Source organism: Brevibacillus aydinogluensis, assembly GCF_961514395.1.
Lineage (GTDB): Bacteria > Bacillota > Bacilli > Brevibacillales > Brevibacillaceae > Brevibacillus > Brevibacillus aydinogluensis.
Map to the genome: position 1 here is coordinate 3,281,857 of NZ_OY569118.1, position 52,964 is coordinate 3,334,820.

The following is a 52,964-nucleotide window of genomic DNA, read 5'->3' on the forward strand; positions in this document are numbered from 1 at the left end:
TTCCCCCTTTTCCCGGATCACACAGTGCATGAACTTCGGATCTTTGATGTGCCGGAAGGCGGACATCAGGGTAGAGTGCCGGTTGTACTGGTATAACTCTCGATGATGTATACAAATTATCTATTTTGCCCATCATCCCTCTTCATTATACCCACTTCATAAACCACTAACCCTTTAACTTCTCCAGTTTCGCACACAACTCATGGTTTCCTTTGGTTTATCCCCGTCAATAAGTTATGGAAAAACCCGATCTACTCACAAGCAACTCCGTCATTATCTCGATCCAATTTAGGTCTGTATCCGGGCTCCCCACGATAAATTGGAGCCGCTCCAGCCGCTCGTGCTTCACTGCAGTTATTAAAGAAAACATATTCCTGATGAACCTCTTGCTGGATCTGTTCAGGAGTTTTTGTATGAGCAGGTGCTGGCTGGGTTTTTGTAGGCTGAGTTGATTTTGCTCCAGTAGTTTTTTGATCTGGCCCTGGTCCGTTTTTCTTTACCAGTTCTGAATGGAAGCCATCTTCCTGGGCATAGTTTTCGATCGACCAGATGCCGACGCCAGCCTTTTGAGCTTTCTCCTGGATGTCGCGGTACTTATCTACGTTCTTTACGTCCGGCGGGTACACAGCCACCCTGGCCAATCCCTTCTCTAACAGCTTTTCCTGCACCGACTGGCCGTCGACGTAGACGTAAGCCAACAGCCGTCCATACTTGTCCTGCTCGGAAACGTCTTTCTCCAGTTCGACAGTCTTCCCAGTCAGCAGGTCTTTCGTAAACTTGCTCGCCTCGGGACCGAATGGCTGCACCGGTTTTTGTGGATGCTTGGTCTCCGGCGTGTCAATTAGCAACATCCGGACCGTTTCTTCTTTGCCGTTGATGGTAACTTTGAAGGTGTCTCCGTCGACTACGTCGGTAACTTTTGCCTGGATCCGCGCGGGCACAGCCTCCGACTGCTGAGTGGAGACTGCGGTAGTTGGTGCAGATGTAGTCGCCTCTACTGCGCTAGGGGCAGGCTGAACAGCGTTAGTACTGGCGGTCGAAACCGTATCCGTCTTCACAGGTTCCGACTTCGAAGTACTAGTTTGGCTTACAGTTGTCGTGTTGTTCGGTACCATTACTGTCGGTTCATCGGATCCGAGCCAGCCAAAGAAAGCCAGAGCGAAAAACGCCGCACCTCCAGCTGCCCATTTTCCAGCTTTGCTAGTCAATCCTTTTCGATAGGCCTGGTACGCAAGCAAACCAGTTAACACAATGAGCAATATACCCACCCAATACGAAACGATGAAATAAATAACCAGTCCAATAAGAGCGAGTGCAACAAGATACTGCACGTCCGTTTCCTCCCTTCCTTTCCCAGCATAGAGGACTAGGACTTTTGTCATCAAGAGATACATATCGACACAGATCGACAACAAATGGAAAAACCCTTCTTTAAATTGAGAAGGGCTTCATTCACTTATCTAACGAGTCGTTCCAACTTTGCACACAACTCATGCTGCCATTCAGTGATAAATTCTTGAGCTTGGCGATCTCCCAAGCCCGCTGCAAAATTACTCTCCAATAATTTCATAATGCGACATCTCCGTCATCTCTTATCACCCGCCCCATACACGACTTCATAAAGGTGCTGGAACAGATCGTAAAGAACATATAGCTATCAGGTTGAATCACTTGAATTGTTGATATATGGTAATATAGTACTATATTTTACAGGAGGATTTATCCATGGGAGAGAGTGTTAAGAAGCCGCTTTGGAAAAAATGGTGGTTCTGGGTATTGATTATCTTCGTTATTGGAGCGCTAAGTAACTTAACAGGAAAAAATGAAGAAAATATTGCCACCGCTCCGGTTCAGAATACTTCTGAAAATAGTAATACGACTACTAAAGAGCCTACAGAGGAAGAATGGCAAGCAAGTTACCGACAAATTGCTTTATCAGAAGCAAGAACCGTTCTCGAATTGACACAAAAGAAAACTATTTCTGATGAACGTATTGAATCAGCTGTGAAAGTTATACGTAGCCAGGCCGAGAAAATAAAGGGTGAAGATCAGCAAAAGTTTATAGATTTAGCTAGTTTTGTGGAATCAAAGGACTTAGAGAAAACAAAAGAACTGTATCTATCTCTCGGTGGCACTCCAATAGAAACTACACAAGAAACACAAGATGCTGCTCAACCGGCACAGGCGGAAAAATGATCAGCAAATCACAAACCGGCCTGAAATGATGAACTGCCCTCCACCTCTTTTCGGTGGAGGGCTACTGTTTTTCTTCCGCAGAATCTACCTTTTCAATCAGCCTTTCAAGCCGGATCTCACACTCAGCCCTCAACGACTCGACGGAGTAAATCGCTTCCTGGACTTGGCCGCGCACTCTTGCCGTCACGCAGTACCCGACAGCCAGCTGCTCCGTATTCACCACCTTACGGCCCATCCTGTGGAGTTCACGGCGGTACCGGTGATGTTCCCGCTCAGCCTTGAACGAGAGTTTTTCCAGCAGTGGCTTGTAGCGAAGTTTGGTAGATGCTTCTGCCAAAAGGTCGGCATCGACCATCAGAGCCTTGAAAAGCAGTCCATAGATGACATATTCGTGAAGAATATCACGCCACGATCCATCATGCATGTTCCCACTTCCGAAGTGAACATTAGTTTGTATTATATGCGAGCAAATGGCGAACATGCAAACAAAAAAGTTCCCTCCACTAACTCTGGCAGTGGGTTGCTGTTTTGTGGGAGGAAAGCCAATATTTTATAAAAATATTGTTGAACTTTGTTAAACAATTTGGTATAATTAAGTCAGAAAGGAGGTGAGAACTTGGGATGGTTAAAGGATTGGCTTCCGCTCATCATCTTCCTGTACACGATCTATAAAGATTGGGTACACCCGAAGCTGAAAAAGCGGAAGAAAAAACACAAGCGGCGCCCCCGCCAAGGTAAACGCCGCAAGTAACACCGGGGAGGGGAAACCTCCCCCCACCATCCTAAGTATAGCATGAAGACAAGAAAAATAGACATCAGAAATCTGCTCTGCACCCGTGGAGTTTTAGGATTCGCTCTTCTAGCCACATACTCGCCCACTGATCAGTGGTGGCAGAAGGCTATCTTGATTTTCGTTGTGGCATACTTGTGGATAACAGCAGCAATGGGAAGAAGGGATTAAAACATGCAGGTCAACTTGGATGACATCATGGGGTTGTCAGAGGTCTGTGAGATGACCGGAAAGTCCAAGAACTACATTAAGGAGTATCTGAAGCGTGGACAGTTCCCGCAGCCCGTCAAGGAGCTTGCTTGCGGCCCGTTGTGGCTGCGGGAGCAAGTTCAAACATGGATGGAAACTCCCCGGCCGCGCGGTAGAAGGAAGAAAGACGATAGGGAATAACAAAGCCCTCCAGCATATTTGTTGTGGGGCAATAGGATAGAAAATGATAGAAAAAACGAATGTCGAGGTGAAAGACGGTGGGGGCAGAACTAAGGTTGACAATCGAAAGGCTGCCAAAGTTTGCTCATGGATTTAACGTGAGAAAGTATCTCCCACAGTCGTTGTGGGGAAAGATACGTGAATCAATCCTCCAAATAAACTGCCACAGATGTAGTATTTGCGGCTCTCATGAAGGATTGGAGTGTCATGAAAAATGGGATTTTGATTATGAACAGCATATTCAGATTCTCGTGAACATCGAACCACTTTGCTACCTATGCCACGGAGTGAAGCACCTGGGATTCACTGCTAATGTTAAGCGTAAGAATCTCGATCAGTATATAGATCATTTCATGAGGGTAAACAACTGTGATCGTTCAACCTACAAGAGTCATGCACGGGAGATATTGGGTTTATCAGCCTTTGAGAGCGTCGAGGAGATTCTACGGTTCGCACGTCACCAGCAAGAGATGCAAAAACAGCAGTGGAAACTAAAGTATGCGGAGCACCTTCCTTACCACACAGAGGTGGTCGAAACGCTTAAAAAGAAGGGGATTTATGCATAATGAATAGCCCTCCGACGGCTCACTCCGTCTGAGGGCTTATTCTTACTCTGCTTGCGTTTTTCGGTTGTTCAGAAACGCTGCGACCACCGTTGCAGCAGCTGCTACACCGTTCGCAATCGCGTTGATCTGCTCGTCCGTGATGATGCTGTACCCGAACGCCTCCAGCGCCAATTTAGCAGCGCCCAGCAAACCAGTGATCAGCACCACAATGTTTCCGTCTTTCTTCATGTCACACACACCCTTTCTTCATCTTCACGGTTTTTGTTGCTTGTTCCCACTCCACAGTCAACCCGAGGATGGCAGCCAGCTCCCGGGCCGGCGCGTAAGACGTGCCGTTCTCGATGCTCTCCGTCAGGTCTTGGCCGTTCACCTTGACCTGCTTTGTGCAGGCGCACCATTCCACCTTGCCGCCGACGTCCTCGGCCACGGCCCGGATCGGCAACCAGGATACACCGTCGCGGAGGTAGCCTTGAACCGGCAGGCGGCTGCCGTTAATCTCGATGGAAACCTTATCCACAGGTTTTTGTGCGGGTTGTGGATTGTCTGTGGATGCTTTGAAAGGTACTCCGTAGTGTTCGCAGATAGCCTTTGCAATTGCGGTGGCGAACTTCTCCCGGTAGGCATCTGTTTTCAACAGCGCGCACTCGTCCCGGTTCGTCATGAATCCCAGCTCGCAAAGCACGCCGGGAATGCCGTATCTCGCGGTCTCCCTGGTGATGTGCAGGTCAGCTCGTTTCACCCCGCGATCCCGCAGGCTGGTATCCGCTACGAGGCGGCGCTGGATGATCTGCGCCAGCTTCTCAGCCTGGTCGTTTGTGTACGTCTCGATCCCGTTCGCTGTGCTCCAGCCGTTACCGGCAGCATTGGCGTGGATCGACACGAGCAGGACATCGTGTCCCTGTCGTTTCAAGTCCCGCGCTTGGTTCGTGCGCTGAATCAACGGCATGTCTTTGTCGTCGTTCACCGTCAGGCGGGCGTCGAACCCGGACGTCTGGAGTTTTTTCACCAGTCGGCGAGCGACATTCCGGTTAAACTCATACTCCCGCAGCGTGCCGTCCGGGGAGCGTTTACCTGCTGTCTCGGCGCCGTGGCCGGGGTCGATCAAAATAACTCTCTTCATCTCATTTGCCCTCCTTTTGTCTCATGGCCCGTTCAGTCTTGGCTCTGATCTCGGACTCCACCAGTTTGGCGACTGCCTTTGGCACCGGCCAGCCGGCTCGTGTTGCGTTGGCCGTCAGGCTGTTCCAGGTGTGATAGATAAGGCCGAACGTGACGCCGTAAAAGAGAAAGCCAGGCGTGCCCATAACGCGGTCGAGCAAGTTGCCCAACGCCGGCAGGGCAAGCAGAAACAAGGTACGCGGAATACGACTCAGGCCATATTCAGACGAGTACGTATTGTCTTTTTTCTTGGCTGCCTGGATGCCTGTTATCCAATCCAGCACGATACAAAACAAAAGCACCACGATAATGTCAGTTCGACCGGTGCCATAGAAGTAATGGAACACAGGTGCTATCACCGCCCCCAACGTCGCTGCGAGGGCGTTTGCTTGGGTTGCAATGTTCTCCAGTTCAAGTCTTTGTACAAAGCGCAATGTGCTTCATCTCCCTCGCCCCCTAGGGCAAAATGAAAGCCCCGCTTGGCACGGGGCGGGCTCATGGTCTTGATGCAAAAAGGGGAGCCACGTCTGCAGCTCCCCATGAAAAAACGCCTTCTCTCGTCGAACTGAGAAAAGGCGTTAGGAAAGAGGTTGGCCATCCGTTCCAAGCCCCAGAGCCTCCAACTCCGCTTGCACTGCTGGCTGCAGAGTCGTAGGGACCTGATCAAACGTCCGGCGACCGTTGATGATCAAGCAAACATACAAGTCTACAAGTGCCATCAGAGCATCACCTCCTTTCCAGGAGATAAGCCAAAGTAGCAGTCTAAGAAGCATTGGCATCAGCATCCAGAAGGGCTTGCACATCTGCCCGGATATTGTCGGGTACCTGGTCAATTGTTCTGACGTTTGCTTTGATCAGTCTGTAGTAGAGTTGAACCATCAGAGAGCGCCTCCATTTACTTGTTCTTGTAAGGCAAGCAATTGCTCGTACACCTCAGCTACAGCCTCCATTGTCATGAGACTATCCGCCTTCAGTTTTTCGTTCTCTGCTTTCAAGATGGCGTTCTCCTCTTCCAGTTGAGCGATTCTGGCCTCGGGTCCTTGCCGTTCCTCCTCGCGTATCTGAGAGATAGCTTTCTGTTTTTTTAATTCCATCAATCGAAAGCACCTCCGAAACCATTAAGAATCACCGGCTCCGTCGCCGTCCCTTTCTCGATGGTCACGCGGATGTTGATTGCCCATTGCGCTGCCGTTTTCGTGGTGTTATGGAAAATGTACCCTCTGCCTGCAAGTGTCGGCCCGGTGATGTCCTCCCACGTTGGCGTGTCATCCAGGAAGTTGTTGCATGCTTCAACCAGCACATTCGATCCTGATGGGAAGGTTCCGTCCAGCGTGACCAGGATACGGAGTGGCTTGTCGTCCAGAATGAAAAAGTTCTGGATGTTTGGATCGTTAAAGTCAAGGGTGAGCTCGATCCGGTTGTCCGACCGCGTGAATGTGTATGTGCGCTCTGAGTACAGACCCTGGCTGTCTGTGGCGCGGACTTTTAGCGTGTGCTGCGCAAGCGACGTGCGGAGCCATTTATCAGTCGGGATTGTCACGGTGTACTGCTGCCCATCCACGCCAGCAAACGAGCGCAACACCTCGCCGTCCAAGTACTCAGTTATGATGAACGGCTCACCTTCTGGTTCAGTCACAGAGTACACTTGGCTTGGCGGCGTGCTGATAATTCCCAGGTCTGCATCAGACCCGCTGATCGAAGGCGGTCGGTTCCAGATGACGCGGAATTTGCGCGTGACTTCCGCACTCTTACCGCCCTGGTCGTCCTCTGCCCATACCTTGAGGATGTGGTCTATACCCTCCGCCAGATCGGCGCCGGCGACATCCGTCGCGCCGTCCCACAGCCTTTTGTTGCGGTACGTCAACGTCCGGGCAAAAGAAATAGGCGTTACCCCGTCGGACACGCCTGATCCAATGTTTCGAATTGGGCCATTGTTGATTTGACACCTGATGACGACGTTGTTGTTTGCGTCTGCGTCGCTTGCCTCACCCGCCACTGGCAGCGCATTACCTTCGGATAATGTGAGATTGTCCGAAGGTGAAGTGATCGTGAGAGTTGGGACGTTATTAGTGATCGGTTCCAACAATATATAACCGGCGTAGCCACTTCCACCACTTCCAGACGCCATTGACATATCTGCACTTGTCAGAGAAGTTTTGTCGTATAGATAGCTGTAGGTTAGAGTAGCAGTACCTGGTGCAGCATTGTTGTCTAAACCCTCAGCAAAATTTAGTGGTGGCGTAAATGAAGTAGAAACGGTACCATTCACAGCAAGGGTCACTGCAAGTAGATTTGTTTTTGTTATTGCCCCAGTATTAGGAGGCGAAAAAAACGCAGTTAAATTTGCAAATTGAAAGCCTGATCGGTCAACTCTTTTTACATTTTTAAATCTATGAATTACTACCTTCCAGTTAACCGAGCTGGGGTTTGTGAATACCGGGTTAGGCTCACCAACCGTAGCGAATTTGTAAGCAATTAGATGGTTTCCAGCATTGACACCTTGGTACAATGTCGTCCACCCAGTAATACTGGCGGGATTAGAACCGCTCTGAGTTACTTGAGCGATTAACAAATCCCCTGGTTGCGTCCCTCCAGGTAACGAGGCCGTTATAGAAGATTGCCCAGTGAGTCCAGTAACCGCATTTCCCGCATACTCCACACACTTTTTCCCGGTTGATGGGATTGTGTAGTCGATGGTGAGGGTTGGCCAGTAAGCCGATGTTCCATTGTCAAAAGACGCAAAGGCAAAGGACGTGTTGATTGTCGTTTCGTCTTCATCTTTTAACAACATGCCATAGTTAGGTGTTCCGTTTACCCATTGCTGGACTAATTGAGTTATCGAAACCGATTTTGCTGTTGAACTTGTGCCCGCTAAAAAAGTGTTTATAGGAGTGTTATCAAAAGTCGGCGAAGTGTTCCATGTTACACTATTGTCCCAAACAGATGTTACTTTATGAACACCGATAGTTCGTTGTGAACTTGCTGCGTTATTTGATATCTCCGTCAAATTCAAGGTTGCAGAATTTATGATCGCGTCGTTGGGGATTAGGCCAAGATCAAATTTTATTAATATACGATCTTTTTGGGCTGTTGAAGTAGAAACGCCGACAACCAACGGCGTGCCGGAACTAAAACTACCATTAGGCTGACTGGAATCTATATAGGTGTCAAGCGTAATCGAATTGTTTTTCGTTAACGTAACTACTGGCATGTTCCTCCCCCTTCCTTCTCAAAATGGCCGTTATCCGAAGGTATCCAGTACATGGATTACACCTCCAGGCGGGCCTGCGCTTCGTTGAAATAGCCGCTACTGAGGATTACCCCGTCAAGGTTCGTGAACACTTTTGAGAACAAGTTGTGCGTGAAGCTGTCAGGGAAAGTGGCCTTGATTAACTGCACTTCGTTCCTCAGACTTGAAATGGCTGCGTCAAACTCAGCCCGCGAGATGTGGAGATTCGTATCGTTCACGTGCTCTTGGAACTGGTCTATCGTCACAAACGCCTGATCGCTTATAACAGCCGTTACATCTGATGCTTCACCAATGAGTGTATTGATGTTAATGATTTCTTCCACAACATCCGTTCCGTTGTCTGGCGGCAGATAGTCTGCTGTACTGCCAGCGTTCGCCACGCAGTAGAGGATTTCGCCCAGGTCTGGATCATTCGCAAACAGCCCGATTTCCCGCACGAAAACGCCTGATGACATGCCCTGATTGGACAAGACGGCCTTGATCTGTACTTGTCCGGTCTTCACCTTCCGAATCTCAGTGATAGGCAAGGATAGCGTTTCATTTACGAGAGCATCCAACCCTTTCAACTGCTCTTTCGTTGCATATCCGTTACCGATCGCAACGCGGGTGAACGTGAGCCGTGTCCCCATCTGGGCTTTCGTTTGCAACTGCAGGCCAAGGTTTGTGATGACACTGCCAAGAAATTCAGCCACTCAGCTCACCTCCGGATTGATTGTGATTAGCTTGACTCGTGACATTGCTGCACCGACATACAGTTGTGTTTGGCAGTCGCGTTCGATGGATATTGCCTCCAGCCGGGTACTTTTTCGTTTCACAACGTCAATGGCCCGATAGAGCGAGTGCAATGTGTTGACATCAGGAATGGACCCTTTGGTCGTAACCTTGAAGTGATACGGCTCTCCACCATATTCAAACCACTCTGTTACCTTTCCATCCACGAAGACCGTGGAGACCACCTGCTCGACCGCCCAGGGCGTGCCTTTTCGCATGTGGTTCGCGAAAGACTGCTTTACTAACTCCCGCTTTTGTTCGATTGGAAGATCAGAGGAGTAGAAGTCCACGTGGAACTGCCAGGCCAACAGGTCAACCACTTCCTCTGGCTGCTGATCCAGAGTCGCCAGCAGAACAATCTGAGGGATGGCTTTGGACAACTCGTGGATCTCGGGTGTTAAGGATTCGGCCAGCGCCACTACATTCGGATCACTCTTCAAACTTTCTGGCAAGATGTCAACCAGTGAAAACGAGTAAATATCAGCCATCCTCCAGCCCCCCATAGGTTACGGTCACCAAGTTTTCGACCGCTACTTGATGAACGTCGACAGCCTGGTACACCGGTGATGCGACTTCCACCCGCTTTGCTCCCGCGTTCTTCACCCGAGCGGTCAGCTCGGAAGGGTCAATAGCCCGCCCGAGTTTCGACTTCTGCCAGAGTTTGTACTCCTCGATTGCTTGGTGTACTCTGGTGTGGATTGCGGTAGCCACGCTGCTGTCCTTTGTGCTGATCCAATACGTCAGGTCGATGTCGTAGGAGACGATTTCTGGAGCCAATACCTGAACAAAGTCTGTTAGAGGCCGCGCATCCCGGGCACTGCAGGCAGCGAGTACCTTATCAATGATATCCTGATCAGGAATGCCCCCGTTTTGCAGAAGAGGCCGTATTTCAACGACAGCCGGGGACGGACTCAGAACTTTCACGTCAGCAATCAACGGACTGGCTGATCGAGCCAAAAACTCATATGCTCCCTCCGGTCCCGCCACCGAAAAACTTTCGGGCGCCTGCCGGATACGCTCCGCGTATGCATCGTCGCTCTCCTTGTCTGCGCCGCCCTCGCTGATGGTGATGTTTTCCACAGACTGTACCCACGGGAGAGGATCGACCAGCTGGTTAATCTGCCCCGGCAAGTAGTCATTTCCTTTCGTTCCTGCTTCGGTACACTCCACCTCGACATCTATGTGGGTCTGCCCGGCCTGTACCTCCACCGGCTGTTTGGTTGCAAAAAAAAGACCGTCTCCCGCTGTCACGCGGGTGCCAGTCGGGATGGTTTGGGGTTGAGTCACTGAGAAGTGAAACCGAACCGTGGTCGTTGCTGGCTGCGCAGAAAGCCTTTTTGTATCCGTGAACGCGCCTAAGTGATCCAGATAGGACTTCTCTGCATAGGAAAGCAGGTTCATCTTTGCGCTGTAGTCGATCAGGCTTCGCTGCTGGGCGAGCAAATAAACGATTGCCTGAAAAAACTTCCTTCGGGGATCAGCCGGGGCCAGCTTGATGCCGGTGATGTTTTCAAAACGAGCCACGATGTCTGCCTCAATCTGCTGTGGCGACTTCTGGGCAAACGAAATATCCGGGAGATTAAACCGTGCCATCTGCTATCCTCACCTTTACTACGGGATTCAATCTGCCGCCAAGATGGTCAGGCTGATAGGTGACCCCCACTACCTCCACCCGTGGCTCGTACCGGCGGATCGCATCAATCAACCTCGCTGTCATCCTGGCCTGAGCGACAGGGATGGGCATATCTACGTCTTCCGCTGACCACGCAAAGGCGCGATCCAAGGGGCACGAAAACTGGGGGGAGGAAAGGATCATCCAAACATTTTGAAGGATTTCCTTCACGCCCGTTGCTCCAAAGTCAATCCCTTTGCTTTTGGTCGTCACCTCATACTCCATCGTTCTCACTTCCTCATGTACTCTCGTAGTGTCACGTCCGCCTCCCCGACGATTACCTTTCCGGTTCCGTCCAGAGCGATCCAGTTTTGTGTGACCGACCTGATTACCCACTGATCCATCCCGATGGGGATTCCCCCGATGATCAACGTCTCGGCGCGGCCTTCTCGGCACCAGGACAAAAGCCGGTCCATCTCCGCTTTGGGGTTCATTCCGTATCTGGCGTCGAACCGCATGACAAAACTGATTTCATCCAGATCCGGCCACAAAAACTCGGAACGCGGCTTCTGCCCAAATCGTTCATGTTCGCTCCAGTTGGATGTGGCTGAACGAGAAAAGTCCCGAAAGGTTCGCATATTTTCCAGGGACACTTCAAAAACAATCTCTCCAAAGCTGCCGATTTGTCCCACTCTCTATCAACCTCCCGGCTCGTTGACGATCAAGCGACCGTTTATGACGACTTTCCCCTCGGGAATGTCGATCGTCAGCGTATGGCTTTTGCGGTCGTATTCGATTGATGTTCCGTCCCCAAAACGGAAGTGACGCTTATCCTTGTCCCGTACGGGAGGATCTGGCGGCAGGTCCTTTTTGTTAAACGTCGTGCCGATGATGACGCCCTGCTGGTTCCCGGAAGGGAGAAACAGGCACCAGACGAGCTCATCCACATCCGGGAGCCAGTAGTCTTTGTTATGAAGGCTGCCGCGGCCAAGGGTGGGAAGCTCATAGGATACCAGGTTCGCTCGGTCCTCGAAGATGACCCGCGCTGTGCAGCGCTCTGGAAACACCGCAGATACCCTGCCGACTCGGATGAGGTTTTTTACTAGATCCATCAGTACCCCTCCAAACAGCGCCGAAGCTCCAGGCTCGTTTCGTAGCCGTTTTGTTGGCTGTGTGTGGCCTGTGTCACGATGTATTTGCCGTCAAACCATCCAAACTCACTCAGGATCACCGTCACGCCGGCTACAAAACGGATGTCCCCTGACATGGTGAGGGACACCCGTACGGCCTCTTTGTTGGCCTCGCGCAGTCTCTTTTTCGCGAGCCGCTGCGCTTCTGCTACAGAAGCAACGCGCTCATTGATGGTGAGCACCCGGCCCGTCTTCGGTGCATTCGGCGGCGTAAACGTGGCCGAGATGTTCCGCTTCTCTTCCGCCGAAAAATACTGAACGGTACAAGCCCGGTACATGCCGACGCTCGTTGTCCTTCCCCGAAAGGAGTTGATTTCGGATTTGCTACGTTTCAGCGTAGCAATCGGCGTCGCTTTCTCGTATTTGGCCTCATCGAAGATGACCAATTGCGTACCGTTCACTTTCAGGCAAAGCCCGGCGTCATTGCACAATCGTGTCAAAAAGACGAGATCGGTTTCTTCCGTCTGCTCGATTCGGTCATAAGCCGGGTCTTCGTCTGTATCATAAAAAAGGGAGAGGCCAGCTCCGGACGCTTTTTCACGAGCGATCACAGAAAGCGTGGTCTTCTCCCATGCTTTGTTTTTCTTCTGGCCGCGTACCCCTGATGTCTCTGGGATCGAGATGGCGGATATGGTGACCGTAGACGGCGGGTAACTGATCTCGATGTCAGCGATCTCGAAACGACCGAGAGGCAAGCTCTCCACCACATCCTCTTGGTTCCAGTTTTCGCGGAAGATGGTGGCCTGCAGCGTTGCCGTCAAATCCGGCATCCAGCTGCTGCTCCAACGCTGCTCCATATCCTCCAACGTCAGCTGCAACTCATCTGCCTGCCCACTCAAATTGTCCGTATAGCTCCAACCAACCAGGTGCGGCCGCAGATCCGCAGAGATGTCGGTTTTGGCGTAGATCACCTGCAGTCGTGTGTGGCGAGCTTTTGTCATCAGGTATTCCCTCGCTTCCAAGGCGGCAGCGCAGAGGGTGTTTGCGTTGTATTCACATCCGGGATCACCAGCTGAACATTGGCCGGGAAAATGACGGTTTCCCGGTGTGCTGGATTGGCGTCAATCAACTCCGCCAGATAGGATTCACTTCCCAACACTTTGTACGCGATCAAATCCCACATGTCACCTTGTACCGTGGTGTACGTTTTCATTGGTCAAACGCTCTCCTTTGCTGATTACGCTTCAGTTCAGCCAGCATCCGTTCCAGTTTGCGCAAACTCATGTCCATGGCTTGGTTCACAAGCCCCTGTACGTCTGGCCCAGCCCCGCCTTCGATCGCTATCCTGGGCGAGTACTCCACATAGATGTCTCCGCCGCTGCCGCTGTTCGCCGGAGAGGGAGACAGACGATACCCAAGCAAGGATTCCAGCTTGGAAAGAGGTAGAATGGCCTCGCTCTCGGCACCTTCCCCGATCATGGCCAAGGTCGGTCCGGTCGCAATACCGCCGGTTGCAAGCATGGGGATCTCTGGGATTTGAAAACTCAGCTTCTTCCCACCTACTCCGGGAACCCAGTCCGGGATGTCGATGCTGATGCTTCCAATCGACTGAAATGCCTGGTTGATCAACGATATGGCCGCGTTTATGGGCGCCTTCAACATGGAACCCAACGCGCTGAACACACCGCCAAACGCATCTTTTACCCCAGTCCATGCCTTTTCCCAGTTCCCCGTAAAGACTCCCGTAATGAAGTCCAGGATGCCGCCAAGTGTGGTCATCAGGCCGTTGAAGACGCCTGACACGCTATTGATCGCGCTGAGGACGACGGACTTTATGAACGGGAAAGCAAAGGTAAACACAGCCACAATATTGTCGATGACCGGTTTTACCAGATTAAAAAGGGCAGAGAACGTGTCCCCGATCTTTCCAACCACATTGACGATGATTGGAACCATGGAAGAGACCGCACGCGAGACAGCAGGGGCCACATCATTGGCCAAAAATCCGAAGACTTTGGATATGACCGGCCACAGTTTCGCTTGGAGAAAAGTGCCAACGGGCAGGAGTGCCTTGACGATTCGGGTTGCTACTTCCCAGACTCCGACTCCTACCCGCTGAAAGATGGGGGCCACTTGCAAGATGATCTTCTTCACGGACCCAAACACGTTCTGCAGGTTGGCAAATACAAGTCCTACCCCTTCTGCAACCTTGGCTGCATCCGCCTCACTCATCCCGAACATCTTGGCGTAGTTGATCGTCACGCCTTTCATTTCTCCGTCAAATCCGTTCTCAAAGAGCCAGACGGTGTTTTCATAAACATCCGAGACGATTGGCCCCACAGTTTGGCCGATTTTGCTGAAGAACCCGGTTACTTTCGGGATGGCAGTATCGAGCCACCCGCTGAACTTCTGAAGGATAGGCAAAAACAAATCCCCGATGGGCATGATAAGCCCGGTCATGATTTGCCGCCCAATTCTCTGGATGGACTTAGAAACGGTATCATATTTTATTTTCGTGATCTCATCCATCGTGTTTTTGGTCATGTCAAATTGGCTGCGTGCGCTTCCCATCGCAGCAACTACGTCCTTTTCCAAGTCCTCAAACATGGTCCCGAATAGTTGTACCCCGATGACATTTTTCTTGACAGGATCCTGGACTTTGGAGAGGGCATCCACCACCTGGGTGAATGCTTTCTGTGCGGCAGGCCCTCCTCGCGCGAATGTCTGGGCCATCTCTTGGGCATTAAAGCCAAGGGCGGTAAAGGCTTCGTTGGTGCTTTTCGAGTCGTCTTTTACCCGGATGTTGAACTCTTTTACGGCATCCCCCACTTTATCCAGATTAAATGCGCCCGCTTCAAGACCGGCGCTAAAGGTATCAAACATCTGGTTTGCCGTAAACCCAAGGGCGGCAAAGTACGGGGCGTACTCGTTTGCGGTGTCCAACAACTCATCCGACTTGTTCAACCCTTTTTGCGCCCCTTGGGCCAACAAGTTGAAGGCTTGCTCGCTGCTGATCCCGAAGTTGATCATCATCGTGTCGGCGGCTTTGATCGACTCTCTGATGTCTTCGCCGAACACATCGCGGTACACCATCGCGTGTTTCGTGGTACGCTCCAGTTCTTCTCCTGTCTGCTGGGTGACCTGTTTGACCAGGCTCAACGAGTGCGCGACATCATCCCAGCTTTCTCCAAGGTTTTGGTTGTACAGATTTTTTGCGGATTCTGAGAGCTCTTGCATGTCCTGCACGGTTGCTCCGGTCGAAGCCCGCAGCTGTGCCATGGAGTCCTGGAAGCCCACAATGGAACCGGTTATGTTCCCAATGGCGTCGGTGACACCGGTGACCAACGCAAACGCCCCGGTGTATTGCGCCACCCTGGAGACAACCTTTCCAAACTCGCCGACGGACGTGGCCAGTCGTCCAATTCCGCCACGCGCTTTTTCTACCGCCTTTGAAAACGTGGGGTTGAGCTTTCCTCCGAACGTAAAAATCGTTTGGTACTCTCTGGCCAACTACCTTCTCCCCTTTCGTCTTCGAGCGCTTTTCCCGCTCTTGTGGTTTTGCGCGAGCAGCTTCTGGCGTTGTTGTTCGCGTTTCTGTTCCACTTTCTCATGGGCTTCTACCCATTCCCTCAAATCAGACAGAGGTTCGTTCAGCCAATCATGCGGACGTGAGTGGGGCATAGAAGAAGAAAGGGCCACCGCAATAACGCGAAGGCCCTTTCCAATATCCCCTTCTATCCCCGTCGCAACAAAAAATTCTCAGCCATTTGCGTGATGACCGTGAAGTCATCTGCTTTCAGTTTGTCAAAGAACTCTGGCGTAACGCCCGCAGCCTTTGCCGCGACCGCGATCTGATAAGACAGCGACAAGGCCCTGCCGGGATGAATCTCGTGCGGATCCATTCTCCGCGCTTGTTTCGCGCAAAGAATCAAATCTTTTCCCGTCAGGTCCTCAAACCGCAAGTCCAGCTCCGTAATGGTCTGGCCATCAAACTGAACCGGCGTGGACAAGCGATAAACGCTTGACTGCTCGGGTGTGATTTCCGCAGCAGTGGCTACGGTTTCGGCATTCTCAGCTTGGACATTTTTGTTTTCCATGACCATTCCTCCTACATCCCAAGATTTGAGCGTACTTTGGCTAGGTAATCCACGCCGTCAATCACGCAAACATAGTTAAACTTGTCAATCTCTACCACGGTTTCGCCGTCGTGCATCACTTTCAGGTAGACCACTTCCAGCTCATTGGAGTTGTCCATGGTGGATCCTTTTGAAAGGCTCCCAAGTGGCGTATTTTTCGGAATGCCCCGAACGGTCACTTTCACTGGCACCTGCTCATAGGTGCCCGTTTTCTTGTCGATCCGCTGGATAGAGCCCCGGAAATCAATGTGTTGAACCTCTTGCCTTGCCAACTTGAAGTTTGCTCTTTCCAGGACGCGCCAGTTAATCGTCACCGTCATGGAGGCAAAATGCCCCAGGATTGGGCTGTCAATTTCACCGGCAATCCCCGCGCCGCTAATGGTTTCTGACATGGACTCCAGGTCCGGCAGGTCAACATCGGCGACGCCCAGATATTCCGTGCCGTTTAGATATGCGTTAAAGTCATTCAAGATCGCAGAAAGTTGATCCGACATCGTATCCCTCCTATTCTGCCAGTACGCCCAGGTACGACGTGTCATACTCCAGCACAAACTCAATGTTCTGGGCGGGGGCTGGCGGAGTCAGAAACACCCGGAACTGAACATGTCCGGCCATCAGTTCGGTGTCCGGATTGTCTTCCCGGCGAAACTCCACGCGACCGCCAAGGAGGTAGCCTGCCGAGGTCAACCCGTTCAGCCAGATATTCACGCTGTCAACGATCGTTTCGATCAACCGTTTGTTTGCCGGGTTATCTACCTTCTGCCAAAACGTCAAGATGAGCGTGTTCGCGACGAAATCAAACATGCGCCGCACAGGGATGAAGCAATCTTTGGGGTCGGTTACCGATGGATAGGCCCCGGTATAATTCCCCCATGCCTTCCATCCTCCTCTGAAGTTGAGCGCCGTCAAAATTCCTTGCGAGTTGAGATAGTTGGCCTCTTCCAAGCCGAGAAAAATTTCCGTGCCGTCTTTCAGTACTGCGGCGTTCGCTTTCAGCGCCTTGTTGGAAGGCGACGCATACGGGATGCCATTGTTTGCTGCATCCGTGGCGCAAATTGCCCCTGCCACCTGGGTGGAGAAGTGGTACTTTTTCTTACCCATCGCCACCATAGGCCACAACGGCACTTGGCGTGGCTCCGTGAAATTGTTGTTATTTTTCCAGGAGGGAACGTCTCCATACTGTTTGACGGTATCCGTTGGCAAGTCTGTCAACGCCAGAGCCCGGAACACGCCGTTAATGTTCTGAGCTTTGGCTGTCATGACAGCCGCTACCAAAGGATCTTGTGAGTATCCAGGCGCCAGGATCAACCCAGGCACCAAACCGAAGCGCGGGAAAACCTCTTTGATCAGTTCAAGCCCCGTCACTTTCCCGTTGCTACCCACACCTCCGATAATCTCGGAACTGTCTACGGCTGCAGGGTCCAGCTTATCGTAGCCGACCAGTACAGATGCCGCGTTGCCAATCGCTCCGCTTTCTTTCACGGTTACGACCAAGTAACCGTTATCGTTGAAAGACAGCGTGTAGTCAACATCGCGCTTATACGCACCACCTGGCTGCTGCTCGGATTGAACCTCTACACTGTCGAGCAAAATGCCCTCCTCTTCCACGATAGCGATGCCTTTTGTCACATTCACGGCCGCTGGCGGAACCGTCGTTTTATGGACGGCAGGGTCCAGCACGTTAATCAGCACGACAGGCGCCAGATTGAACAAACGAAAATGCGAGTCCATGACCTCGCAGAGTGTGTAGCGATCAAAGTCATCCGAGTAGCCGAAGTACTCCACGGCTTCGGCAAACGAGTAGCAGAGGACTGGAACGTTGACCGGCACGGTCGATTTCGTTGACAGATTGACCGGGGCCGTGCCAAAAACCACCGGCAAACTTGCCGTTGATTCGACCGGGGATAAAAGCGACGTTGCAGCCTCTCCGACATAGACCCCATGCTTGAATGCCATGTTCTTACCCCTTTCTGCTCAACGCTTGATAGGCTTGCTGAATCTCCGTACCTTTGCGCTGCAGCTCTGCTTGCGCCTCCAGCAGCTGCGCAACGGGGACGATCAGCGTATCGACTTGCGGATACTTTTGGCGCACCTCGTCCAAATACTTTGGAACGCCGTCACGGAACACCGTATGTTGCGCCAGAAGACCGCGCGGCAGACTCGGACCAATGTAAATCAGTTGTTGCGTTTTTTCGTCTCCCGACTTGGCTGGCGCTTCTTTCATCGCTTCTGTGGCCAGTTCGACTGTTTCCATGGTTTCAGCAGTTGCTTTCTTCCTACTCAAGAAAGTTCACCTCCTGTTGGACTTGCGGCAGCTCCCATGTTGTCTGGACGCCGCCGAAATAGTACGGGTGATTCTTTTCCTCCTCATCGATCGCCCAGTCAAATGGGTAGGTGATTCGATAGCGACTATCGAGTATGCGTTTGGAAAACAGATGGATTTTTAGGCGGGTGATGGCGTTTAGCACGTCCTTATACCCCTGGAAGTCGAGCGAATTGTTCCAAAAGCCGAAAAAGATGAGCACATTGCACGTTTCCGGCTCCGATAAGGCGGATATGCTGCCTTCCTGCACACGGACGATTGCATAAGGGAAGTGGTCAATGTCTTCATCAGACAGTTGGCCAGGCAGAAACTGCTCATAGACACGCAACGCCACTTCCTCGCCTTTGGTATTTTTGAACCGCGTGTCCGAAAAAAGAGCCCTGACCTCTTCGGCCAAGGCTTTCTGTAGCAAGTATGGCGTGCTCATCCATTCCCCTCCAACGTGCGCTTGATTTCGTGTTCAAGCCGCTTCTCAAACACTTTGGCCGCCTCCGCTTCCAACTTGCTGCGGACGCCCTCATTTTCCAGCATGATCGGGACAGGCGGGCCAAACAGACGTTTAATCGGCAACTCAGTCCACTGCCCGTCACTTCTTTTTTTGCGCCTGGCCCTTCCTTTTACACGTTCAAACACCTTATTGCCCTGGACACTTGCGACAAACGCGCCAAGCAAGTTTTTCAGCCCCGTGTCTTTTCTGACCTGGACTTTCAGACTTTTCGGTGGTTTTCTGTGCCGCGGCTGAGCCGGACGAAGGCGAAACTTCTCCAGGCCCAGCGCATGACCGCGTGAAATGACGGCAGCTGCGATGCGTTTGCTGGTCGCTCGGCTGATGGTGATCGTGCTTTTGACTTCACCAGCTTTGATGACATAGGTGTTTCGTACCTCTTTGGCCGCATTGCTTTTCAGGTTCTCAGCCGCCCGGTTAATCGCCCGGTACAGCGCCACGGGCGCCTTTTTCCGATACTGGCCAAGCCGCTCCTCCACTTCCTGCAACTTGTGTGCATCAATCGCGATCATGATCGAGTCGCCGCCAATGCAATGGTGTACGTGGCACTGTCTTCCTGAATTGATACAATCCGGTACGGTTTGCCGTCCACGTTAAGGAAGCCATTGATAGCCGGACGCTTGGGAAAGTCCTCGCGCTTGGCGTAAAACAGGAGTTCTGCATCATGGATGCCATCATCCGGGTTGGTCGTATTGGCCTTGCGTCTCGTAAGCTCTTCATGGTCAATCATGATGCAGATGTCCCTGTCACCGACGCGGTGTATCTCCCCAAACTCGTCAGGATTAAAAAACACCATCCGAGTATCTTGGGTGACATACTCTTTGAAGTTCAATCGACGACCACCTCATCCGCGTCCAAGGTCGGGGGCTTTACATCAGCATGTTTCAGCCAATCATTCAGCAATTTCAGCACGGTTTTTCTTGGTTCTGGCTTTGCCATTTCAGCTTCGAGGACTTTTTCTGCTTCCTCAACTCTTGCATGCTCCAGGAACTTCTTGAGCTCTTCGACCGTCATGTCCGGAGGGTGGGGATTTGAAATAAGCTCACCCTCTCCTGTACCTCCATCACTATCGCATGATTCTCGTTCTGCTTGAGAGATAACGCCAGAAATGAGCAATCCTTGAACCTCGTGTTTTTCCGCATCAAAAAAGGAGCCTTTCCTCAGAAAGACCCCCTTCCATTTCACGATCCCCTTTTTTTACTTCAAACCGCATGATGCACACCCCCTTACGTGCCAACTGTGTTAATCACGGCCCACGCACCGACATCATACGGCTTTGGCAATGGACGGGACTTCACGATCAACGATTTCGTATCGGTTTCGCGGTTCACCGTCACTTTCGGAGCGCGCGGCCCCTCCACCGTTACGAAATCAATCGAGTCTTCAGGGATATGTGTCGTGGCTCCGTACAGCATTTCTCCGATATTGGTCGCCCCGACAATCACCTTGTCCGGCTCAATATATGGCTTCAGCGACTGGGTGGTTTCGTCATAGTACCAGGCGAGATACTGGTACAGATCCACGCCCAGTTCCGACAAACGGCCAATATAGGCAAAGCCGTTCCCGTTGCGGAGGCTCAATTGCGGATTGATCATGCCGAATTGGGCATATCGGAGATCCATGTACTTGTCCATAAAGTTGCTATCTTTTCTGAGATTGTTCCAGGCCCCTTCTCCCAGGACCACAATGGTCGGGTTAAAGCCGGACTTTCTCACCATAGACACGGCTTGGTACAAATCCTCGTACTTGTCGGAGGTTGGATCGCTCCACTTATTGGCGCCGGTCAGGTTGATCACATTGTCGAAGTTGTAGTCAACGGTTTCTGTTCTGACCTGTGTTGCGCTGTCGTCTACATATCCCGTGATCGTCACTTTCCCGTTTTGAAGCAGATCGGCAATCATGGCCTCTTCCCGCCGGACAATCATGTCGTCGAGCTCCTGGTAATCTCTTTGCATAAGCGCCAGCGCTCGTTCTTCCGGTGTCATGCCGCCAAATACCTGTTCCCCAGGGAGGCGGGTTTGCAGCAATTTCGTGTCATATGGAGCCGAAATAGCAATGTACGGAGCTTTGTACACTTTCGTCTCATATCCATCCCGGCGTATATTGACGGGCTTGCTGCCCTCCGCAACAAACGGAGCAATCTTCTGGCGGTTCTTGTAAAAGTCCATCAGGACGGTCTCGGTCGGGAATGTAGAAAACCCTGGAAAAAATGTGTTACGCAGAAACGTTGTGACCGGCATTCGCTTCTGAATCGCCGGCTGCATCGTTTGGGGCTCATAGATATTGATTTCACCGCCGGTTACAGTTGCTGCATTTTGCGGTCGAATCATCTGATTGCACACCATGCTTTTGGGAATTTTCATGATTCATCGCCCTCCCTTAATAATCGGTCTTATAGTAAATGTTTCCACTGCGAAGTTCGTCCTGATGGTCAGCCACGGTATCGCCTACAGCCACATACAGCGCATCATAAGTAAACAGTCCGGAAGTATATGCCACAGCTGGTACAGCTCCCCCGGTGGTGTCAACCTCTTCGGCCAGAACCACCGATGCTACTTGGCTTCCATCAGTAGCAGCCTTGTCTACCAGCTTGTACGTTCCGTCAGCCGTCACTTTCCCCAGCACTGCCCCGGCTTTCAAAACACCCTGGCCAGCTGCTACCGTAACCGATGTGGTCAGCACCGGAATCTCCGTTCCTGCAAACAGCGTGCCGAATTTTATGCTACCAAAATCAGGCATCATCCATTCCCTCCCTACTATTGGTGCCGCCCAAACGACATGGCAGCAATGTTTCGGAATACTTCGTTTACGTCCCTGATATTGTTCAGATCAAACTCCTTTTCAGCAGCTTGCGGCTGCATCTGGGCTTGTACATTGTCGGTGCCTGCACTCTTGTTTGCCGCAACAGCCGCTTCAAACAGACCCGCGTTCATGAGCTTTCCTTCCTTCATCGCCCGGAAAGCAAGTTCTTCGGCTGTCATCGGGTTTGCGCCGTATTTGGCTTCATTCACCAGCGCCGGATCAATGTTCGCTGCAATCTCGTCGATTGCTCGCAGCCGTTCGCGTTCCTTCGACACCGCATCAGCCGACATTGCTGCCTGCGGTGCAGGTGCAGCCGTTGAGGCTGTCGTTATAACTTGTGGGGGCTGTTCTGTGCTCATGGACGCAGAGGATTGCGGAGCAGTCCCCTGTGCTGCCATTTGGGTTAGCTTTTCCATTTGGTTTTCTCCTTTCTTTCTGAAGATTTCGTTCCGGAGTTTCTCGATGACCTTTTGTGGGATAAACTCGGCCTGAAGCGAAGCCACAGCACGAAGTTGATTCCCGTCGTCAAACATGATTTCGTCGATGAACCCTTTTTCCAGCGCGTCCTGCGCATTCATCCAGGTTTCTTTGTTCATCAGCGTTAATAGTTCGTTCTGCGACATGCCCGTCTTCAGACGGTACGCATTTGCAATGGACGCGTCTATCGTCTGCAAAAACTCAGCAGCATGACGATGATCGCGCTTGTCTCCCCATGTGCTGGTAGAAGCGTTATGGATCATCAGCTGGGCGGTGGGAGACATCATGACTTTCTTCCCGCCCATTGCGATAACGCTGGCAGCGCTGGCAGCCACGCCTATGATTTTCACCGTGACATTGCCGGGATAGTCCTTCAGTGCGGTATAGATTTCGGAGCCGGAAAACACGTCACCCCCACCGGAATTGATGATGACTTCCAGGTCATCTCCATTGGCTTCCTGGATTAGTTGGTTCACTTTGCCGGGGCTTGTCGCTTCAATCTCGAACCAGTCGTAGATCCATTGATAGTCGTTCGGGATGATGACTCCCCTAATCTCGATCTTGCTCGGCATTTTGCTTCTCACCTCCTTCGCTGGAAATGGTGATAGGCGGAACATCTGGCAACCCTTCAGCTGCTAGATATTCACGCCGCAATATCTCAACGTTGTTGTCATAGTCCATCCCCGTCAACTCCATGGACTCTCTTTCGTGCGTGCTGAACCGATGTTGAATGCGAAGCGCTGCAGCCTGAACCTCTTTCACCGGATCAATCTGTCCAGGACTGGGCCCGATCCAAAGCGCTTGGCTCCATAGCTTCCGGCGCACGGGGTCTGTAAAGAAGCCGGGCGCCTGTATGCGGCCAGTTGCCACCGCTTCAAACAACCAGGTTTCATAGATAGGCTGGCAAAAGTCATGAGCAAACCAATCGCGCCGGTCACGGAACGGTCTCCACGCTTGCAACAGTGCTGCCCGGCTGGCGCTATAGCTGCTGTTGAAGACGCCCAGCAGCATTTCATACGGCATGTCAAGAGCCGCCCCAACCAGTTGTGCCATGGCTTTCATGAACGCCTCGAAGCCGGCTACCGGATGCTTGGGGTCACCGAATGTGACGCTTTCGCCCGCGCCAAGAACATTGATCGTGCCCGGGCCCAACTCATAACTTGCCAACCGCTCCTCGATCGACAGGTTCTTGACCTGATCCTCCTCTGGGATCGAGTCACCAAACGGAATCTCGTTTGTTTGGCCCTGCGTCGTGATGAACGCTGTGAAAAAGCTGTTGATGATCGCCGCTGCAATCTCTGCTTCCGTATATCGGCTCATCTGTTTCAGCTGCTCGATGACAGGCGCCAAATACGGCACGCCGCGATACTGTTCGGCGCGTTCCGGGTCCACCACAAACAAGACGTTCGGAAGGCCGGTTATCGGGTTGGTTGCTTCAACTCTGGCCCATTTCAACGTCTCGCGCGTCGGCAGCAGGCTGTTGGGATGCTTGTTGCTGAACCAGTAGGCAACAACCTTGCCGTTTGCGTCCGTTTCCACGCCATTGTGGAGCTTGCCCCCGTTTGACAGCTCTGCATACTCATTCCCTACGTACCCATCCATGAAAGTGAACCCATAGGATGATCTTGACGGGTTACACAACCGGTCTGCTTCGACCAAGTGCAGACGAAGCCGGTACGGATTCATGCCCTCGGGCCGATCCGCATACTTCACGACCGCCAAAGCGTCACCGTTCAGGAGCCAGCCCTGTAACATGATGCGCTGGGCGTCATAAAAGTCGTTGAGGCCGGTGCTGTCCACCTTGGACTCTGCCCAGAGTTTGAACTCAAACTCCGTTCGATCCTCCCATTCCTTCGCTTGCTCCGGCGATAACCCGAGCATGCGGAAATTCAGCTGGCATTTCAGCTCCAGACCGGAGCCCAATACGTTCGACTTGTTTTTGTGGATCGCGCTGGTCGCAATGCCTCCGCCCATATAAAGGTCACGGCTGCGCTGTCGCAGCAGGCTGAGGTTGTTCCCGATGTCCTCTTGCGGGCTGCGACTGGTGCTGTCCCATCCTTGCATGGACTTCTTTTTCCGGCTGGCCCCGCTGTGGGAGTACCCGCTGTTTGTGAACTGCCGCCATAATGAAAGCCTTGCACGCGCATACTCACGCCGCAAGGCTCTTTCCGGAGAAAGCCAGGCAATGGTTTTGTCGATGAAGTTCACAAGCTACATCCCCCCTTTTCACAGATCACGATAAAGAATCCGATATGACTTTCGCTTTTCTGTCCCTGTTGCGAGTGCGGTCTCCAGCTCCTGTTTTCGTTTTTCCAGCTCCCGAATCTCGGCTTGGACGGACGGCAAGGCAGCGCGTGACAACTGGCGGCTGCCCATCTGGTAAGATTGGGCTCCCTCCAAAATGGCCGCTTCCGCCTTGTAATACATCTCAAGCCGGCGCTTCACTTCATCGAGTCGTGCTTGTATACGCCCCCGGTTCATGGACTTCACCTACCAAATGTTTGATTTTTTTACAAACTTCCGCTTGGAATCTGCCTGTTTTTTCGGCGCAGCAATCGGCTGAGATATGCCTTTGAGCCGACGCTCTAGCGCGTCGTAGTTGGGGTTCAGGATTTCTCTCGCTGCAAGTGCATAGTTCCGAACGTCCAGCGCCTCGTTGCGTGCACTGGATGAAATCTTTTCCCAAACATACCGGGTTACGCCGTTTTTCTTGCGCGGGACAAGTTTTTCAGATAAAAGCCCCTGAAAGTAAAACCGATCATACCCGCGATCCAGGGGGAAGTGGCAATATTTCGGTCCAGGTTCCTCCACACGCAGCGAGGAATATATTTGGCTTTTTCCATCATCAACGCCAAGAATGACCAGTAGGGCATTTTCTTTGTTTTTTCGCGTCAGCTTATGGATCAGGGGGATTCCAGGACCGCCCTGGCCTTTTACCGCCAATATCCGACGATGCTCATTGCGCTTGGTGTACTTGTATATCTCGGACGTGAAGTGACCACCGGAGTCAATACATGTGCAGGCCACTTTAAGCCCCTTGCCGTCCGCAAACCGATACACGCGGTTCAGTACGTCATCCAACTGCTGCAACGTTTGCGGATTGTCGGGCCTTCCGATGATGACGCCGTACTCAATGCCCCAGCTTTCATGGCCATGCCCCCAGCCGACAATCTCATACTCCAACCGGTCGTCTTGCGTATCGACACCCGCTGTGAGAAGCAATACGCCATCCGGGAGGTCCGCTGGAAACGATTCGCGCCGATTCAGCAGCGTGTCCTCCTCCATTTGTTCCCCGCGATCTTCCCACGACTCGCCCAGGGTTGTGTTGTAAAACACCTTCAGCTTTTCTGGATCGTCTTTCGACTCCAAAAATTCCTTGACGATCTTTTTCCACGACACCCACTGAGCGACAAAAGTGTTGAGCCAAAAGCTGCGGACTCCGTTATTGATCGCGATCGGATTCTCAGCGATCCATTTCGCGGGCTGACGCTTCATGGTATGCTCGTCAAATTGCTCCAAACAGGTTGGGCAGCGCCAAAAAACATCATCAACCTGGTAGATTTTGCGGTTACCCGCTTCATGCACCTCGTGCTCAAACCGTATGTCGCGCAGTACAATCGTGTGATAATTGCCGCAGTTCGGGCACTCCACACACCACTTTTCTTGTGTCCCCAGCTCATACTCTTGTTCGATCCGCGATACACCTTTGATCGTTGGCGTGGAAACAAAGATCATTTTGCGGTTCCAGAACGTAATCGTCCGCTTTTCTGCCAGCTTGATCGGGTCGCCTTCACTCCCCGCGCTGTCTGGGAAACGGTCCACCTCGTCGCACAATAAGATGCGAATCGGACGGCTGGCCAAACCTGCCGGACTGTTTGCGCCGCCCATGGCCAGGAACCCGCCGGGAAAAACTTTCATCAGGATCGTGTTATTGACGTCCCTTGTCTTGGAGTCGGCTACCTTCTCAGCAAGCACTTCCGTATCGCGAATCATCGGAGCGATCCTGCGTTTGGAATAGTCCTCGGCATCTTCGATTCGCGGCTGCACCATCAGCATGGGGCCTGGATCGACGTCGATGTAGTAGCCAATCACGTTATTGATGATTTCAGACTTTCCCACCTGCGAGGACGACATGACGACTACTTTCTCGATGCGCGGGTCTGTAACGCAATCCATGATTTCGCGCTGATAGGGCGCGGTTCTCCATTGGCCAGGGTTCGCTGCCGTCTCCCTGGAAAGCTTTCGGTTGCGATCCGCCCACTCACTGATCGTCAATCTCGGAGGAGGAGCCACCGACTTCACGATCTTGCGGAACAGATTGATCGTCTTCTTCTTCATCTTCACCCACCCCTGAAAACATCCCCGGATCGTACTCGCTCAACTCTGCGAGTGCCTCCAACACTTCTGCGTTGATGACTTCGCTGATCTCCGACAGGTTTTTCATGCCGAGGACTTTGGGAGCGACTTTTTCAGGTATGGACATGATCCGGCTGCGGAAGGTGACAAGCATGTTTGTCAAAACCAGCTCGACATCCGCTGCGTCATGCACCTGGTTTTTCAGTTTGGCCAGCTTGATCTCCGCTGTCTCTCGCTTCGCTTTTTCGTGCAGCGCCTTTTCTTCCCAGTATTTTGCCTGCGCCTCGTCGTCGCTATCCCCTTTATCTTTAACCCCTGTCCGCAGATACTCGATGTAACGCTGAACGTTTTTCATTAGTGGGAAGCGACCAGCAGCCTGCTTTTCCAAAATCCCCTCTTTAGCAAGCTGATTGATCCGCTGCCTGGTGAACCCCAACAAAGTAGCCATGGCATCAGTGTTGACGATCAAATCAGAGATGTCAGTTTTTGCTTTCATAGCACCACCCAAGAGGAAAGAAAATGCCGATGAAAAAACTTCACACCTAGACGATTCGCGGGGTCACGCGCACCCGCAGGCTTTTTGGACTTCTGGAAGGACCCGTTGTCAGGTTGTCAGGTCTCCAGGTCCTCCATGGTCATCTGCGACATTTCGTTTGTATTATCCAAGAGAGTTTTTTGTAGCTCTTGCTCCATCTTTAGTAGCCACTGCAAGTCCTTGACGGACGTAACCGCAATTTTGCCATCCTGGTAATCTTTCACCCATTGTGTGATGACAGCCTTGATTACCTTTCGATATTTCTGGTTGCTCTCTACAAAGTCGGATAGCAAAGCAATCTTTTTCATTGAATGCCACCACAGCTTTCCGTTAATATGGAAATGAGATAGTGGCTTGAAGCTTCCGTGGCCACGGTGTTCCACTATCTCTGCTGGGGTGACCCGGCGCAGATAGGAGAGTGTTATCGCACTCTCCTTTTCTTATGCCTTGATCGCTGTCTGACCAGTGAGTTGTTCCCAACGCTTCACGATGACATCACAGTATTTGGGATCAAGCTCCATAAGGTAGGCGGTTCGTCCAGTCTTCTCGGCAGCGATAAGCGTGGATCCGGAACCACCAAACAGATCGAGGACGAGATCGCCGCGCTTGCTGCTGTTCTGCAGGGCTTTGGACACCAGAGCAATCGGTTTCATCGTCGGATGGTCAGCATTTCTGACCGGCTTATCGACTTCCCACACGGTGTCTTGCTTCCGGTCAGCGTACCAGTTGTGCGCCGCGCCCGGCTTCCAGCCGTAGAGAATTGGCTCATGCCGCCAGTGGTAATCCTGCCGACCAAGCACAAAGGTGTTTTTCACCCAGATCAAGCACTGCTTGAGCAACCATCCGGCCTCCACCATGGCCGAACGGAAGTTGATGCCCTCGGAATCTGCATGACAAACGTAAATAGCCGCCCCTTCCTTCGATACATGGAAGAGGTTGCGATAAACGTCCAGCAGAAACTCTTTGAACCGGCCATCGTCCATTTTGTCGTTCTCGATCTTGAGCGCGTCCTTCGTTTTCCCGGTATAGTCGACGTTGTACGGCGGATCCGTGAACACCAGGTCGACGCGATGACCACCCATCAGTCGTTCTACATCCGCCAGGTTGGAAGAGTCGCCGCAAAGCAACCGATGCCTCCCCATGGACCATAGGTCACCAGGTTTGGTCACCGGTTCCTCGATCATGGCCAGCTCATCTTCTACGTCGAAGTCGTCTTCCTCAACCTCGATGTTCTCTGGCTCAAAAGAAAACGGAACCTCCTGGAACAATTCGTCCAGGTCAGCCGAATCAAAACCGGTAAGCGACAGATCGAAATCGCACTCTTTCAATTCGCTCATCAGATCGCGCAGCTTAGGTAGATCCCAATCACCATCAATCTTGTTCAACGCGAGATTGAGAGCCTTCTCCCTGGTTTCGTCCAGGTCAACTACCGAAACCTCTACTTCTGTGGCCCCCTGCTCATTGACGAGGATTTTGTACCGCTGATGACCACCAACAAGGTTCCCGGTCCGTTCGTTCCATACGAGTGGTTCGACGTAACCAAACTCCTCGATGGACCGTTTCAGCTTTTCGTACTCGTGATCTCCCGGCTGCAGGTCAATCCGTGGATTGTACGGCGCCGGGTTGATCATCGAAACTGGGATTTTTCGTATATTCATGCTGTTTCCTCCCCTCCGTGGCGATAGATATAAGAATAAAGAATATTGCCAGCCCTAAAACGGCTGAACCCCTTGCCCTGCAAGGCTTGAAGGCCAGTTTTTGAGCGCTACGAGCGTATCACTTTTTCCCCCAAAAAGTATACGTTTCGTGTCACTGCCAAAAACGGGGTTGAGCCTTAGAGCCACAAGGTTTCGCGGCCTCTTGGCTTCTGGCAACCCCCTAATCAGAATTCGGGTCTTCGTCGGCTTCTGTGATCTCCTGCCTGAACAACTGCAGCAGGCTGGTCTCCGCGGCCTTCCCGTTTAGCGAATACAGTGGGTTGATGGCCAACGCCGTCCTGCCGGCAATGACGGTCCGCCGTAGAATTCGCTGCTCGATGAATGTCCTGACGATCTTCCGCGCCTGGGTATATGAACAGTCAGCGATCCGGGCCAGCTCCTTAATCGTGAGCGGCACACCTTGCTGTCCGCGCTCGTTGTCCCCCAGCAAGAGATTGGTTCCCTCACTGGCATATGGCGCGATTTTCAACAAAAAACCAGCCTCGGCGAGTGACAGCTTTCTGAGCCGTCTCTTCGCCTTCTGGCTGGCTTTGATCTTCACGAATTTTGCGCTGCGGCCTGCCGGCCGAAAGACCTTAACGATCTCGTCCGGGCGCCGGAGAATTTGCTCCTCGTAGAATACCTCCCCCGTGTCCGGGTCGACGAATTGGCGCACTACACGTCACCCACCTCCATAAAAAAAGCACCGCGTGGGTGCCTGTAAAAGTTAAACATATTTTTCGATTGCTTCATGGATCTTCTCTATAAGTTCTTCTTCTTGAAGTTCGCCTGATAAATAATCTTTGTAAATAGACTGACCGCTAGTCAAATGAAGTAACCAAGCTTCTAGTAATATCCTATATGTCTCATCTAAGTGATAAAGCTTACTTTGTCTGCCAACGTAATTATTCCCGGCCGCATACCCTTCTAGTCTAACAGCATAGGCTGAAGAAGGTTTCTGAATCAACTTAGGATATCCATCGTAATCTACCACTAACATATTATAAACCTCGTTATCCCCATTAATTAAAACTTCTCTTAGCTCCTCCTTTGTAATCAAGTGTTTCTTTGGTTTAGAAATCCTGTGAGGTCTTATTACGAAAATAGGCGACCCGAGACGGGACATTTTTGGCTTTGTCTGATATTCTTGACCGTCTATATCTGCAGTTAAGTTATCATAAAACCAATACTCGGCATCTTCATAACTTTTAAATATCATGTCATCTTCGTAAACTTTTCGTTCCTCGTTAATAGTTTTAAAGCAATTGTCGACCTTTAGCCTCTTCTCAGAACTAAGTCTTCTCACGAAATCAATAGTAAACTTCATGGTATTAAATCGCCTCCCCCCACCACAATTCGCCACCAGAGACCATTATCCTACGACTTTCGTCCGACATTTTCCGACAAATAGTAGGAATAAACAGCTATTTTGTTTAATTTCGAAGTAGGAGGGAGGTGAAATAATGGCTAAATATGTGATTAACCACAACACCAAAGAGATTCATCGTACAGCGTACACAACCAACAATTGTCAGATTCCTGAGATTTCATCTTCTCATCGTGAAGATACTGATAGCGATGGTCGTGTAGCGCAATTAATCCGAGATGGTTATAACGGTTGTTACTGGTGCTACCGGACACAGCATACTGGCTAAAGGCCTGACGGGGGGAGAGAATCCTCTCTCCCTATTCCACAATCCCTAAATTTTTTTGGAAGGGGATTCCTTCCTTTTTGTGCCAACTCTTGACTTCCTCCATTGTTAAGCATCCGGTTTTGAGTTGCATTCGCCATACACCATTATGATTCCCATCAGCATAATAGTATGGGTATGGCCGGTACCCGAGTCGTCGTGCCTCCTCCACACTTTCCTCCTGGATTAATACGCTGGGCGGGTCAGCATATCCTTTCCAACGACCAAACGCATTCTCCCACTCGATCACCTCTCCAGCTCGTCCATGGCCGCAACAGCACCCCAGAGTTATAATACCCTGATCGTTCAAGTCTTGGATCTCGTCCGCGATGCAGGCATCCACTTTTACCCGCTGGTTTTGCTGTTCGTTGATAACATTCACCCACTTGTAGACTCCCTGCAAACACATCCGAGATCACCTCTTTATAACAGTATGGGCGCCGTTCATCCGTTTAGACCTAAGAAAGGATGCACCGCCCCGTCTATGAGGCGGTAAACTGAAGGGGTTCTCGTGAAAGAAAAGCTCCTTTCACTTATAAGTGGCATTCGCACGACAAAAAACAGCCTCATCCAACAAGGAAGAGGCTGCTCATCACTCGTTCCGATATTTTTTGTTGCGCGCGCTTGATGTGAGTGTCCACGCTGCTCTTTGTAATGCCGAGCATATCCGCAATCTGTGAATGAGTGAAGCATTCTCCATGCGAAAGCACATAGCACTCGCGTTCCCTCTCGCTCAGTACGCACAGCGCGTCCTCAATCTGATGCAGTTGCCATTCCGTCAAGTTCGCTGGACTGCCCGCCGTGCTACGAGCGGCGAACGCCTGCATCCTAACCGGGTCCATAAGCCGTTCCCGCTGATACGCCGCCTGCCGCTCAATCCCCCGACGGTTCCCCGGACGCCGGCCGGTCTCCAGCCACTCGATCACATACTCCACGTCGCCGATCATCTCCGACAGGAGCTGTCTCTCAGTAATCGCCTGGTTATCCAGTACCTTCTCACTTTCTCTGCGGGCCTCGTATGCCCATTTTAACTGTCTGCGCGTCTCTTTATACTCCTTCAGCAAATCCTGCATGAGAACCCCTCCCCACTGCGTCTATTTGCGTCTGTTCCCCCGATCTTTGAGGAACCGTCGCGGCCCGACGTCCCCCATTAGGCGTCGAACCTCATCGAACGTCAGCACATCTGCCGGCTTTCCCCGTGCCCGCTGCTGGTATTCCCGCATCCGTTTCTTTGCACGCTCCTGATACTCTGCGAAACTGATCGGCTCTTTCTCTTTCCTACGCTTGTACTCCAGAATGTCACGAATCTTCGCCACGGCTTGTCCTCCTTTCCGGCAAAATAAAAGAGGACGCCAGAACACACCCATATTGGATGTTCGTTCTGACGCCCTCCCGTATCTCGGTATCAGGCAAGTATTAAAATAATTCGCTCTCTCGATAATCTACCTTAGCAATCTTTCCCTGACTTGATTTTACCACGGTTTCGCCATGCTCTACCAATGGGACCAATTTGGCTTTTCCTTGTTTGGGGTCCACTAGGACCATGACCAGATTATTTCCCACTGGGACCGTGATCGTCATTGTCTGTATATCGATTTTCAGTTCCTTGGCTCTTGTGCTCATCTTCCGTTCCCCCTCGCGGATTGCCCGTGGTATAATTTTTTTGGCGAAGTTAATCTTGGGCTCCCGGCAGGGGGCTTTTGTTTTTGTTCACTCTTCTTCAAACGCACGCCTAAATGTCGAGAGCATTAATTTCAATCTTAAAGCCTCTTCTTCCTCGCTCAGTTCTCCAGGAGGCACGATTGCTCTGATTTCCGCTCTGTGACATTCACTGCAGGACGGCTTGCCGTGTCTCCGATAAACAGCTGGTTTCGATTCGCAGTAGTAGCAAACGCCCGACATACTATCCATCCAACCCCAACTCTTTCAATGTATCCTGTGCTCGTTGCCCGCGATCAGACATGACTCCAGGTGCGCAGCCGAGATGTGGGATGCTGTAGTTATGCTGGTCTGCATACCACCGCAACGCCTCGACCAGTTTTTTCTCGCGTTCGTACAGTTCGATGGTTCTGGCTTGCAGCTTATCACGCCAACCTTTCCAGACGGTCATTTCAGCCTGTGCCTGCTCCAGCTCCTCCCGCAGCCGATGGTTTTCCTTCATGAGCGCTTGCCAGTCATCAATCAGCCGGAGGAAATCTCCCCTGACTGCCAGTACGCTACTGTCTAAGTCAATCGGAAGTGTTTGATAAAACTCTCGTATCGCCGCGATTTCCTCCGACGTCAGGTATTTGTGGTCCATGACGGTCATTCCTCCTACACCAGCCGCCGTGTCCCCGACGCCGTAGTCCAGGTGGTAGGTCGTTTTGCCGTGCGTGAATTCTGTTTTGTAGTGCATGCTTTCTCCTCCCTTTACTCCCGAATCCTTAATGCCTCTGCCGCCTCTTTAACGGTGAAGCCAACGCTCCTGAACAAGTGTGCCGTATCGTAAATCCGCTGCTCCAATTGCTCATCAGTTAAATCCACAATGAGTCCCCAATAGGCGAACGCTTCGCGGATGTTACGCAATGCCCTAGCCCTCCGACGCTTCCAAATATACTGACGAATCCGTTCTATCACTCCGGTTCCTCCTCATCACACGTAATGTTGTGTTATATCGCTATCTCTTGATCTCATTGAGGAATCATCCTTTCTACAATTACCGTTGTGTTTCGTGTACTACGTTGTCCTTGATCGCAGCCCCTCCCGGAGTCAGACGGTACTGACCTCGCGAATCAGGTTTCTTTATGACCAATCCCTCGCGTATCAAGGCCTTGAGAGGCTGGTTGACATATGAGGAACCATACATCGCAGCCCATTCCTCATTTTTTCCCGGTAACTTTTTTGCGATCTGCGTCGGCGTCTGCCACTCATTGGTCAATGCCAGCAGCACGGCCTTTTGCTTTTCGGTCAGTCTCATATCAGTCTTGCCCCCTGAATTTTTGGAAACCAGGAGCAGCCTTGCAGGGCTGCTCCCTACTTGCCCCTACAACAGGCCAGAGTCAATCAGCAGCACTTCGCTTTTCTCTCTGCGGAACTTCTCCAGAGCATAAGGGACTGACTCAAAATCTCCGTCCTCAGATTTGCTTCTGGCAAAACGGACAAGGGCGTAATCCCGATCAACTTCTCTGATTTCTTCATTCAAGGTGCCGTCATCATCTGCCACGTATTCCGTGTAAATCTTGATCGCCTCTGCTTGGTTCTCCGCTTTAATCAATGCGTAATATGGATCGTGAGTTTCAAAGAATTTCATCGTTCTTTCCTCCCTAACTATTGTGTTAACAGGTACGCCTCTCGCGCCTGAGATGTCCCTTCCAGATACATGTCGATGCTGAAATATGAGTTTGTTCTTCGGTTCAGAATCAGCTCGTTAAGTTCGTTCACTCCCCAGATGCGGTTTGTTGTAATCGGACGACCGTTTTTGTATTCCAGTGAACTTGGTTTCCATTCAACAACCACAAGGTCACCTTTTTTAAGTTGTTCAAACTGCTCATGGCGCTCCAGTTTGATGATCTGCATTCAGTTCTCCCTCCTTGTCTGCCCAAAGCCTTCCGTTGCTTAGTTCGCGGATGTTGGAGGCACGGTCGGAATCTCGTTCCACTCCCGGCCATCCAGTAGGCGACCGGCTTTCTTTTTACCGATCCGATAAAATCTCGCATCACCCACAAAAGATACCTTTTCTTCAGGCGATCCATATTCCCAAGGTTTACGTGAAGGGGGAACTTTCATCCACTCGCCCCACTGTTTGAAGAAGAATGGAACTCCGTAGTCCTCGCACTGGTCCCGCAACCCACGTACCCATTCTGGATGCATCGGTCTGGCATTCGGCCCAGACTCTCCTCCAACAATCACCCAGTCAATGCCCTTTATGGCTGTTACACCGTATCCCTCATTGTCTGGATGCTCGAACTGCGCAGTGAATTCAAGATCAACAGGACCAAGCAACGGCTCACAACTCAGGAACCGGACAGCTGCAGGCGTCTGCAGAAGCAATGGGATTCGCTCATCTGCTGCCTTCTGGTTCTCGACTGAAACACCGAGCCAGACATTAGGGAGGGGACCGGTTAACGGCCCACACCACATTCCGTATTCTCGCCTCCAGTACCATCCGTCATCCGCCCATTTGGATAACAGCTCCTGCATCCGCTCTGGGCGTTTGGTAAGAATCTGATATGTGTGCCGGGGAGTCCGCGCCATCACATCCCAAACGGAACCAATGAAGCCTTCGGGCACATCCTCATGAAACAAGTCACTCATGCTGTTCACGAATATCCGCCGCGGCTTTCGCCATTTCAACGGCTGTTCCAGTCGTTCAGGGAAAAGCTGAATCTCGCTGAAAGGTTTCGCGTACTGGCGCGGCAGCTTTTTTCCTTCCGTGAACGACTTGTGCCGCATGTCATGAAGAGCGAAAGCGTAGCAGTTGCGGCATCCCTCTGACACCTTGTTGCAGCCTGTGACTGGGTTCCAAACTGTGTCCGTCCATTCAATCGCCGTACCCATCTTCTCTCACCGTCCATTTCACATATTTGAGATTGTGTTTGGCCGCTGAATCCTTCTGTGGTATGCTCCGCTCATAGGAGCGTGATCGTATGGAAAAGTCGTTCTATTACGCGGTCCCCTGGGGGGAGGTCAGCTACCTGCGCGAAACTTTGGCCGCGCTGGACATCCCATTTGCGATCGAGCAGGATGACCGTCTGGAGTTGAATCCTGGCGAAGTAGCCTTCGTTTTTCCCAACCTCCCCATCCGGCAGTTCCGCCACGTTTTTGAGTTGTTCGGTCAGGCAGGCCGGCTGTATCCTCAGTAGCTTTACTTCCTCCCGTTCCATGCCCGATTTACGCTTGACCAATCAGATCGTCGATTGTGAGTTGATGGTTCGTCGTATTGGACTTCATCTCTGCCTCTGAGGTGGAGTGACCATATACTTGACGTTTCTGCATCTCGATGTATTGCTCCAGCATAGCTATCGTTTCCTCAATCTCCGGGATCTCTCTGGCCAGATAGTCGATGTATCGGCGTGCCCGGTCGGCCTTCTTTCGGCAATTCAATTCTTGGTGGTGCTGTTTCAACTGCTCCTGCACCTGATGGAGAAAGTCTTTCTCCTGTTCCAAGAGAATCTCATGAAATCGGATGCTGTAGTTGAGCTGCCAGAGCTCCTCTTTGGGCATTACTGTCATCATGGCCCCATCTTTCAGGAGAGGAGCAGCTTTACGCTGCCCCTTGCTCCTCATTTCCGTTGGTCTTTTTCAGATGCTCAGCAACGAGTTTTTTGTACTTGCTCCATGCCGTTTGCAACTTGGAAGACGATGTGCTGATGGAAGTAGCAATTTGTAACCACGACTCGCCATTCTTGCGGCGGGCCAACAAGGTCGGGAAGTCATAGGGGATGTCTTCAAACGTGGGGGCTTGTCCGCTCAGAATGAATGCCTCCAGTGCATCCTTGTCTACCGAAGCTGCAGTTTTTTCTGCATCCCCGGATTCTCCTTCTCCTTGGAAGTCATCTTCTTGGTCTTGGACTGAATCACGGTTTTCCTCGATGTCCTCGCCGGCCGCAATCGTGTTGTCGTTTTCGCCCTTGGCCGTTCCTTTTTCCGGTTCCGCCTTTTCCTTCCCTTGTCTCCACTCGTCCCACTTCTTTGCCAGTGGCGCAACGCGCTTCCGGTACTCATCGACCAAATCCACGATCTTGCCGCTAGAAATCCCCAGCTCGCTCGCCAGCTTCATGTAGGTTTCGCCCTCATGTTTACGCTTGATGATGGAGTAGAAGTCATAAGGTAAGTCTTCAAAACTGGGAGACAGTCCACTGAGAATAAACTCATCGATCACTTGTAATTCAGCCTTTTCTGTTTGTTCCTTGGTTGGCACTTTCTCAGGCGGAAGTCCAAGGTCTGCCTCAAGTTGTTCTCCGGTGGGCTTCACTTCGGACACAACGCCTTTATCGTCAACCTTGTATGTGGTGAGGGGCTCATTCGTTTTTGCGTTGATCGTGATGTTGTAGTTGACGATCAGGGATTCCATCGATACGTCTACTTTGCAATCGATCATCTCGGAAAGGATGTCCAACTTTCCGTTTAGGCCGTTGTCTGTCACTTCAAGCACGATTTCTTTCTTGCCGCCTGGCTTCAGATTCACTTTCTTGACAACAGACTGGAAATCAATGTAAGGCATACGAGAATTCCTCCCCGGCTTAAATTTCAAGAATCTGGACTTCTACCCGTGGCCTCTCGCTATACCATTTGCTGACTGACACCTCGACGACCTGGGAGTCATCCTTCCATACCACGTTTTTCAGCGCATCCTTGATGCCTTTGAGGTAGTTATCCGCATCTGGCTTGGTTGTTGGCCGCAACTCCCCGGCCTCTGCCTGTGTTACCTTCTTCTTGCTGAACGATTTGGGGATTGGACGGTACACATTGACCTTGAGCTGCAACGGCCCTTCAATCAGCTTGGACGGTGCGTGCTCGCTTGCGACCAATCTGACATAATCTTTGTAATCGCGTGATTTCTTCGGGTCATACAAGCGAACGAATCCTCCCGCCGTTGATGCCCGCGGCCTTCCCTGGGCGACAGGTTCGCCGTAGACGGTAAAGCTGATGCTCTGCTTTTCGACTATCGTGCCCATGGTCTACGCTCCTTTCCGCTACGCCCCAATGTCTTTCCGGTCGATCATGGCGACGATGCCACGCTTAGTCAAAAGCTCGTGGATAAACAGCCGTCCTTTCTGCGTCCAACGCGTGTTCATCTTTACGGTCCGGCTGCCGTCACTATGGACAACGTCTACCGTGTGCGATTTGGTATACCCCTTATCTTGATGCTTTCGATAGAGCAGCCATTGGCCGTTTTGTTTGTATTGCACGCCTTCCTCGTTCAAAATCTGATTCAGTTTTTGCCCGCTCATTCCGTAGTCCTTGGCAATCTGAGTAATGGTCACCGTATCTTTCGACTGCAGGATTTGGTCCAAATAGGTGATCTTCGGCTCGTATTCGGCCACCCGCTGTTCGAGGACGAGCGCCTTTGTTTCTGCAGCGATACGTGCCTTTTGCTCCTCTTTCAATCGAGTTGCAAGGCCGATGATAAAGTCCGGAACGGTCAGTGTTTTTTCGATGGTCTCCGGCGTCATGTATGCGCCATGTTTGCGGATCGACGGAATGACTTCATGAGTGATCCATCGTTTGAATGCTTTGGCCTCTGGTTTACGGCTGCCGAGGATCAACGAGTACAGGCCGGATTCGTTGATTACAGTCACATGCTGCGTTCTTCCAAGAGCGTCAACGATGGGGTAACCAGCAGTTAGGTCATCCTCGTCTACCAAATCCTTCACCGCTTTGCTTGCGTTGCTGTGCTCCAGGATGTCGCAAACATCTTTGGCCACGAACCACGGCTCTCCATCCCGCAGAACAACTCGTACCTGCTTATCTTGAAAACGGAAAACGTTTTGAAGTGCTTGCATGCTCACTCCTCCTTGCTCGGTTCTCGATGTACACATACGTCGCACCGCGTCGGCCTATCCCCCGGCCTTTTTTGAACGATGCAGGTTCCGAAGCATCTCTGCCAATTCCGGGTCGTCTGCGACTGTTCGTGTTTCTTGTACTGGCTGCATGGCTGCCCTAGACCTTTCTTGCTCTTGCTGCCACTGAACGGATGCGGGTAGCTTGTCCATGAGCACAACGTTTCCACGATGACCACGTAATCGAGAACGCCTCTTCCCCTCATGTTCACGAAGTGCCTGGACGTTGTGTATCTTCTTGGCATTCCAATCCCGCAGAATTTCAAGTGCATATGCGACGCTTTTATTTTCCGAACGCTTTAGGGCTTCTCGAATTAACTCTGGCTCCATCATGCCGAGAAAAGATTCCAACGCATCGATGTCCCATACGCCCCTACACTTGATATTCAACTCATTGATCATCGGGAGAAAATTTTCGCGTGCTGGCATTTCAAGAGAGAAATTTGTTTCGTTTTGTTTAGTTTTGTTTTGTTTATATAAAGCCTCATGGTTTACCTCACGGTTTACCGCAAGGTTTACCTCATGAAGTACCTCACAGTTTGCCGCAAAATTTGAGGTATGGTCATCGTTTACCTCATGATTTACCTCATTTTTTGCTGTAAGACTGGGGGCCGAGAACGGGATGATTCTGTACTTGCCGGCCTTCTGTTTCCCCTGTGAACGGTACTCAATCCTCCCCTTCTGAACGAGGGTGTTTCGGTGCTTCGCCAGGGTGTTTTCTGTAACGCTGAGTTTCGCCTGCAAGGTTAGATTGGATACCGCAAACCACTCTGGCCAACCACTCTTGTTTGCGATCGCCATAAGGTGGAACCACAAAGTTTGTGCGGTTGCTTCCAATGGGTTTGTTTCGAGCCAATCTACAAAGGCGTTCAGCTCTCTAATGTAGTTCACACCATCACCTCACCCTCTACATTGGTTAGTGGGAGGCCGGCTAGGAGCCGGCATCCGTTTATTTGACATGGTCAAAGATTGTACCATCGCCTGATGGTTGCTCCGGCTCCTTTTGTTCTTCCCCGGTTGCAGACTGATCGTCAAATGGAATCGTCTCGGCGCTTACACCAGATATGTCAATTGCTTCGCTGTATACACTAACTGGTTCGCTAATAACATCCTTTCGTACCACTTCATCATGTCCGGCCTGCTGCTGAATCTCGATACTGATCGGCAGGTACTTCCACATATGGCGGATGACAGTTTTCTTAGCCATCTCCTCATAATCCGTCACCCAAGGGCCGTTATTGGCTGCTTTAGAACGTTTGCGTCGCCTCTCGATCTCTTCTTTGTCCATCACTTCAAACTGATATCCGCCGTCTTTAAAGTGGGCGACAGCGTACACGTATTTCAATTCACCGCGTCGTCCGGTCGCCGGTTTATGGTGTAACTTTGGATGTAGACCTAACTCGTAATCAAATTCATCCGCCTCATACACGCAGTGAGAATAAATGCTTTCGATGTTGCCGCTGCGCCGGGCCAGGTCGATCATTCCCTTGTACCCGATGATGAATTGGACGTCCATGCGGTTTTCCTTATTGTTTCGGAACGGCACCAGATAGCAGTGTCCGATAAGGCCAGGCTCCAATCCGAGTTGTGCAGCCTGCATTACTGCACCGAGAAGAGACGGGATAGAGCACTGGAGCAGCATCGGATTCGTGCGGATGGTTGTCAGCGCAATTCGCGCCATGCGATCAGCGTTCATGTGTGACGGCAATGCCCTTTCGATTTCCGGGCCCATTTTCTTGAGATATGCAGCAATTGTTTGCTCGGGTGAGGCCGGCTGTTGTGCCGACTGGCTTACCCGATTCGCCAACTGATTTTTGACGTCTTGATTAGTCGCCATGTATATCCTCCTTCCTACACTGCTTTCACGCTGAAACGGCGCGAGACTGAAGGTTTCAGGTACTTCTGATAGATGTCAGGGTGATCTGTTGCCAGCGCTTTGCTGTCGATCCGGTTTGAAGTTACTGTCTTCCAGGTGACGATGTGACGGCTGGCAATCCCGGTTTCAAACTCCCCAAGCATGGCTTTCAAGCGGTTCTCCAGCTCTGTTACCCGTTCTTCTGCCGCTTTGGCTTGCTGCTTAGCCTCTTCCAACTGTACGATCAGATCGTCGGCCTCCAGCGGAAGTTCCGTTTCGCTTTCCGGTTCCCCGGTGGGGTACATGCTTTTCAGTAAGTTGGTGGACGCTTCTGAACCGTCCATCATCGGCGGCACCTGCGGTACGACGTGATTGTTCCAGAAGTCAGATTCAATCTGGATGATCTGCTGGATCAGCTCGTCGTCCCGCTCGATCTTCTTGTACATGAACTTGTTGCCACCGATAAGTACCGCGATCCACCAGGCATCGTACCCGGTTACCGCCATATAGTGCTGGCACTGGAGGAGGTACGGCGCCGGCACTTCTTCGCCTTCCCATTCGGATTTGAGGTATTCGCTGGCCGTCTTACACTCCAGGCCGGCTTTTTGCCCGACGATCAGCCGGTCGACATTGGCAATCATGAACGGGTAATCCGGGTGCTGCAGGATTTGATTGCAACGCCTAACTTTCAAGCCGGTTCGAAGGCTGAACTCTTCTGCTACGAGGGCTTCTTGTTTTGTTCCCCAGTAGGCCGCCTCGCTCTGCGCTTCTTCCAAAGGAGCTTGTCCCGTTTTTTCAAGCCACACCTGAACAGGGGACTTCCATTTGCTCAGGCCGGCAATTGCTGCAGCATCGCTGCCGCCGATTCCTTTGGTACGGAGTTTCAACCACATTTCGCGGCTGATGTCTTTTGTTGATGCTAGGGCAACTGCCATGGTATCCCTCCTCTTGATTTATGAGGGCCGATAAGCTACGATTGAAGTGATTCCCAATCGTGTATTATCGACCAAGACTCAGCGTGGCCGCGCTGGGTCTTTCGCTTTTATTGCTGCCTGAATGTCATCCAAGCACCAACCGGTTAATCTCTTTTCGTACGCCTGCCCTGCTTTGCATGTTGCAACGATTGTTGCAGTACCGTATGCATTCAGCGCTTCCTCTGGCGTTTCCATCGGAAGGGGTACAAAGCAGCGGTGCCCGCAAAACTTGCAATATGGTCCCATGTTGCCCCTCCTTTCCGCTTAGTCACGAGGCCGCTGCCGGCCCAACCTACACCGGCAGCCGTTACGGCTCCGCTGGCCGCCCCCGTATTGACCTCGTATGTAGTGGAGGTATCGACCTCCGTGGAAGCATCGACCGATTGGACATCTGCTGACTCGTTTTTTGTCGATGCCCCCACGCAGGCCGAAGCCTGCGTCATTTCAAAAGGCGTCTGGCCTGTTCTCTTACACCGTCAACAAACTCCTCTGGCGCCATCGTCGCTTTCATGTCCACCAAGTACTCCAGCTCCTCGATCACGTCCCTGACCGTCCACTCCAGATCGTCCCGGTCGTCGTCGAACGCGATTGGTTGCAGCAGCCGTTGTCTGGCCGGTTCGGTTCGCTCAACGTATTGCGGGAAATCAAGCAGTTGCTCGGGCATCACGCATCGCCTCCTGTAGCGCTGCGAGCTCTCTGGCCCGCCACTCAATTTCGCAAGCGAGATCGCGCTTGTGAGCGTACAACTCCTCGCGCAGACGTTTCAGTTTGACGTACTCCACATCCACCGCGCGCCATTCCTCGTCTGCTTTGCGGTGCAGTTCTTCCAGGTTTTCCAGCTCTCGCTGAAGATCAGCGATTTGAGAAGAAAGAGGTTTCATGACTTGCCCTCCTTTATAAAGCTGTGGTACGCTACCAGTGACCAATATTTTTGAAGCGTCTATCTCTTAGGCGCTTTTTTCTTTTTCTGTCATCAATTGCAGTTCAATCATCTCTCCAACGGTGATCACGCTCCGGCCGATTGGACGGTCCCCGTCACAAACCAGTTCGATCACTCCTGCTGCTGTCGTCAGGTCTTTCATGCCGTTTCCTCCCTTCTCAACTTCTCACGGTTTTCAATCAGTCGGTCACTGTACTGTCCAATCGCCTGATACCCACCCGGCCATTTCGCCATGAGCCAAATTTCTCGACGAAACGTTTTTTCAAGCACTTCCTGCTGACGCTTGTTCCACGACTTACTCATGTTCCTGTCACCTCCTTAACCATCTTGAGGAAACCTTGGGCGATCAGTTTCGTTTTGTGCTTCGTCCACTGAGAAATCCAGCCCAGCCGAGTCTCTTTGGTGATTACGGCAGCCATATTCGTCGTTGAGGTGATCACATCCAGTGTCTCTTGTATCAGGTGCTCGATCTGCTGCCGTTCTTGCGCAGAAAGTGACCGTGGTGGCTTAATCAGGATCGGTTGCGCCTTTTTTATCGCGACCAATAACTCCTCGATTTCTTCGACTGTCTTTGTGACAACTGTGTGCCGATTCAGCTCTACGTTGTCTCCGTCCAGAATTGGGGGGCTCGTCCCTGCCGTGGATTCATGGGCCGCGGCGATCGCTAAGAATGGATTGTCTGTCAACAGGATCGACTTGGATTTGACATCCGGAGGCGCTATGGCTCGTCCGTTTTTGTACGCACTTACGGATTCCGGGCTTACATGAGCATCGAAGCTAAAACTTAGTTGGGTCATGCCGGCTTCCATAAGCGCCTGGCCAAGTTGATGGCCGTATCTGTTTGCGCTCATGTGTTCCCCTCTCCTTTACATGCGTTATTCAATTTTTGAGGTACAATCAAACTGTGCTCATCTTCCACACTTTCCCCGGTCAAACCAGGGGATTTTTTTCAGGTACGAACCAGCAGATAGTGGAACTGGTATCCGTTACTTGTGATATGAAGCAGTACCCAACCTTGCTCCAACAGTGCGTTCGCCTCGTTTTCGCTGCTGGTTCGACGCACTTGCTTGATGTCCGTGAAGTTCACAGAGACACCTCCTTTCGAGCTTGTCCGACATGGCACCGGGTATCCGGTGCTACGCGCTATTGTTTTCTCTTGCGGCTTCCGCTTTGGCAACGTGGAGCAGGGCTGCTATCCGAGCTTTCTTGAACATTTGCACTTCTGGCAAGGAGTCGTTTTCTATCCACCAACGCTCTTGCTCCTCAGGTGTCATGAACGGAAGCGCTGAACGAATCTTGATGGTTGTGTTGCCGATCTGTGTGACATAAGTTGGCCGTTTCAAAGGGTCACGATCTTTTTCCATGGCGGCATTCCCCCTTGATCTATGGGTATGCCGTTGCGGGAGTGGGACGACCCTAGTCATTGGCTCAACTCCTTTCAGGCAGTTTCTTTCCTGATCCAACTCAATAATTTCTCGTAACCTTTGGTTTTGGGGATGCGTTGCTCGGTCAGTTACATGCGTTCACCTCCTTTGCGGGATGCCTTTCCTTAGGCTGTGTTGCGCCCTCGCACAACTTTCTCCAAAAAAAGAACTTCTCAAACGGGCCACCAAAGGCGTTTATAACACCTGCAATAAATGTAGGGCCTGGCGAATTATGACGCGGATCGTCTACAGGAAGCTTCGCTCTCCAAAGTTGCGTTACCGATACGCCGATTTTCGCTGCTAACTGTGTATCATTTGCGATACCGCGCTTTTGCTGTTCTTTTTCCAGCGCCTCTACGTTCAAACGTACTGTAACTTTACTCACTTAGTTTTCACCACCTTTCGTTTCGTCCTCGCAACACTAATATATACCATATTGTGCGTGAACGCAATACTTTTCTGCAAAAATTTTTCGTACACGCACAGTTCATATCATTACGTACACGCAACGGATGTGTTAACATGGGATTGGTGATTCTTGTGACTAAGACAAAGCAGTTTGGTGTTTACTTAGCAAAAATGCGCGAAAAAAGTGGATATAAAAGCCAAAGGAGTTTGGCTCTTGATGCTGGTATTTCACCGGCTACTTTGTCACGCATAGAATCGGGGATACAAAAACCTACACCAGAGACTTTGAAAGCACTCTCTCGTTATTTACGTGACGTAACATACGAGGAATTACTAGAAAAGGCAGGAATATTGGAGGATAATTCTTCTCCTTCAGATAAAAAGGACAAGACCGACGAACTCACCAGCATTATGTTCCACAAATGGGACAAGCTCGACGAAAAAAGGCGGAAGCAGGCTCTTAAACTTATAGAAATACTTGAGCAAGAAGCTGATGAAGAGAACAACTGACATCTAGACGCGCAGCATGATTTCAATGTTGCGCTTTTTTATAGCCCAAGGCTTCACTAACATGCATTTCTTTTTCTAAAAGGGTGTACTCGTGAAAGGGTGACTTTTTTGAGGATTTCGGTTGATGAACGTATCCAAGGAACAAACCTCTTCTTCAGGGAATATCTAGAAGGTTACCGACAAAGGGTGCACAAGTATTATAGTGACGCATTTAATAAACGAAGTGATTCTTTTCCGTTAATGAAACCAACCTTAATGTTTGCGGTACATCTCGATAAGACGACCTTTTTCCTGTTTATCGAATCAGATCAAGACCATGTAGAAAACATCGTCGCTACTGACGAACAAAATCAAGAATATAACGAAATGATGTCTGTTCCGGATCACATAAGAGAAGAATATATAACTCAAATTTGTAGTGTGGCTGGAAATAAAGTCATAAAAAGAAAAAGTTTAAATGATTTAGCGGGCCTCTCATCAAATGCATTTGCAAGAAAACATCATGGGATTATCCCTGGAGCCGGGTTTAAATGGGGAGAAAAAGAAGCTGATTGGGATTATAGAGTCTATCAATTAGAGATAGCAATAGTTAAAACCGTTAAATTTTCTGCTGATTTCCCGCTATTTGATATCGATGCAATCACGGCGAGAGTAAATGATGATCAATTCCGGTATGAGTTTGAAGAATCAATAAAAGCATATAATGCAGGTTTATATTTAGCCTCATCAATAACCGCAGCTGTATCTGTTGAAACATTAATGAAATTGCTTTTTATTAAACATATCGGTAAAAGTAGACTACCGCAGAAATATTTCATTACGAACCTTGTTGAAGAATTAAAAGCTAAAGAAATAGTTGATGAGAAGATGTACCATCGTATATTATCAATAAACCAGCTTAGAAGAGGGGTTGCTCATAGCAAAACGGGGAAGGTTGAACAGTGGGATGCAGAGCAAATAATCGGTTCTATAAAAATCATTGTTGAATCGCTATTTTAATTCATAAAGAAACGATTTTAGTTTGATCAAAAAAACTTCCTCAGTTTCATTTAGACCAAATTCTGAATCTAAACATTCTAATGCATTAATGATCAAATGTAATTCTTGATTGCTAATTTCCAATTTAATCATTTTTAACCACTCCCTATAGCATAAGTTTATCACATCACGATTTATTTTAGCCCAACTGGGCTATTCTTTTCACCCAATTACACGAACATATATTCCCGTCATCAGGAGGGTACCTATGCTGCACTGGCACTTTTATCATCCGACAGAACTGGAAAAACGAATCGAAGCACTTTACCACTCCATTGGGATCGTATCACCAGAAGACTTGCGGGAGGATATGATCGCTACACGATTAGGAATCAAGCTCCGTTATGAAGATGCTCCTTCGCTCGCTTTTGAAAAGGGAAGGTACCGGTGTATTGTGATTGACAAAACTCTACCGGCGGATAAACAGCGCAAACATTTCTTTCATGAACTTGGACACTTACTACGTGGACATGTCGGAAAGCAGGCCGAATTGCCTGATCTCTTCCGAGGGCTCCAAGAGGAGCAAGCCGAACACTTTGCCAAATATGCTCTGATGCCCTTCTACATGATTCGGGCACTCCCAATGCCCGAGTACGAAAGGGAAATCCCTTATCTGCTGGCCTCCGAATTCAGAGTCACCGTCGAACTCTCCCGCGAACGATGGGACCAAATAAAACGACGGATTGCTCGCGGAATATGGGAGCAGGCATGTATCGAACGTGAACGCAGCCGATATAGAAAGGCATCACCTGCCAATTGGTGTGATCAGGCCAAAGAGATGTTTCGTTTGGCAATCGACCGAAAACTGCAAAAAGGGCAGGGTGTGATTATTCGATGAAGATTCGAGTGTTTTACGACTATCATGAGGGGAATCTGGTGCCTATGAAGTACATGATCAGCTTCCGAAAGGGGAGCTTCTCTGGGATCGGGAAAAGGTATTTGTTCCGGTTATGGCCCCTTTTCAACGCCTTGGTATCGAAGACTTCTTGCCTGATTCACTGGCGATTACCGTCACCCAGGGTGATATGATCCTCAGCGCTGACAAACCCGGGAAGTTCGGTATCCTTCTCCCTCCACTCAAAAGTCGAGCTGTTGAGGGTGGAGTAGATTACTGGGACATAGAACACTTCGTCATTCAGGTTGCTGATTTGGAAGAATTGTTGCAGATGAGTGTCTTTGTATAACAGGAGGAGTGTATAGTACAGAAGCAAATAAGTTGTCATACATACCGATGGGCTTTTGAGCTTTGTTATAATCATAGGGAGGTGATTGTATGAACCGCCCCACTCACTTAGACGTATTCATTTACCTGCGTAAAAGCAGGAAAGACGTCGAAGAAGAACGGAAAGCACAGGAGAATAACACTCCATTTGATACATTGGCAAAACATCGTCGCGAATTACTTGAGCTGGTCCGTCGAGAAGGCCACAATGTCATTGACATCTTCGAGGAAGTCGTATCAGGAGAATTTCTGTCAGAACGGCCAGAAGCACAAGAGATGCTGCGCCAAGTTGAGGAAGGTATGGTTGAGGGTGTCGTTGTCATGGATCTGGACCGCCTTGGTCGCGGCGATATGATCGATGCTGGTACTATATTCCGCGCATTCAAATTCTCCGAAACTTTGATCATCACACCAACTGAAGTGATCGACTGCAACGCTGAGGGGGCAGAACTGCTTTTCGGGGTAAAATCCATTATCGCCAGGGAAGAATTGAAGCAGATCAACAAGCGCCTGCAAGGTGGCCGGCGACGATCCGCTAAAGACGGAAAATCCATTACACGAAAGCCGCCTTACGGCTATTTACGGGATGAAAACTTGAAACTTATTCCTCACCCAGAAGAGGCCCCAATCGTAAAAAAGATTTTTGAGATGATCGCTGAAGGACATGGCCGTCAGGCCGTGGTGAAGCACCTAGACTCCTTGGGTGTGAAGCCACCCGAAGGTGATTTGTGGGAGCAATCTACCATATCACACATCATCAAGAACGAGGTTTATTTGGGGCATATCATCTGGGGGAAAGTGAAACACATGAAACGCAACGGTAAGCGCGTTCGAAAAAATCTTCCTCCTGAACTATGGATTCGTCACGAAAATGCTCATGAAGCACTGATCACTCAGGAGCAGTTTGATGCTGCCAATACCGCCCTACGTGGCCGATGGAGAGCGCCCACCAAGAAAGGCGTTAGCCTGAGCAATCCCTTGGCCGGCATCATCAAATGTGGTATATGTGAGCGAGCCTTATACATGACCAGAACCACAGACAGACCGAATCCGCAGCTCCGCTGCATTAATCCGAGATGCCAAAGCGTCCAGAAAGGTGTATTATTACCCCTTGCCGAACAACGTGTCCTCCAAGCTCTCGAAATACTAGCTTCCAAATCTCCACTATCCGAAGAGGAAATAGCCGATTCGATGGCTTCAGGTCAGGAAGATGGAGTTGAAATCAAGCAGAAGCAAATCATCCATCTCAGCAAAAGCTTGAAGAACTTAACTCAATGAGGGAAACAGCATTTGAGATGTTAGAGAAAAAAATATACAGTGAAGAAGTGTTCCTTCAGCGGCACAAGAGTATTTCCGATAAAATCAAAGAAACTGAGGCTGCCATGTCTCGTCTTCAAAATGAGATTGAAGAAGAGCTACGCCGAAGAAAGCATCAGCAAACGATTGTTCCCAAAGTACGAGCTGTTTTGGATAGCTATAATAGTCTGGATGATGCTGAACAAAAAAATCACCTTCTCAAATCGGTCATTGAGAAGGTGCTGTTCATTCGAAAGAAAGAATGGACAAAAAAAGATCAGTTTGAAATTGAGGTTATCCCACGGTTTCCGATTTAAAATGGAGCCGTGGGCTCAAAGCCAAATAATTTCTGAAATTCCTCATCGTTTATATCCTCCATATCTAATGGTGAATTTTCGCCAAGAGTTGCTAAACCTGTTGCAATCGCTAACGCTGTGCATCTAATGTGGACACCATAATCATCGTTTGTAATCTCTCGAACTCTCGCAAATACCGTTACATTCCGCTTTCCAGCTAAATTGGCCTTTGCTGATGCAGAATTACAGTACCACTTGTCAATGGAAAAACTTACTTTGATCCCTTTTGCTTTTCTATAAACAAGGCATTCGTTATTCTCCCTTTTTCGATTATTTTTAAAATAAAAAGCTCCCTTTATCATTACAAAATCATTAACATTAACCATCGTTGTGATTTTGCTTTTTGTCCATAGGTCGTTCAGTTGTTTGAAATTGGTCTTTGAGATCAGGTTTGTTACTACCCATTTTAAAAATAAATATATGTAATTACCTTCAAAAAAATCAATCCAGTAAGAATAATTCTTCGGTTGTGGCCAATTGTTAAATAAAAATCTCCCATTTATATCCATCAATCTATTTGCAACCAAGTAATTAAAATAATCGCACTCATATATTTTAATTTTACATGCATCGATTAGTTCAACTAACCGAGTCAAGTTAAAGTAATCCCAAAAAATTGTATCTGTATTGATTAGCTGATGAACAGATTCACGATCGTATTTTCTTACTTCTTCTAGCCATCTTTTTTTTGCATCTCTAAGTCTTTGTGCCGTTAAGTTTAAACTATTTTCGTGTGACGTATGTGCTTCATCATGACATTCGACACAAAGAACAATCAAATTATCTTCATCATGGGACTTGCTAACATGCCATGGCTCGATGTGATGAATGATATATGGCCTCCCGTGTTCCCTACACACACAGCAAGTGTATCTCGATTCCCATAAAACTTTATTTAGCACAGGCTCGGGAATTGGAGGACGTTTAGAGTGAATTTTTCTTATCACATCATCTCCCAAACCCAACTTTTTTAATTCATCTTTTGATGACTGCATGAGTTTACCCATCGTAAAATTTTGATTCCAAAGAAGATGAGCTGTTTTTATATCAATGCCCCTTGCGATCATAGCATAAATCGTCCGATTCACCTTTCTTATCCTCCATTCCTTATGAATATTCCCAATAATATTATAACAGGGGCAACAAAAATAAAGACCCCATATGAATGGGGTACAATAAATGTATATATCATAAAGAATTATACTGATTCACTTCTCCATATCCAAACATGTTGCAGCGTTCCATCAATTCCTTGACCAGCTTGACGCATCGCTCGTTGTCGGACGTCAGATTGTCGCCGTCTGAGAAGTGGAAGGGATAGATGTTGTACTGGGACGAAGGATAGCGGCTGTCGATGATCTCCAATGCCTTCTTGTAGGCGGAGGAGCAGATCGTGCCGCCGCTCTCTCCTTTTGAAAAAAAGACCTCCTCCGGCACTTCCTTGGCTTCGGTATGATGAGCGATAAAGACCATTTCCACCTTTTCGTACTTGGTGCGAAGAAAACGCACCATCCAGAAGAAAAAGCTGCGGGCGATGTACTTTTCAAACACGCCCATCGAGCCGGAAGTGTCCATCATGGCGATGATGACGGCGTTGGAATGCGGCTTGACGATCTCCTCCCACGTCTTGAAGCGCAGGTCATCGTCGCTGATGCCCAACTCCAGGTCGTTGTAACCGGCCAGGGCATTGCGGCGGATGGCGGCGAGCAGCGTCCGTCTTTTGTCGATGTTGCCCATCAACCCTTTTTTGCGGACGTCGTTGAAACGCGTCTCCTCCACGATGATCCTGTCCTCGTCCTTTTGCTGGAGGTTGGGCAGCTCCAACTCGGCAAACAGCATCTCTTCCAGCTCTTCGACAGTAATCTCCGCTTCAAAATAATCGACACCCGGCAGATCGCCCGCTCCCTGTCCCTTGCCAGGGCCCTGGGCAGCGTCCCCGTCTTTGGCGATGACGTCGCCCACTTTGCTGTCTCCTTTGCCCTGACCGCCGTGCTTTCCCTTGTGAAAGTTAAAGCGGAGCCGGTACTCATCCAGGGAACGGATCGGGATTTTGATCACTTCCCGCCCGTTGGACATGATGATGTTTTCCTCACTGACCAGATCGGGCAGGTTTTTTTTGATCGCTTCCTTCACTTTTTCCTGATGCCGGTTCTGATCCTGGTATCCTTTGCGGTGCAGCGACCAGTCTTCCCGGGAGACGACGAACGGTGACGAATCTTCCATACAGACTCCCCCTCCTGCTGGCGCATCTTCGGCGAATGGGCTTCCCTGGCAAGCCAGCTCCGGGTGCCCCGCGAGCACGTTATCTGTTCAGCAGACTGCCGACATACCGGAGAAGCTCATTGGCGCACACAGGGCAGTAGCGGTGTTCATCGATCAGCCGTCTGGTCACCTCGTTGATTTTTTTCAACTGGTGTTCGTCCGGTGTTTTGTTGGAGGTGGTAATTTTTACCACATCTTTCAAATCGGCGAACAGCTTCTTCTCAATCGCTTCCCGCAAGCGATCGTGCGTGCTGTAGTCAAAACGCTTCCCTTTGCGTGCGTAAGCCGAAATGCGAATCAGGATTTCTTCGCGGAACGCCCGCTTGGCGTTTTCTGAGATGCCGATCTGCTCCTCAATGGAGCGCATCAGGCGCTCATCCGGGTCCATCTCTTCGCCGGTAACGGGGTCCCTTATTTTATTCATATTGCAATACGCTTCCACATTGTCCAGGTAGTTGTCCATGAGCGTTTTCGCCGATTCTTCGTAGCTGTAGACAAACGCTTTCTGCACTTCCTTTTTGGCCAGTTCATCGTACTCCTTGCGGGCCATGGAAATGAAGTTGAGATATTTCTCACGTTGTTCCTTGGTGATGGAGGGGTGTTGGTCAAACCCGTCCTTCAGCGCACGCAGGATGTCAAGCGCGTTGATGCATTCCGTGTCCCGGCGAATCAATGCGCTGGAGATCCGGTTGATCACATAGCGCGGGTCGATCCCGGACATCCCTTCGTCCGGATATTCGTTCCGCAATTCCTCCAGATCGGAGCCTTTGAATCCTTCCACCGACTCTCCGTCGTACAGGCGCATCTTTTTCAGCAGATCAGCGCCCTGTTTTTTCGACTCCTTCAGCCGCGTGAGGATGGAAAAGATGGCGGCGGCCCGGAGCGCGTGCGGCGCGATATGGACGTGGCCGAGATCAGACTGCTTGATCAGCTTGGCGTAGATCTTTTCCTCGTCGCTGACGCGCAGGTTGTACGGAATCGGCATGACGATGATCCGCGACTGCAGCGCCTCGTTTTTCTTGTTGGCGATAAACGCCTTGTACTCCGCCTCGTTGGTGTGGGCGATAATCAGTTCGTCTGCGGAAATCAGGGCGAAACGGCCGGCCTTGAAGTTGCCCTCCTGGGTAAGCGAGAGCAGGTGCCAGAGAAACTTTTCGTCGCATTTCAGCATTTCCTGGAATTCCATCAAGCCGCGGTTCGCCTTGTTCAGCTCCCCGTCAAAGCGGTATGCCCGCGGGTCCGACTCGGAGCCGTATTTGGTGATCGTGGAAAAGTCGATACTCCCGGTCAGGTCCGCGATGTCCTGAGATTTCGGGTCGGACGGACTGAACGTGCCGATGCCGACGCGATCGGCTTCGGAAAAGAGGATACGGCGAACGGGAAAATCCTCAATGCGCCCGCCGTATTCCGTCTCCAGCCGCATGCGGTTGTACGGGGTCAGTTCCCCTTCAATTTTGATTCCCAGTTCTTCCTCAATCTCCGGCCGCAGTTCGCGAGGGATCAGGTGGAGCGGTTCCTCGTGCATCGGGCAGCCGTCCAGCGCGTACACAGCGCCCTCATCGGTGCGGGTGTACTCCTCCAATCCGCGTTTCAGCAGCGTCACGATGGTGGATTTCCCCCCGCTGACGGGTCCCATCAGGAGCAGAATCCGTTTGCGTACATCCAGGCGGCGGGCAGCAGAGTGAAAATACTCTTCCACCAGCCGCTCGATCGCCCGATCCAGTCCGAAGATCTCCCGACTAAAAAACTTGTACGAGCGGGTGCCGTCTTCGTTTTCTTCGACTCCTGCTGCTTTAATCATGTTGTAGACCCGCGCATGTGCGGTTTGGACGATCTTCGGATTTTTCCGTACCATCTCCAAATATTCGGCAAATGTGCCTCTCCACATCAGTTTTTCTTCACGGGCCCTGTGCTCGGCGATGCGCTTTAAAATGTCCATGCTCGTCTCTCCTCCTTCATAAGCCCCTCTCTCTTCGCGAACAACAGTGTACTTTCATGTATATGTCCGACTGGGGCCACGCATGCGCATGGTCCCGTTCCATCGGAGCAGGATGCACAATCCTTTTCATATGTGTATGCACAATGACAACACATGTTTCAGCCCTCCCGTGACAAAACTGGCCCTGCCCGGTTCACTGTCAGCCGGCGAAACATTCATGAAAATGACAGAAACGGCAAAGCGTAACTCTCTTGCAAACAGGGCAAGCTACGCTATAATGGGAGTAGTTTGGAAATACGAAAGGAGCAGTCCAACATGGGTACGTTTATCGTAGGGTTGGTCTTTGCCGCTTTCCTGTTCTTCATTCTCACGGCGGGATACAACGAGGACAAAACCTGGAATCTGTAGGACCGGGCCGAATCGTCGGCTTTCCTTTTGCCATCGCTCCCAGGAAAAAAAGCAGGCTGCCTGAATTGGGCAACCTGCTTTTTTTTGCTTCGCACTCGCGGGTGTCGGCTTGTTTTTTGGCAAAAAAAGACCGTCGCTGCATCACAGTGACGGTCGGCTGTATTCGTGTGATTCCCCGTCTCAGCGGGCAAACACACCTGTCCGTTGGGAAATGGCGGCGTAGAGTTCTTCCAAGGTGCCCCGCTGATCGACCGGATACTGCGGTTCGCCGCGGTCTTCCAGCCAGTTGGTGACCAGAAACGTCTTCATCCCCAGCGTACCGGCAACCATGTCTTCCTGCATGTGGTTGCCGACCATTACGCATTCT

The 52,964-nt window shown here is 50.7% G+C and carries 77 protein-coding genes and 1 pseudogene (2 of these 78 only partly in view); 11 read left to right on the forward strand and 67 right to left on the reverse strand.

What is annotated here, in order from left to right:
* Positions 1 to 99, reverse strand: a pseudogene (locus Q7F15_RS16050) (sporulation protein YhbH); its annotated part reaches 54 nt to the left of the window's first position; the annotation flags it as partial.
* Positions 100 to 251: 152 nt separating this feature from the next.
* Positions 252 to 1,331, reverse strand: coding sequence for a thermonuclease family protein (locus tag Q7F15_RS16055; protein ID WP_304414613.1), 1,080 nt, complete (start codon positions 1,329 to 1,331; stop codon positions 252 to 254).
* A 394-nt stretch (positions 1,332 to 1,725) separates the two neighbouring features.
* Here Q7F15_RS16055 and Q7F15_RS16060 point away from each other — a divergent pair, with 394 nt between their 5' ends.
* Positions 1,726 to 2,196 carry a hypothetical protein gene (locus tag Q7F15_RS16060; RefSeq protein WP_304414614.1) on the forward strand — a complete coding sequence of 157 codons (471 nt, stop codon included), beginning with the start codon at positions 1,726 to 1,728 and terminating at the stop codon, positions 2,194 to 2,196.
* Between the two features lie 61 nt (positions 2,197 to 2,257).
* Here Q7F15_RS16060 and Q7F15_RS16065 read toward each other — a convergent pair whose 3' ends face one another.
* Positions 2,258 to 2,620: a YhjD family protein gene (locus Q7F15_RS16065; protein WP_304414615.1), complete on the reverse strand. Its 363-nt coding sequence runs from the start codon at positions 2,618 to 2,620 to the stop codon at positions 2,258 to 2,260.
* Between the two features lie 192 nt (positions 2,621 to 2,812).
* Between Q7F15_RS16065 and Q7F15_RS16070 the strand changes: the two genes are divergently transcribed.
* Together Q7F15_RS16070 and Q7F15_RS16075 are read left to right on the forward strand one after the other, a co-directional pair.
* Positions 2,813 to 2,947 carry a hypothetical protein gene (locus Q7F15_RS16070; RefSeq protein ID WP_304414616.1) on the forward strand — a complete coding sequence of 45 codons (135 nt, stop codon included), beginning with the start codon at positions 2,813 to 2,815 and terminating at the stop codon, positions 2,945 to 2,947.
* Between the two features lie 213 nt (positions 2,948 to 3,160).
* The gene (locus tag Q7F15_RS16075) at positions 3,161 to 3,376 is read left to right on the forward strand and encodes a helix-turn-helix transcriptional regulator (protein ID WP_304414617.1); all 216 of its coding nucleotides are present in this window, start codon (positions 3,161 to 3,163) and stop codon (positions 3,374 to 3,376) included.
* A 647-nt stretch (positions 3,377 to 4,023) separates the two neighbouring features.
* On the opposite strand, the gene Q7F15_RS16080 is transcribed toward Q7F15_RS16075, so the two are convergent.
* The 35 genes from Q7F15_RS16080 to Q7F15_RS16245 all read right to left on the reverse strand — a co-directional run bounded on the left by Q7F15_RS16080 (position 4,024) and on the right by Q7F15_RS16245 (position 30,060).
* Positions 4,024 to 4,209 carry a hypothetical protein gene (locus Q7F15_RS16080; protein ID WP_304414618.1) on the reverse strand — a complete coding sequence of 62 codons (186 nt, stop codon included), beginning with the start codon at positions 4,207 to 4,209 and terminating at the stop codon, positions 4,024 to 4,026.
* Position 4,210: 1 nt separating this feature from the next.
* Complete coding sequence (locus tag Q7F15_RS16085; RefSeq protein ID WP_304414619.1) at positions 4,211 to 5,101, reverse strand: N-acetylmuramoyl-L-alanine amidase; 891 nt, start codon at positions 5,099 to 5,101, stop codon at positions 4,211 to 4,213.
* Position 5,102: 1 nt separating this feature from the next.
* Positions 5,103 to 5,573, reverse strand: coding sequence for a phage holin family protein (locus tag Q7F15_RS16090; RefSeq protein ID WP_304414620.1), 471 nt, complete (start codon positions 5,571 to 5,573; stop codon positions 5,103 to 5,105).
* Positions 5,574 to 5,717: 144 nt separating this feature from the next.
* Positions 5,718 to 5,942: a CD1375 family protein gene (locus Q7F15_RS20600; protein WP_368509241.1), complete on the reverse strand. Its 225-nt coding sequence runs from the start codon at positions 5,940 to 5,942 to the stop codon at positions 5,718 to 5,720.
* Complete coding sequence (locus Q7F15_RS20605; RefSeq protein ID WP_368509242.1) at positions 5,902 to 6,018, reverse strand: CD1375 family protein; 117 nt, start codon at positions 6,016 to 6,018, stop codon at positions 5,902 to 5,904. The genes Q7F15_RS20600 and Q7F15_RS20605 overlap by 41 nt, the downstream gene beginning before the upstream one ends.
* Entirely contained in the window at positions 6,018 to 6,233 is a 216-nt protein-coding gene (locus Q7F15_RS16100; protein WP_304414622.1) for a hypothetical protein, read from the reverse strand. The genes Q7F15_RS20605 and Q7F15_RS16100 overlap by 1 nt, the downstream gene beginning before the upstream one ends.
* Positions 6,233 to 8,350, reverse strand: a complete 2,118-nt coding sequence (locus tag Q7F15_RS16105) for a DNRLRE domain-containing protein (RefSeq protein ID WP_304414623.1) — start codon at positions 8,348 to 8,350, stop codon at positions 6,233 to 6,235. Before Q7F15_RS16105 ends, Q7F15_RS16100 begins: the two co-directional genes overlap by 1 nt.
* A 56-nt stretch (positions 8,351 to 8,406) precedes the next feature.
* Positions 8,407 to 9,081, reverse strand: coding sequence for a phage tail-collar fiber domain-containing protein (locus Q7F15_RS16110; protein ID WP_304414624.1), 675 nt, complete (start codon positions 9,079 to 9,081; stop codon positions 8,407 to 8,409).
* Positions 9,082 to 9,648 (reverse strand): phage tail protein I, encoded by a 567-nt coding sequence (locus Q7F15_RS16115; RefSeq protein WP_304414625.1) that lies wholly within the window; start codon positions 9,646 to 9,648, stop codon positions 9,082 to 9,084.
* Complete coding sequence (locus Q7F15_RS16120) at positions 9,641 to 10,753, reverse strand: baseplate assembly protein (protein ID WP_304414626.1); 1,113 nt, start codon at positions 10,751 to 10,753, stop codon at positions 9,641 to 9,643. Before Q7F15_RS16120 ends, Q7F15_RS16115 begins: the two co-directional genes overlap by 8 nt.
* The gene (locus Q7F15_RS16125) at positions 10,740 to 11,057 is read right to left on the reverse strand and encodes a GPW/gp25 family protein (RefSeq protein ID WP_304414627.1); all 318 of its coding nucleotides are present in this window, start codon (positions 11,055 to 11,057) and stop codon (positions 10,740 to 10,742) included. Before Q7F15_RS16125 ends, Q7F15_RS16120 begins: the two co-directional genes overlap by 14 nt.
* Positions 11,058 to 11,062: 5 nt before the next feature.
* Complete coding sequence (locus Q7F15_RS16130) at positions 11,063 to 11,464, reverse strand: phage tail protein (protein WP_304414628.1); 402 nt, start codon at positions 11,462 to 11,464, stop codon at positions 11,063 to 11,065.
* Between the two features lie 6 nt (positions 11,465 to 11,470).
* Complete coding sequence (locus tag Q7F15_RS16135; RefSeq protein ID WP_304414629.1) at positions 11,471 to 11,884, reverse strand: phage baseplate assembly protein V; 414 nt, start codon at positions 11,882 to 11,884, stop codon at positions 11,471 to 11,473.
* Complete coding sequence (locus Q7F15_RS16140; protein ID WP_304414630.1) at positions 11,884 to 12,903, reverse strand: phage late control D family protein; 1,020 nt, start codon at positions 12,901 to 12,903, stop codon at positions 11,884 to 11,886. Before Q7F15_RS16140 ends, Q7F15_RS16135 begins: the two co-directional genes overlap by 1 nt.
* Positions 12,903 to 13,115, reverse strand: coding sequence for a tail protein X (locus Q7F15_RS16145; RefSeq protein WP_304414631.1), 213 nt, complete (start codon positions 13,113 to 13,115; stop codon positions 12,903 to 12,905). Before Q7F15_RS16145 ends, Q7F15_RS16140 begins: the two co-directional genes overlap by 1 nt.
* Complete coding sequence (locus tag Q7F15_RS16150) at positions 13,112 to 15,247, reverse strand: phage tail tape measure protein (RefSeq protein ID WP_304414632.1); 2,136 nt, start codon at positions 15,245 to 15,247, stop codon at positions 13,112 to 13,114. The genes Q7F15_RS16145 and Q7F15_RS16150 overlap by 4 nt, the downstream gene beginning before the upstream one ends.
* 389 nt (positions 15,248 to 15,636) lie before the next feature.
* Positions 15,637 to 15,999, reverse strand: a complete 363-nt coding sequence (locus Q7F15_RS16155) for a phage tail assembly protein (protein WP_304414633.1) — start codon at positions 15,997 to 15,999, stop codon at positions 15,637 to 15,639.
* Between the two features lie 11 nt (positions 16,000 to 16,010).
* Entirely contained in the window at positions 16,011 to 16,532 is a 522-nt protein-coding gene (locus tag Q7F15_RS16160) for a phage major tail tube protein (protein ID WP_304414634.1), read from the reverse strand.
* A gap of 10 nt (positions 16,533 to 16,542) precedes the next feature.
* Positions 16,543 to 17,994: a phage tail sheath family protein gene (locus tag Q7F15_RS16165; protein ID WP_304414635.1), complete on the reverse strand. Its 1,452-nt coding sequence runs from the start codon at positions 17,992 to 17,994 to the stop codon at positions 16,543 to 16,545.
* A 4-nt stretch (positions 17,995 to 17,998) separates the two neighbouring features.
* Positions 17,999 to 18,322, reverse strand: a complete 324-nt coding sequence (locus tag Q7F15_RS16170) for a hypothetical protein (protein WP_304414636.1) — start codon at positions 18,320 to 18,322, stop codon at positions 17,999 to 18,001.
* Positions 18,315 to 18,788: a hypothetical protein gene (locus Q7F15_RS16175; protein WP_304414637.1), complete on the reverse strand. Its 474-nt coding sequence runs from the start codon at positions 18,786 to 18,788 to the stop codon at positions 18,315 to 18,317. Before Q7F15_RS16175 ends, Q7F15_RS16170 begins: the two co-directional genes overlap by 8 nt.
* Positions 18,785 to 19,378 carry a phage tail protein gene (locus Q7F15_RS16180; protein WP_304414638.1) on the reverse strand — a complete coding sequence of 198 codons (594 nt, stop codon included), beginning with the start codon at positions 19,376 to 19,378 and terminating at the stop codon, positions 18,785 to 18,787. The genes Q7F15_RS16175 and Q7F15_RS16180 overlap by 4 nt, the downstream gene beginning before the upstream one ends.
* Positions 19,375 to 19,698: a hypothetical protein gene (locus Q7F15_RS16185; protein ID WP_304414639.1), complete on the reverse strand. Its 324-nt coding sequence runs from the start codon at positions 19,696 to 19,698 to the stop codon at positions 19,375 to 19,377. The genes Q7F15_RS16180 and Q7F15_RS16185 overlap by 4 nt, the downstream gene beginning before the upstream one ends.
* Positions 19,695 to 20,051, reverse strand: a complete 357-nt coding sequence (locus tag Q7F15_RS16190) for a hypothetical protein (RefSeq protein WP_304414640.1) — start codon at positions 20,049 to 20,051, stop codon at positions 19,695 to 19,697. Before Q7F15_RS16190 ends, Q7F15_RS16185 begins: the two co-directional genes overlap by 4 nt.
* Positions 20,052 to 20,092: 41 nt before the next feature.
* Positions 20,093 to 21,229: a major capsid protein gene (locus Q7F15_RS16195; RefSeq protein ID WP_304414641.1), complete on the reverse strand. Its 1,137-nt coding sequence runs from the start codon at positions 21,227 to 21,229 to the stop codon at positions 20,093 to 20,095.
* A gap of 16 nt (positions 21,230 to 21,245) precedes the next feature.
* Positions 21,246 to 21,608, reverse strand: a complete 363-nt coding sequence (locus Q7F15_RS16200; protein WP_304414642.1) for a head decoration protein — start codon at positions 21,606 to 21,608, stop codon at positions 21,246 to 21,248.
* Positions 21,609 to 21,622: 14 nt separating this feature from the next.
* Entirely contained in the window at positions 21,623 to 22,717 is a 1,095-nt protein-coding gene (locus tag Q7F15_RS20610; protein ID WP_368509243.1) for a head maturation protease, ClpP-related, read from the reverse strand.
* Positions 22,695 to 24,353 carry a phage portal protein gene (locus Q7F15_RS16210; protein WP_304414643.1) on the reverse strand — a complete coding sequence of 553 codons (1,659 nt, stop codon included), beginning with the start codon at positions 24,351 to 24,353 and terminating at the stop codon, positions 22,695 to 22,697. Before Q7F15_RS16210 ends, Q7F15_RS20610 begins: the two co-directional genes overlap by 23 nt.
* A gap of 18 nt (positions 24,354 to 24,371) precedes the next feature.
* Positions 24,372 to 24,626, reverse strand: coding sequence for a DUF6148 family protein (locus Q7F15_RS16215; protein WP_304414644.1), 255 nt, complete (start codon positions 24,624 to 24,626; stop codon positions 24,372 to 24,374).
* A gap of 9 nt (positions 24,627 to 24,635) precedes the next feature.
* On the reverse strand, positions 24,636 to 26,483 hold the full coding sequence (locus Q7F15_RS16220) for a phage terminase large subunit family protein (protein ID WP_304414645.1): 1,848 nt from the start codon (positions 26,481 to 26,483) through the stop codon (positions 24,636 to 24,638).
* Positions 26,407 to 27,009 carry a hypothetical protein gene (locus tag Q7F15_RS16225; protein WP_304414646.1) on the reverse strand — a complete coding sequence of 201 codons (603 nt, stop codon included), beginning with the start codon at positions 27,007 to 27,009 and terminating at the stop codon, positions 26,407 to 26,409. Before Q7F15_RS16225 ends, Q7F15_RS16220 begins: the two co-directional genes overlap by 77 nt.
* 104 nt (positions 27,010 to 27,113) lie before the next feature.
* Positions 27,114 to 27,344: a hypothetical protein gene (locus tag Q7F15_RS16230; protein ID WP_304414647.1), complete on the reverse strand. Its 231-nt coding sequence runs from the start codon at positions 27,342 to 27,344 to the stop codon at positions 27,114 to 27,116.
* A gap of 132 nt (positions 27,345 to 27,476) precedes the next feature.
* Positions 27,477 to 28,694, reverse strand: coding sequence for a site-specific DNA-methyltransferase (locus Q7F15_RS16235; RefSeq protein ID WP_304414648.1), 1,218 nt, complete (start codon positions 28,692 to 28,694; stop codon positions 27,477 to 27,479).
* A gap of 220 nt (positions 28,695 to 28,914) precedes the next feature.
* Positions 28,915 to 29,409, reverse strand: coding sequence for a hypothetical protein (locus tag Q7F15_RS16240; protein WP_304414649.1), 495 nt, complete (start codon positions 29,407 to 29,409; stop codon positions 28,915 to 28,917).
* Between the two features lie 51 nt (positions 29,410 to 29,460).
* A complete protein-coding gene (locus Q7F15_RS16245; RefSeq protein ID WP_304414650.1) occupies positions 29,461 to 30,060 on the reverse strand; it encodes a hypothetical protein in 600 nt (199 codons plus the stop codon).
* A 136-nt stretch (positions 30,061 to 30,196) separates the two neighbouring features.
* On the opposite strand from Q7F15_RS16245, the gene Q7F15_RS16250 reads away from it, so the two are divergent.
* Positions 30,197 to 30,388: a hypothetical protein gene (locus Q7F15_RS16250; RefSeq protein WP_304414651.1), complete on the forward strand. Its 192-nt coding sequence runs from the start codon at positions 30,197 to 30,199 to the stop codon at positions 30,386 to 30,388.
* Positions 30,389 to 30,419: 31 nt separating this feature from the next.
* Here the strand turns inward: Q7F15_RS16250 and Q7F15_RS16255 are convergent, their stop codons facing one another.
* The 10 genes from Q7F15_RS16255 to Q7F15_RS16300 form a co-directional block, all read right to left on the reverse strand.
* Positions 30,420 to 30,806 (reverse strand): hypothetical protein, encoded by a 387-nt coding sequence (locus tag Q7F15_RS16255; RefSeq protein WP_304414652.1) that lies wholly within the window; start codon positions 30,804 to 30,806, stop codon positions 30,420 to 30,422.
* Positions 30,807 to 30,990: 184 nt separating this feature from the next.
* On the reverse strand, positions 30,991 to 31,497 hold the full coding sequence (locus Q7F15_RS16260; RefSeq protein WP_304414653.1) for a sigma-70 family RNA polymerase sigma factor: 507 nt from the start codon (positions 31,495 to 31,497) through the stop codon (positions 30,991 to 30,993).
* 21 nt (positions 31,498 to 31,518) lie between these two features.
* Positions 31,519 to 31,740, reverse strand: a complete 222-nt coding sequence (locus Q7F15_RS16265; RefSeq protein WP_304414654.1) for a hypothetical protein — start codon at positions 31,738 to 31,740, stop codon at positions 31,519 to 31,521.
* A 100-nt stretch (positions 31,741 to 31,840) separates the two neighbouring features.
* Positions 31,841 to 32,047, reverse strand: coding sequence for an XtrA/YqaO family protein (locus Q7F15_RS16270; RefSeq protein WP_304414655.1), 207 nt, complete (start codon positions 32,045 to 32,047; stop codon positions 31,841 to 31,843).
* Positions 32,048 to 32,327: 280 nt separating this feature from the next.
* Positions 32,328 to 32,819: a hypothetical protein gene (locus Q7F15_RS16275; protein ID WP_304414656.1), complete on the reverse strand. Its 492-nt coding sequence runs from the start codon at positions 32,817 to 32,819 to the stop codon at positions 32,328 to 32,330.
* 14 nt (positions 32,820 to 32,833) lie between these two features.
* The gene (locus tag Q7F15_RS16280) at positions 32,834 to 33,040 is read right to left on the reverse strand and encodes a hypothetical protein (protein ID WP_304414657.1); all 207 of its coding nucleotides are present in this window, start codon (positions 33,038 to 33,040) and stop codon (positions 32,834 to 32,836) included.
* Between the two features lie 79 nt (positions 33,041 to 33,119).
* Complete coding sequence (locus Q7F15_RS16285) at positions 33,120 to 33,380, reverse strand: hypothetical protein (protein ID WP_304414658.1); 261 nt, start codon at positions 33,378 to 33,380, stop codon at positions 33,120 to 33,122.
* Between the two features lie 66 nt (positions 33,381 to 33,446).
* Positions 33,447 to 33,713 (reverse strand): YosH family protein, encoded by a 267-nt coding sequence (locus Q7F15_RS16290; protein WP_304414659.1) that lies wholly within the window; start codon positions 33,711 to 33,713, stop codon positions 33,447 to 33,449.
* Between the two features lie 17 nt (positions 33,714 to 33,730).
* Positions 33,731 to 33,979 (reverse strand): hypothetical protein, encoded by a 249-nt coding sequence (locus tag Q7F15_RS16295; protein WP_304414660.1) that lies wholly within the window; start codon positions 33,977 to 33,979, stop codon positions 33,731 to 33,733.
* Positions 33,980 to 34,018: 39 nt separating this feature from the next.
* On the reverse strand, positions 34,019 to 34,960 hold the full coding sequence (locus Q7F15_RS16300) for a DUF5131 family protein (RefSeq protein WP_304414661.1): 942 nt from the start codon (positions 34,958 to 34,960) through the stop codon (positions 34,019 to 34,021).
* An 89-nt stretch (positions 34,961 to 35,049) separates the two neighbouring features.
* Here Q7F15_RS16300 and Q7F15_RS16305 point away from each other — a divergent pair, with 89 nt between their 5' ends.
* Entirely contained in the window at positions 35,050 to 35,265 is a 216-nt protein-coding gene (locus tag Q7F15_RS16305; RefSeq protein ID WP_304414662.1) for a hypothetical protein, read from the forward strand.
* Positions 35,266 to 35,293: 28 nt separating this feature from the next.
* Here the strand turns inward: Q7F15_RS16305 and Q7F15_RS16310 are convergent, their stop codons facing one another.
* The 15 genes from Q7F15_RS16310 to Q7F15_RS16380 form a co-directional block, all read right to left on the reverse strand.
* Positions 35,294 to 35,638: a hypothetical protein gene (locus Q7F15_RS16310; protein WP_304414663.1), complete on the reverse strand. Its 345-nt coding sequence runs from the start codon at positions 35,636 to 35,638 to the stop codon at positions 35,294 to 35,296.
* 28 nt (positions 35,639 to 35,666) lie between these two features.
* Positions 35,667 to 36,626 carry a hypothetical protein gene (locus Q7F15_RS16315; RefSeq protein ID WP_304414664.1) on the reverse strand — a complete coding sequence of 320 codons (960 nt, stop codon included), beginning with the start codon at positions 36,624 to 36,626 and terminating at the stop codon, positions 35,667 to 35,669.
* Positions 36,627 to 36,645: 19 nt separating this feature from the next.
* Positions 36,646 to 37,080: a RusA family crossover junction endodeoxyribonuclease gene (locus Q7F15_RS16320; protein ID WP_304414665.1), complete on the reverse strand. Its 435-nt coding sequence runs from the start codon at positions 37,078 to 37,080 to the stop codon at positions 36,646 to 36,648.
* Positions 37,081 to 37,098: 18 nt separating this feature from the next.
* The gene (locus Q7F15_RS16325) at positions 37,099 to 37,908 is read right to left on the reverse strand and encodes a phage antirepressor KilAC domain-containing protein (RefSeq protein WP_304414666.1); all 810 of its coding nucleotides are present in this window, start codon (positions 37,906 to 37,908) and stop codon (positions 37,099 to 37,101) included.
* Between the two features lie 54 nt (positions 37,909 to 37,962).
* Positions 37,963 to 38,856, reverse strand: a complete 894-nt coding sequence (locus Q7F15_RS16330; protein WP_304414667.1) for a DnaD domain protein — start codon at positions 38,854 to 38,856, stop codon at positions 37,963 to 37,965.
* A 58-nt stretch (positions 38,857 to 38,914) separates the two neighbouring features.
* Positions 38,915 to 39,802 carry a recombination protein RecT gene (gene recT, locus Q7F15_RS16335; protein WP_304414668.1) on the reverse strand — a complete coding sequence of 296 codons (888 nt, stop codon included), beginning with the start codon at positions 39,800 to 39,802 and terminating at the stop codon, positions 38,915 to 38,917.
* Positions 39,803 to 39,816: 14 nt separating this feature from the next.
* Entirely contained in the window at positions 39,817 to 40,755 is a 939-nt protein-coding gene (locus Q7F15_RS16340; RefSeq protein WP_304414669.1) for a YqaJ viral recombinase family nuclease, read from the reverse strand.
* 478 nt (positions 40,756 to 41,233) lie between these two features.
* Positions 41,234 to 41,458: a hypothetical protein gene (locus tag Q7F15_RS16345; RefSeq protein WP_304414670.1), complete on the reverse strand. Its 225-nt coding sequence runs from the start codon at positions 41,456 to 41,458 to the stop codon at positions 41,234 to 41,236.
* Positions 41,439 to 41,675, reverse strand: a complete 237-nt coding sequence (locus Q7F15_RS16350; RefSeq protein WP_304414671.1) for a hypothetical protein — start codon at positions 41,673 to 41,675, stop codon at positions 41,439 to 41,441. Before Q7F15_RS16350 ends, Q7F15_RS16345 begins: the two co-directional genes overlap by 20 nt.
* 66 nt (positions 41,676 to 41,741) lie before the next feature.
* Positions 41,742 to 41,876 carry a hypothetical protein gene (locus Q7F15_RS16355; protein WP_304414672.1) on the reverse strand — a complete coding sequence of 45 codons (135 nt, stop codon included), beginning with the start codon at positions 41,874 to 41,876 and terminating at the stop codon, positions 41,742 to 41,744.
* The gene (locus Q7F15_RS16360) at positions 41,873 to 42,037 is read right to left on the reverse strand and encodes a hypothetical protein (RefSeq protein WP_304414673.1); all 165 of its coding nucleotides are present in this window, start codon (positions 42,035 to 42,037) and stop codon (positions 41,873 to 41,875) included. Before Q7F15_RS16360 ends, Q7F15_RS16355 begins: the two co-directional genes overlap by 4 nt.
* Complete coding sequence (locus Q7F15_RS16365; RefSeq protein WP_304414674.1) at positions 42,034 to 42,585, reverse strand: XRE family transcriptional regulator; 552 nt, start codon at positions 42,583 to 42,585, stop codon at positions 42,034 to 42,036. The genes Q7F15_RS16360 and Q7F15_RS16365 overlap by 4 nt, the downstream gene beginning before the upstream one ends.
* A gap of 98 nt (positions 42,586 to 42,683) precedes the next feature.
* Entirely contained in the window at positions 42,684 to 42,821 is a 138-nt protein-coding gene (locus Q7F15_RS16370; RefSeq protein ID WP_304414675.1) for a hypothetical protein, read from the reverse strand.
* A 49-nt stretch (positions 42,822 to 42,870) separates the two neighbouring features.
* On the reverse strand, positions 42,871 to 43,098 hold the full coding sequence (locus Q7F15_RS16375; RefSeq protein WP_304414676.1) for a hypothetical protein: 228 nt from the start codon (positions 43,096 to 43,098) through the stop codon (positions 42,871 to 42,873).
* Between the two features lie 145 nt (positions 43,099 to 43,243).
* Positions 43,244 to 43,543, reverse strand: coding sequence for a hypothetical protein (locus Q7F15_RS16380; RefSeq protein ID WP_304414677.1), 300 nt, complete (start codon positions 43,541 to 43,543; stop codon positions 43,244 to 43,246).
* A gap of 137 nt (positions 43,544 to 43,680) precedes the next feature.
* Between Q7F15_RS16380 and Q7F15_RS16385 the strand changes: the two genes are divergently transcribed.
* From Q7F15_RS16385 to Q7F15_RS16410, 6 genes are all read left to right on the forward strand, one after another.
* Positions 43,681 to 44,076, forward strand: a complete 396-nt coding sequence (locus Q7F15_RS16385; RefSeq protein ID WP_304414678.1) for a helix-turn-helix domain-containing protein — start codon at positions 43,681 to 43,683, stop codon at positions 44,074 to 44,076.
* 108 nt (positions 44,077 to 44,184) lie between these two features.
* Positions 44,185 to 45,075, forward strand: coding sequence for a hypothetical protein (locus Q7F15_RS16390; RefSeq protein WP_304414679.1), 891 nt, complete (start codon positions 44,185 to 44,187; stop codon positions 45,073 to 45,075).
* 247 nt (positions 45,076 to 45,322) lie between these two features.
* Positions 45,323 to 45,952 carry an ImmA/IrrE family metallo-endopeptidase gene (locus Q7F15_RS16395; protein WP_304414680.1) on the forward strand — a complete coding sequence of 210 codons (630 nt, stop codon included), beginning with the start codon at positions 45,323 to 45,325 and terminating at the stop codon, positions 45,950 to 45,952.
* Positions 45,953 to 46,064: 112 nt separating this feature from the next.
* Positions 46,065 to 46,298, forward strand: coding sequence for a hypothetical protein (locus Q7F15_RS16400; protein WP_304414681.1), 234 nt, complete (start codon positions 46,065 to 46,067; stop codon positions 46,296 to 46,298).
* An 89-nt stretch (positions 46,299 to 46,387) separates the two neighbouring features.
* Entirely contained in the window at positions 46,388 to 47,614 is a 1,227-nt protein-coding gene (locus Q7F15_RS16405; protein ID WP_304414682.1) for a recombinase family protein, read from the forward strand.
* 17 nt (positions 47,615 to 47,631) lie between these two features.
* Positions 47,632 to 47,949, forward strand: a complete 318-nt coding sequence (locus Q7F15_RS16410; protein WP_304414683.1) for a hypothetical protein — start codon at positions 47,632 to 47,634, stop codon at positions 47,947 to 47,949.
* Here Q7F15_RS16410 and Q7F15_RS16415 read toward each other — a convergent pair.
* The 4 genes from Q7F15_RS16415 to Q7F15_RS16430 all read right to left on the reverse strand — a co-directional run.
* On the reverse strand, positions 47,946 to 49,076 hold the full coding sequence (locus tag Q7F15_RS16415) for an HNH endonuclease (RefSeq protein WP_304414684.1): 1,131 nt from the start codon (positions 49,074 to 49,076) through the stop codon (positions 47,946 to 47,948). The genes Q7F15_RS16410 and Q7F15_RS16415 overlap by 4 nt on opposite strands.
* Before the next feature lie 100 nt (positions 49,077 to 49,176).
* Positions 49,177 to 50,211: a sporulation protein YhbH gene (gene yhbH / locus Q7F15_RS16420; RefSeq protein WP_304414685.1), complete on the reverse strand. Its 1,035-nt coding sequence runs from the start codon at positions 50,209 to 50,211 to the stop codon at positions 49,177 to 49,179.
* A gap of 79 nt (positions 50,212 to 50,290) precedes the next feature.
* Positions 50,291 to 52,189 carry a PrkA family serine protein kinase gene (locus Q7F15_RS16425; RefSeq protein WP_212133190.1) on the reverse strand — a complete coding sequence of 633 codons (1,899 nt, stop codon included), beginning with the start codon at positions 52,187 to 52,189 and terminating at the stop codon, positions 50,291 to 50,293.
* A 588-nt stretch (positions 52,190 to 52,777) separates the two neighbouring features.
* A protein-coding gene (locus Q7F15_RS16430) for an HAD family hydrolase (protein WP_171566574.1) crosses the window boundary here: on the reverse strand, positions 52,778 to 52,964 show its end. It continues 539 nt past the right edge of the window; 187 of the gene's 726 nt are visible here — the last part of the coding sequence; its start codon lies beyond the right edge, outside the window; the stop codon is at positions 52,778 to 52,780.

Bases quoted from the DNA above. Each gene is read 5' to 3' on its own strand.
- Q7F15_RS16425 (WP_212133190.1), bottom strand. From the start codon at position 52,189: ATGGACATTTTAAAGCGCATCGCCGAGCACAGGGCCCGTGAAGAAAAA.
- Q7F15_RS16355 (WP_304414672.1), bottom strand. From the start codon at position 41,876: ATGAAAGACCTGACGACAGCAGCAGGAGTGATCGAACTGGTTTGTGAC.
- Q7F15_RS16100 (WP_304414622.1), bottom strand. From the start codon at position 6,233: ATGGAATTAAAAAAACAGAAAGCTATCTCTCAGATACGCGAGGAGGAA.
- Q7F15_RS20600 (WP_368509241.1), bottom strand. From the start codon at position 5,942: ATGTGCAAGCCCTTCTGGATGCTGATGCCAATGCTTCTTAGACTGCTA.
- Q7F15_RS16260 (WP_304414653.1), bottom strand. From the start codon at position 31,497: ATGCAGGATTTGCTGAAGGAGTATAAAGAGACGCGCAGACAGTTAAAA.
- Q7F15_RS16220 (WP_304414645.1), bottom strand. From the start codon at position 26,483: ATGAAGAAGAAGACGATCAATCTGTTCCGCAAGATCGTGAAGTCGGTG.
- Q7F15_RS16085 (WP_304414619.1), bottom strand. From the start codon at position 5,101: ATGAAGAGAGTTATTTTGATCGACCCCGGCCACGGCGCCGAGACAGCA.
- Q7F15_RS16315 (WP_304414664.1), bottom strand. From the start codon at position 36,626: ATGCCTTACATTGATTTCCAGTCTGTTGTCAAGAAAGTGAATCTGAAG.
- Q7F15_RS16180 (WP_304414638.1), bottom strand. From the start codon at position 19,378: ATGATCGCGATTGATGCACACAAGTTGCAGGAAGTGGAGGAGCGGCTT.
- Q7F15_RS16235 (WP_304414648.1), bottom strand. From the start codon at position 28,694: ATGAATATACGAAAAATCCCAGTTTCGATGATCAACCCGGCGCCGTAC.
- Q7F15_RS16395 (WP_304414680.1), top strand. From the start codon at position 45,323: ATGCTGCACTGGCACTTTTATCATCCGACAGAACTGGAAAAACGAATC.
- Q7F15_RS16310 (WP_304414663.1), bottom strand. From the start codon at position 35,638: ATGATGACAGTAATGCCCAAAGAGGAGCTCTGGCAGCTCAACTACAGC.
- Q7F15_RS16175 (WP_304414637.1), bottom strand. From the start codon at position 18,788: ATGAGCACGCCATACTTGCTACAGAAAGCCTTGGCCGAAGAGGTCAGG.
- Q7F15_RS16270 (WP_304414655.1), bottom strand. From the start codon at position 32,047: ATGAGCACAAGAGCCAAGGAACTGAAAATCGATATACAGACAATGACG.
- Q7F15_RS16145 (WP_304414631.1), bottom strand. From the start codon at position 13,115: ATGAAAACGTACACCACGGTACAAGGTGACATGTGGGATTTGATCGCG.
- Q7F15_RS16350 (WP_304414671.1), bottom strand. From the start codon at position 41,675: ATGAAACCTCTTTCTTCTCAAATCGCTGATCTTCAGCGAGAGCTGGAA.
- Q7F15_RS16405 (WP_304414682.1), top strand. From the start codon at position 46,388: ATGAACCGCCCCACTCACTTAGACGTATTCATTTACCTGCGTAAAAGC.
- Q7F15_RS20605 (WP_368509242.1), bottom strand. From the start codon at position 6,018: ATGGTTCAACTCTACTACAGACTGATCAAAGCAAACGTCAGAACAATT.
- Q7F15_RS16140 (WP_304414630.1), bottom strand. From the start codon at position 12,903: ATGACAAAAGCTCGCCACACACGACTGCAGGTGATCTACGCCAAAACC.
- Q7F15_RS16375 (WP_304414676.1), bottom strand. From the start codon at position 43,098: ATGGAAAAAGATCGTGACCCTTTGAAACGGCCAACTTATGTCACACAG.
- Q7F15_RS16165 (WP_304414635.1), bottom strand. From the start codon at position 17,994: ATGGCATTCAAGCATGGGGTCTATGTCGGAGAGGCTGCAACGTCGCTT.
- Q7F15_RS16075 (WP_304414617.1), top strand. From the start codon at position 3,161: ATGCAGGTCAACTTGGATGACATCATGGGGTTGTCAGAGGTCTGTGAG.
- Q7F15_RS16080 (WP_304414618.1), bottom strand. From the start codon at position 4,209: ATGAAGAAAGACGGAAACATTGTGGTGCTGATCACTGGTTTGCTGGGC.
- Q7F15_RS16200 (WP_304414642.1), bottom strand. From the start codon at position 21,608: ATGATGCCTGATTTTGGTAGCATAAAATTCGGCACGCTGTTTGCAGGA.
- Q7F15_RS16195 (WP_304414641.1), bottom strand. From the start codon at position 21,229: ATGAAAATTCCCAAAAGCATGGTGTGCAATCAGATGATTCGACCGCAA.
- Q7F15_RS16300 (WP_304414661.1), bottom strand. From the start codon at position 34,960: ATGGGTACGGCGATTGAATGGACGGACACAGTTTGGAACCCAGTCACA.
- Q7F15_RS16275 (WP_304414656.1), bottom strand. From the start codon at position 32,819: ATGCACTACAAAACAGAATTCACGCACGGCAAAACGACCTACCACCTG.
- Q7F15_RS16360 (WP_304414673.1), bottom strand. From the start codon at position 42,037: ATGAGTAAGTCGTGGAACAAGCGTCAGCAGGAAGTGCTTGAAAAAACG.
- Q7F15_RS20610 (WP_368509243.1), bottom strand. From the start codon at position 22,717: ATGCCGAGCAAGATCGAGATTAGGGGAGTCATCATCCCGAACGACTAT.
- Q7F15_RS16320 (WP_304414665.1), bottom strand. From the start codon at position 37,080: ATGGGCACGATAGTCGAAAAGCAGAGCATCAGCTTTACCGTCTACGGC.
- Q7F15_RS16230 (WP_304414647.1), bottom strand. From the start codon at position 27,344: ATGAAAAAGATTGCTTTGCTATCCGACTTTGTAGAGAGCAACCAGAAA.
- Q7F15_RS16345 (WP_304414670.1), bottom strand. From the start codon at position 41,458: ATGCCCGAGCAACTGCTTGATTTCCCGCAATACGTTGAGCGAACCGAA.
- Q7F15_RS16305 (WP_304414662.1), top strand. From the start codon at position 35,050: ATGGAAAAGTCGTTCTATTACGCGGTCCCCTGGGGGGAGGTCAGCTAC.
- Q7F15_RS16215 (WP_304414644.1), bottom strand. From the start codon at position 24,626: ATGAACCGGGGGCGTATACAAGCACGACTCGATGAAGTGAAGCGCCGG.
- Q7F15_RS16120 (WP_304414626.1), bottom strand. From the start codon at position 10,753: ATGGCACGGTTTAATCTCCCGGATATTTCGTTTGCCCAGAAGTCGCCA.
- yhbH (WP_304414685.1), bottom strand. From the start codon at position 50,211: ATGGAAGATTCGTCACCGTTCGTCGTCTCCCGGGAAGACTGGTCGCTG.
- Q7F15_RS16385 (WP_304414678.1), top strand. From the start codon at position 43,681: ATGGGATTGGTGATTCTTGTGACTAAGACAAAGCAGTTTGGTGTTTAC.
- Q7F15_RS16250 (WP_304414651.1), top strand. From the start codon at position 30,197: ATGGCTAAATATGTGATTAACCACAACACCAAAGAGATTCATCGTACA.
- Q7F15_RS16065 (WP_304414615.1), bottom strand. From the start codon at position 2,620: ATGCATGATGGATCGTGGCGTGATATTCTTCACGAATATGTCATCTAT.
- Q7F15_RS16135 (WP_304414629.1), bottom strand. From the start codon at position 11,884: ATGGATCTAGTAAAAAACCTCATCCGAGTCGGCAGGGTATCTGCGGTG.
- Q7F15_RS16285 (WP_304414658.1), bottom strand. From the start codon at position 33,380: ATGAGACTGACCGAAAAGCAAAAGGCCGTGCTGCTGGCATTGACCAAT.
- Q7F15_RS16155 (WP_304414633.1), bottom strand. From the start codon at position 15,999: ATGGAAAACAAAAATGTCCAAGCTGAGAATGCCGAAACCGTAGCCACT.
- Q7F15_RS16105 (WP_304414623.1), bottom strand. From the start codon at position 8,350: ATGCCAGTAGTTACGTTAACGAAAAACAATTCGATTACGCTTGACACC.
- Q7F15_RS16340 (WP_304414669.1), bottom strand. From the start codon at position 40,755: ATGGCAGTTGCCCTAGCATCAACAAAAGACATCAGCCGCGAAATGTGG.
- Q7F15_RS16160 (WP_304414634.1), bottom strand. From the start codon at position 16,532: ATGTCGGATCAACTTTCTGCGATCTTGAATGACTTTAACGCATATCTA.
- recT (WP_304414668.1), bottom strand. From the start codon at position 39,802: ATGGCGACTAATCAAGACGTCAAAAATCAGTTGGCGAATCGGGTAAGC.
- Q7F15_RS16115 (WP_304414625.1), bottom strand. From the start codon at position 9,648: ATGGCTGATATTTACTCGTTTTCACTGGTTGACATCTTGCCAGAAAGT.
- Q7F15_RS16400 (WP_304414681.1), top strand. From the start codon at position 46,065: ATGGCCCCTTTTCAACGCCTTGGTATCGAAGACTTCTTGCCTGATTCA.
- Q7F15_RS16125 (WP_304414627.1), bottom strand. From the start codon at position 11,057: ATGGAGTATGAGGTGACGACCAAAAGCAAAGGGATTGACTTTGGAGCA.
- Q7F15_RS16325 (WP_304414666.1), bottom strand. From the start codon at position 37,908: ATGCAAGCACTTCAAAACGTTTTCCGTTTTCAAGATAAGCAGGTACGA.
- Q7F15_RS16410 (WP_304414683.1), top strand. From the start codon at position 47,632: ATGTTAGAGAAAAAAATATACAGTGAAGAAGTGTTCCTTCAGCGGCAC.
- Q7F15_RS16245 (WP_304414650.1), bottom strand. From the start codon at position 30,060: ATGAAGTTTACTATTGATTTCGTGAGAAGACTTAGTTCTGAGAAGAGG.
- Q7F15_RS16295 (WP_304414660.1), bottom strand. From the start codon at position 33,979: ATGCAGATCATCAAACTGGAGCGCCATGAGCAGTTTGAACAACTTAAA.
- Q7F15_RS16365 (WP_304414674.1), bottom strand. From the start codon at position 42,585: ATGAGCGCAAACAGATACGGCCATCAACTTGGCCAGGCGCTTATGGAA.
- Q7F15_RS16290 (WP_304414659.1), bottom strand. From the start codon at position 33,713: ATGAAATTCTTTGAAACTCACGATCCATATTACGCATTGATTAAAGCG.
- Q7F15_RS16060 (WP_304414614.1), top strand. From the start codon at position 1,726: ATGGGAGAGAGTGTTAAGAAGCCGCTTTGGAAAAAATGGTGGTTCTGG.